Source organism: Blastomonas sp. (genome assembly GCF_030373265.1).
Lineage (GTDB): Bacteria > Pseudomonadota > Alphaproteobacteria > Sphingomonadales > Sphingomonadaceae > Blastomonas.
On record NZ_JAUCZC010000001.1, the window covers coordinates 55,835 to 113,505 of the forward strand.

Sequence of the window (57,671 nt, forward strand, 5' to 3'; positions counted from 1 at the left end):
GACCGGCAGTTGACCGGCTATATCAAGCAGGTGGCGACAGGCACGACAGTACGACCGCTGGCGATCAATCTCAGTCAGGACCCGTGGTTCGACATGCTGGTCGCGCCCCTGCAGGGGGACACGATCTCGGGCCACCGCTCGGCCACGGTGATCGTCTATGTCAGCGGTGACCGCCGCAGCCAGGCAGACCGCTGCGAGCAGCTCGTCGACCTGTTCGGCCTTCTGCCCAGCGAGGCGCGGCTCGCCTGGCTGCTCGCGCAGGCGACTAGCATCTCCGAGGCGGCGGACACGCTGGGCATCACGGTCGAGACCGCGCGCAATTATTCCAAGAAGATCTACGCCAAGACCGGCGCGCGCGGCCATGCCGAGCTTGTGCGGGTGATCATGACCAGCGTGCTGGCGCTGAGCTGAACCGCGACGGTCCGAGGTCGCCGCGAGCGCTTGGCCATTGACCTGAATGCTATAGTGTAACATTCCTGTCGGCCATAACCAGGCCGGGGCACCAAGCTCCGCAAAAGGGGGTCGTCTTGCGTCATCGATTTACTGCATCCGCGTCCGCGCTCGCGTGCGCCGTTTCAATCCTCGCCACCCCGGCGCTGGCCAGCCCGGTCGAACAGACCAAGGGCAGTTACGAGGACAAGTTCCGCCAGCTCGAGGGCGAGGACTGGCCGACCCCGACCGATTACCGCAACGCCTCGGGCGCGCCGGGCTATCGTTACTGGCAGCAGCAGGTCGACTACGACGTGCAGGCGCGGCTCGACGAGGCCAGGCGCACCGTCAGCGGCACCCAGACGGTGCGCTATCAGAACAACTCGCCCGACGCCTTGCCCTATCTGTGGCTGCTGCTCGATCAGAACACCTACAAGCGCGATTCGATCGCCGCGATGACCGAAACGGTCTCGGGCGACAAGATCAGCCTGGGCGAGGTGCGCCGCATCAAGCGCATGCAGGAGTGGGAAGGCGGCTTCACCATCTCGGCGGTGCGCGATGCTTCGGGACGCGCGCTGCCCTTCACGATCGTCGACAGCCTGCTGCGGATCGATCTGGCTCAAGCGGTCGCCCCTAATGGCGGCGAGACCAGCTTCTTCATCGAATGGTCGTTCCCGATGGTCGAGAACAAGGTCGTCGGCGGGCGTTCGGGCTATGAATGCTTCACCCAGCCGGGCGAGGACGGCAACTGCATCTTCGAAGGCGCACAGTGGTTTCCACGGCTCGCGGTCTATTCGGATTACGAAGGCTGGCACAACAAGGCTTTCATCGGTTCGGGCGAGTTCACGCTCGAGTTCGGCGATTACCGCGTCGCGCTGACCGTGCCCGCCGATCATGTCGTTTCGGCCACCGGCGTGCTGCAGAACCCCGATGCGGTGCTCTCTGCAGCGCAGCGCCAGCGGCTTGAGCAGGCGAAAAGCGCGACCAGCCCGGTCTATGTCGTCACCCCCGAAGAAGCGGTGGCGGCCGAACGCGGCAAGGCCTCGGGCGAGAAGACCTGGGTGTTTGCGGCGGAGAATGTGCGCGACTTCGGCTGGGCCTCGTCGCGCAAGTTCGCCTGGGACGCGCTGGGCGTCCGCCAGGATTATGCCGAGCAGCCTTTGGTGATGGCGATGAGCTTCTTCCCCAAGGAAGCGCGGCCGCTGTGGGATGCCTATTCGACCAAGTCGATCGCGCACACCATCGACGTCTATGGCAAGTTCGCCTTCCCCTATCCCTATCCGGTGGCGCAGTCGGTCAACGGGCCGGTCGGCGGAATGGAATATCCGATGATCACCTTCAACGGCCCGCGCCCGGTGAAGGACAAGAAGACCGGCGAACTGACCTATACCGACCGCGCCAAATACGGGCTGATCGGGGTGGTGATCCACGAGATCGGCCACAACTGGTTCCCGATGATCGTCAATTCGGACGAGCGGCAATGGACGTGGATGGACGAGGGGCTCAACACCTTCCTCCAGTTCCAGGCCGAAAAGCTGTGGGACAAGGATTATCCCGTCCGCCGCGGCGAGCCCAAGGACATCGCCGAATACATGCTGTCGACCAACCAGATGCCGCTGATGACTCAGTCGGATTCGGTGCTGCAGTTCGGCGCCAACGGCTATGGCAAGCCCGCGACCGCGCTCACCATCCTGCGCGAGACGATCCTGGGCCGCGAGCTGTTCGACCGGGCGTTCCGCGAATATGCCGAGCGCTGGCGGTTCAAGCACCCGACCCCTTATGACTTCTTCCGCACGATGGAGGAAAGCTCGGGTGTCGATCTTGACTGGTTCTGGCGCGGCTGGTTCTATTCGACCGACCATGTCGACATTGCGCTCGACAAGGTGGTGCGCGCGACGCTGGAACCCGCCGATGCGGCTGCGGCTGCGGCCGAACGCAAGAAGCGTCGCGATGCCGAGCCGGGATCGCTCACCGCTGCGCGCAACGCCGGGCAGCAGACCGTGGTCGAGCGCGATCCGGCGACACGCGATTTCTACGACGAGATCGACCCGCTCGATGTCACCGCGGCGGACAAGCGCAAGGCGGCCGAGGCCTATGCCGACCTGACCGAGGAGGAAAAGGCCGCGCGGCAGGCAACGGACAATTTCTACCGGTTCACCTTCGCCAATCGCGGCGGGCTGGTGATGCCGGTGATCCTGAAAATGGACTTTTCCGACGGATCCAGCGAGACCGCGCGCATCCCGGCAGAAATCTGGCGTTATAACCCCAACACCGTGACCTGGCAGTTCGTCAGCCCCAAGACGTTGGTCAAGGCCGAGGTCGATCCGCTATGGGAAACCGCCGATGCCGACCGATCGAACAACATCTTTGCCGGATGGATCGAGCCCAAAACGCTGGGAGTCGATACGCCCGAGACGGGCAAGAACCGAATGAAGGATTCGGATCGCAAGGTGCTGCCGGGTTCGCTGCGGACCTATGACGGAACATCGAAATGATCGCCCGGCGTTGTTTCGGGTTGGCGCTGGCTGCGCTTGGACTGGCGATGTTTCCTCCGCTGGCGCACGCGCATCGCGGGCATGATGCGATGACCGTGCTGACGCTGGCCGAGGACGGCGCGATGACCGTCTCGCACCGGTTCGAGGCGCACGATCTGGAACCCGCGCTGGCGGAGATCGCGCCGCAAGCCCAGGCCAGCCTCGACGATCCCGAGGCGATCGAGGAGCTCAAGACCTATCTGCTGGCGCATTTCAGCGTGTCGGCCGGTGGCACGCCGGTGCCGCTTGCGATCGCGTCGGTCGAGATCGGCGTGCGCGATGTGCGCATCGATTACAGCGGCACGGTGCCGGGCAATCCCGCCGCGCTCGAACTGCGATCGACGATCCTGCGCGACATCTATCCGCGGCAGGTCAACCAGGTCCTCGTCCGGCGCGGCAGCAATGTGCAGACGTTGCGGTTCGCGGGCAGCGAAGCCAAGGTGGTCGCGCTGCGCTGACGCGGTCGGTGCGGATCAGGCGGTCGTCCACGGTCCGGTGATCGCCAGCGTCATCGCCGGGCTGTAGAGATTGACGAACAGCGTCGATCCGTCGGGCGAGAAGCAGGCGCCGGCCAGCTCGGTCTGCAGGCGGCAGCGCGCCAGCGTGTAGACTTCGCCTGCAGGCGACACCCCGCGCAGATGGTTGTCGACCACCAGCGAATATTGATCCTCGCACACCACCAGATGGCCGTTCGGGGCAACGGTGAGGTTGTCACCGAAGTTGAACATTCTGGGATCGGTGGATTCGACGAAATTCTGCAGCATTGCAGGCGAGGATCGCTCTGCGGGCTGGCCTTCAGCGGAGCTGGGGCGATAGCGGAACACCTGGCCCAGTTTGGCCGCGCCGCCCGAGGTGCAGCAGAAATAGATCGACCCGTTGCCGAAATGCACGCCTTCGCCGCGCGCGAACCGGGCGGCGCTAGAAGCATGGCCGCGCAGGCGCAGGTCGTCGTCGGGGCTGTGGGTGCCATCCAGATCTATCCAGCGCACCGGGCGCGCTCCCCCGATGGGCAGCGTGACTTCGGACCAGTTGCGGGTGTCGTCGATCCCCGGTTCGACAAACGCCAGCGCCTGCAGCCGTCCGCCTGCGGAAAGCCGGCCGCGCTGCGCGGGCAGAAAGCGGTAGAACAGCGAATCGTCGCGGTCCTCGGTGAGATAGACGATGCCGGTCGCCGGATCGATCGCGGCGGCCTCGTGGTTGAACCGCCCCATCGCGGTCAGCGGCACCGGCTCGACAAGCCCCTTGTGGCTTGCGGGAACCTCGAACACCCAGCCATGGTCACGCGCCACGCCGTTGCCGGCGCGGGTGACGTCTTCCTCGCAGGTCAGCCAGCTTCCCCAGGGGGTGACGCCGCCCGAACAGTTTCGGATCGTGCCCGCAAGGCTCTGATACTGCGCCTCGACCTTTCGGCTGCGCAGGTCATAAACCAAAGTCGATGTGCCGCCGGGAAGCGCAAGGCCATCGTCCGAGCGGTCATAGGCAAGCGGCACCGGGCGCGATCCGAACGGGCCGCTTTCGTGGTGGCGCGCCTGCAGTTCATGGTTGCGCACCAGCGCGACGCGGCCGTTGCCGAGACCGAAGCACCCCATGCCGTCGGCGCGGTCGCCCACGACATGGCCGTCGTCCATCACATCGCCGCCACGCGAAATCACCCGGTACGCATAGCCCGGGCGCAGATCGAGAATGCCGTCGGGGTCCGCAACGAGCGGGGAGGGGCCGCTGCTGCCGGTAAACAGGTCGCTCGCCGCGCAGCCGGCCAGACCGCCAAAGGCCAGCGCGGTGAGGCCAAGGCCAAATTCGCGGCGATCCATGTCAGCGACCTTCATGATGGGAATGAAACATTATATCTTGGGCGCCTAGCATCGCGACGAGCCTGCGTCCACCGCGGAGCGTTCACGCTGCCTGCGCCGCGCCCCGGTCGGGCAGTTTGCGGATCAGAAAGATCAGCACCACCGCCACCAGCGTCATCAGCCCGATCAGCAGCCAGGCATCGTTGATCGCATCGACCAGCGCCTGCTGTTCGATCAAAGGTCGGACCATTTCCTCGGTAAACTCGTCGGGCGGTGTGCCGATCTGTTCGATAAACGCATCGCGCGGGATGCCGATGCCGACCGCCGTCTCGACATTGCCGTCCTGCAGCTCCTGCGCGATGGCCTCGCCGCGCGTGGCAGCGCGGCTGAAGATGGTGGTGTCGATCAGCGCCAGGCCGATCGCTCCGCCCAGATTGCGCATCAGGTTGAACAGCCCGCTGCCATCGGCGACCTTCTCGGTCGCAAGATAGCCCAGCGCGATGCGGGTGGGCGGCAGCAGGCAGAACATGCTCGCCGCCCCGCGCAGGATCTGCGGCACCAGCATCTCGGCAAAGTCGGTCTCGGCTGTCTGCCCGGTGCTGGCAAGCAGCCCCGCCGCGAACAGCCCGAAGCCGAACAGGCACAAGGTCCGCGCGCCGACACGTTGCTCCAGATACACCGCCAGCGGCGCCGACAGCAATTGCGCGATGCCGGTGACCAGCATGATCTGACCGATCCGGAACGCATCGTGCTCGCGCACCAGCCCCAGAAAGAAGGGCATCAGATAGGTCGAGCCGAACAAGCCGGCGCCGAGGATGAAGCTGAGCCCGCAGCCGACGGCAAAGTTGCGGTCGCTAAAGCAACGCAGTTCGACCAAGGGGGACGCAGCGTGCCAGGTGCGCCACGCGAACCAGCCGGTGCACACCACAAATCCTGCGAGCAGGGCTGCAACGGCAGGCGACAACCAGCCCAGCGTTGGCGCATCCTTGAGGCCGATCTGCAGCGCCGTCAGCCCCACGGCCAACAGCGCCAGCGCGATCAGGTCGATCGACCGGTCGCTCCGCGCATTGCTGGCGGCACCGCGCAGGGCGTAGGCTGCTCCCAACGCCGCGAGCACGCCGGGAACGATGTTGATCCGGAACAGCCAGTGCCAGGAATAGGTTTCGGTCAGCCAGCCACCCACGATCGGGCCGACGGTGGGCGCGAACACGGCGGCAACGCCGGCGATGGTGGTCGCCAGCCCTTGCGATCGCGGCGGAAACAGCAGGAACACGGCCGAGAACACCGCCGGGATCAGTGTTCCCCCGGCAAAACCCTGCACGATCCGCCACGCGATCAGCGCCTCGAAGCTGTCGCTCTGGCCGCACCCGACAGAGGCGACGGTGAACACGCAGATCGCCGAGACAAACAGCCAGCGCATTCCGAGCTTGGCGGTGAAATAGCCGGTCAGCGGAATCGCGACGATCTCAGCGGTCAGATATGCGGTCTGCACCCAGATCATCTGATCGGTGCTGATACCCAGTGCCTGCTGGATGGTGGGCAACGATGTGGCGACGATCTGGATATCCAGGATCGCCATGAACATGCCCACGCACATGCACAGGAACCCAAGCCATGGCAGGAAGCCGGTGGGAGACGTTTCAGTCTGGTGCATGTTGCAGCGTCAGGTCCCCGATCCGGGCACGCCGCCCGGTGGCCGCATCGTGACGATGGCGATTGGCGTGCGCGCGGAGCAACACGCCGGTTACTGGCTCGAGCCTTGTTCCCGTTCTGCCTTGATCCGGTACATCGCCGCCTTGCACTGCGGGGAGGTCTTCTCGACCTTGGCGATCATGCACGCCTCGACCTTCTTGCGGCTCATCGATTTCATCTCGGCTGGACACAGGGTGCGCGCTTCCTTTGCGCACGCTTTGCGGCCGGGATCGGGTGCAGCCTGCGCCGGCAAACCCAGCCCTGCCGTCAGCACGGCCGCGATCGCAAGGCTTAACGGGCGAAGAGCGGTCGGCGTTGTGAACCGGCTGGCAATCTTTGTCGTCATGCAGGGTCTCGCAGATGATACGGGTTCGAATTGGCCTCCAGGCGACAGAGGCGGCGGTTGGCGTCTGGCAGGAGTATCCACCTTCTGCCCATGCATCAACCGCGCAATGCCGGTTCGGGTTTCATGAACGGGGAATTTTGGCCGTTTTTTGGGAACCACCTGCCGCGTGCGCCGTAAGCGTTCCGGGCAATCTAGTTCCAGTCATGTGAGGGAAAACGAGCGATGGTCTCCGGAGCATCTTTGGCGGTGCCATATTGTGGGCTGACCGCCGCTGATCGCTGGCTGGCGGAATGGAACCTCGACCCGGTGGTGCTGGCCGCCATTGGCGTCGCGATCGTGCTTGCGGTGCGCGCAGATCCAACCGTCCGGCGGTCGCGGTGGGCGGCATGCGGCCTTCTGGTCCTGCTGTGGGTATCCCCGCTGTGCGCGGCCTCCGCGACCCTGCTTTCGGTGCGGGTGGCCCATCACATGATCGTCATGCTGCTGCTTGCGCCCGCGCTGGCGCTCGGCTTCCCGAAGCTCCGCGCCGGCGAGCCAATGACCTGGGCGATCGGCGCCGCGCTCACGCTCAGCGCATGGTTCGTTCCTGCGGTCTACAGCTTTGCCTGGGATTGGGATGCGGGCTACTGGCTGCTGCAACTCGGGATGCTGGGCGCTGCCTGGCAGTTCTGGGCAACCTGGTTCGACCCCGCCACCGATGAGCGACCGCTGGTCATGACCGCAGCCCCCGCGTTGCTGGCGATGGTGATGGGGTTTGTCGGCGCACTGCTGACATTCGCGCCCACACCGCTGTTTTCGGAACATATCTTCACCACCGTGCTGTTCGATGTATCGCCTTTGGCGGACCAGCAGTTGGCTGGGCTGGTGATGTGGACCGGCGGCATGGTGCCGATGGCGCTGCTGGCGTTTGTCCGGCTCGGCAGCATGGCAAAAGCGGCCCAAGAGCGCGCGCAATGCTGATTGTCTGGTCGACCCTGGTTTTCAAGGCGCTGCACATCTCGACCATCGCCTTATGGGCGGTGGGACTGATCATGCTACCCCTGCTGTTTCGCGCCTATCGTCCACAGCTCAGCGATTCGGCCTATATCCGCTTCCGCCAGCTGACGCATTACAGCTATGTCCGCTTCCTGACGCCGGCCGCCGTGATCGCGGTGGGAACAGGCATCGTCCTTATCCTGCTGCGCGGGATATTTGAGCCGTGGCTGTTTGCCAAACTGGCACTCGTGTCCATCCTTGCCGTGCTTCATGCCTATGTCGGCCACATGATCGTGCAGACAGCCGAAACCCGCGGCAGGGTGGAACTTCCCCCGCCATATCTGGTGCTTGCGCCGGTGATGCTGGTGCTGGCCGGGATACTCGTGCTGGTGTTGGCCAAGCCGACGCTCGCCGTCGAATGGCCGCAATGGATGACCGAGCCTCAGGCCTGGTCGGTTCCGCGCTGGGTACCGATTTGATAGTCGAACACCAGCTTGCCGCCGTGCCAACCGGTCAGGCCCGTCATCATGACGCACAGGGCGGAGAGCATGACTCCGTACGGCAGGATTGCGCCTACCGGATCGGCGAGCCGCAATCCCCAGTTGCCCCCGAGGACGGACAGCAGCGTCATGGCGAGAATGAAATGCGTCCAGCTTGCAGCGCGTACGCGGATGCCGGGCACCGCCAGCAACTCGATCGTCCCGACGATTCCCGCCAGCACGCCGAAGACGAAACCCGAGCCGATCGCCCACAGCGCAGCGCGCGCCCAGAATTCGTCCCCCGTCGCCCAATAGAACAGATCCGACCCGAAGGTGCCGAAGGCGGCGGTGATGGGGAAAGCGACCATCATCGCGTGGACCGGGTGACTGGCGAACGCAATGCGCGATTCGGTCTCGTTGAACCCGTGCCGCGACAGGATGGGATCGGCGCGCAGCGCCTCGGTTTTGTCATTCATCATGCGCGCCTTTCGTGCAGCCGGTTACGAAGGGTAATGCCTGCACCGGGGTTCGGTTCCCTTTTGCTGCTGCCGGGCTGCAGCGGCCCACTGTCGACACTCCATCCCGGCGGGCCACAGGCGCAATCGGTTTATGTGTTCACCTGGGCGATGACCCTGGTCGCTACGCTGGCGTTCGTGTTCGTGATCGCGTTGTTCGCGATGGCGCTCCGGCGCGGCGGACGGGCATGGCGCCCGAGCGATGCCGATACAGCCGGGGACGCAGCCGGCGCACGGACGCGGCGCTGGACGGTGTGGCTGGGGATCGCCTTCCCAATGAGCGTGCTCACCGCGCTGCTTGCGGCCACCCTGTGGATCGGCGAGGGGCAATTTGTCCGCGATGGCAGCCTGCCGACCTGGCGTGCTACCGCCTCGCAATGGGGCTGGCAGTTCGCGCCCATCGGCGCCGATGGTACCGTCGGCACGACCACCGATCGCCTGGTCATCCCCGCAGGCGAGCCGGTGATCATCGAGATCGTCTCGACCGATGTCATCCACAGCTTCTGGGTGCCGCGGCTTGCGGGCAAGATGGATGCGGTGCCCGGCAAGCTTAACCGCCACCTGATCCAGGCAGACCGGCCCGGAACCTATCTGGGTGTGTGCGCCGAGTATTGCGGCATCGGCCATGACCGGATGCGCTTCGAATTGATTGCCACCGCTCCGCGCGGACGCACCGGCGGGGGAACACGATGACAACCGAACGCACACAGGCGCAGGCGCAGCCGCGCGATCCCGCCGCACTGCATGCCGAGCTCGACGCGGTGTGGCGAGCCTGGCCAGGTTGGCGCGGCTTTGTGGGCGAGGTCAACCACGGCGCCATCGGCCTGCGCTTCATGGTCACGGCGATCATCTATTTCGTCATCGGCGGGGTGCTGGCGATGCTCATCCGCGTCCAGCTCGCCAGCCCACGCGCGGCCTTTGTCGGCCCGGACATCTACAACCAACTGTTCACCATGCACGGGACCATCATGATGTTCCTGTTCGCGATTCCCATGCTGGAGGGGCTGGCGCTGTATCTGCTCCCCAAGGTCATGGGCGCGCGCGACATGGCCTATCCCAGGCTCTCGGCGCTCGGCTGGTGGTGCTATGCGCTGGGCGGGCTGATCCTGCTGGTGGCGATGTTTGCAGGCGTGGCGCCCGACAGCGGCTGGTTCATGTACACGCCGCTGTCCGACAAGGTGCACACGCCCGGGATCAACGCCGATGTCTGGCTGCTCGGCGTGACCTTCGTCGAGATTTCGGCGATCTGCGCCGCGGTCGAGATCACGGTGTCGATCCTCAAGGTGCGCGCCGAGGGCATGGCATTGGTGAAGCTGCCGCTGTTTGCCTGGTACATGCTCGGCACCGCCGCGATGATGCTGATCGGTTTTCCGCCGCTGATCCTGGGCTCGATCCTGCTCGAGGTGCAACGCGCGTTCGACTGGGCGTTCTTCGATCCGGCGCGTGGTGGCGATCCGATCCTGTGGCAGCATCTGTTCTGGCTGTTCGGTCATCCCGAAGTCTACATCATCTTCCTGCCCGCAGCCGGCGCGCTCTCGGCGATGATCGCGACCTTCGCGCGCCAGCCGATCATCGGCCATGCGATGATCGTCGCGGCGATCTGGGCGATGGTGTTCCTGAGCTTCGGCCTGTGGGTGCACCACATGTTCACCATCGGCATTCCGCATCTGGCGCTGGCGTTCTTTTCCGCCGCCTCGATGCTGGTCGCGGTGCCGACATCGGTGCAGATATTCGCGTGGATCGGGACGTTGTGGAGCGGCCGGCCGCGCTGGTCGCTGCCGATGCTGTACATCGCAGGTTTCTTTCTGACCTTCGTGCTCGGTGGGCTGACCGGGGTGATGCTGGCGGCGGTGCCATTCAACTGGCAGGCGCACGATACCGCCTTCGTCACGGCGCACCTGCACTACGTGCTGATCGGCGGCTTCGTCTTCCCGATGCTCGCGGCGATCACCTACTGGATGCCGCACTTCACCGGGCGCAGGCCCGTGCGCGGGCTGGGCAAGGCGGCGTTCTGGCTGATCTTCATCGGGGTGCATGGCACGTTTCTGGTGATGCACCTCACCGGGCTGCTCGGCATGCCGCGCCGGGTAAGCATCTACCCCGACAACCCCGAATGGGAACTGCTCAACCTTATCTCTTCGATTGGCGGGTTCGTCATGACCGGAGGCTTTGCGCTGTTCGCGGTCGAGATGGGACTGCAGCTGTTCATGGGACGGCGCACGCGGCGCAACCCGTGGCGGGCGACCAGCCTCGACTGGGCGATGCGTCTGCCGCCGCCCTCCTACAACCTCGCGTCCTTGCCTCGTGCCGATATGGATACCGACGAGCGCACGCTGACGCCCTCGCGGCTCGACGCCATGGCCACCGCGCTGGCGAAGGGCGATGGCATGCTGGTCGGTGCGCCGCGCGGGGTGCGCGAGACGCTGATCGTCGATGCGGTGAGCGGCAAGGCCGAAGCCGTCGCGGTGCTGTCGAGCAACACGATGCGCCCGGTGATGACCGCCTTGACCATCGGGCTGTTCTTCATGTCGATGCTGGCGGGGCTCTATTGGGTCGCAGCGGCCACCGTGGTGCTGGTCGCCGCCGTGTGCGCCAGCTGGATCCGGCCCGTGAGTCCAGCGGACAGCCAATACCCCGCCGTGCCCAGGCAGGTCGAAGGATTGCCTGCCTCTCCCTATTACAGCCACGGGCTCGGCTGGTGGGGCTCGGCGGTGCTGCTGGTTGCCAACAGCAGCCTGTTCGCGTCGCTGCTGTTTGCCGTCGCCTTTCTGGCGGTGGTCGCGCCGGGGTGGGAAGACATGCCGCAGCGGGGTGCCCCGGGCGCCGGTCCACTGGCGGCGTTGCTGGTGACCGGAATCGGCGGCGCGCAGCTTTTATGGGCTGCTATCAGCGCGCAGCGCGGCGCCGGTGCGGCGCATCGCGCCCTGGCGGGCGCTGGCATTCTGGCGGTGGCAGGAGGCGCGATCGCTTCGGGCGCGATGATGGACGGCTCGCCCGTGGCGCATGCGCGCTATGCGGTGCAGGGAGCAATCCTGGCCTATCTCATCGCGCATGCGCTCATTCTCGTCACGATGCATCTGGCAGCCGCACGCGGGCACCGGATCGGGGTGCAGCGCGTCACCACGCAAGGCGTGCTGGCGCAATGGCACGGCTATACGGGGATCACCGCGATGATCGGCGCGCTGGCTCTGGGTGTGGCATGGCTGTGATGCACGGTTCGGCGATGATCAAGGCCTCAATGGCGCTGCTCTCGGGCCTGCTGCTCTGGGCCGCATGGTTCACGCTGGCCTACGCGCTGCACGGCGCGCAATGCGAAGGCGCGCTGGGCCTGACTCGCACCGGCGGACAGATGGCACAGCTGGCGTTGTGGGGAGCGATGCTGGCCGCCATAGTCGCGCAGGCGCGATGGGTGCAGTGCTGGGCCGCGCGGGGCGATGTATCGGGGCGCCTGCTGCGCTCGGCGCGCTATCTGCAGTTCGCCGCGATCGGTTCGACCGTATTTGTGGGATTGCCGATCCTGGTGCTCGCGCCCTGCTGAGCGGCGGGGTCAGGCCTTGCGCGCGGAGCCTGGCTTGCCCACGATCGAATGGCCATAAGCGATGGCAAGGGCCAGCGACGCCCCACCGACGATGTTGCCCAAAGTGCTGAACGCCAGGTTGCTCAGGCCATTGGCCAGATCGGGCGCGGCCAGCGGGTCGGCCAGCCATCCCAAAGGCAGGATCGACATGTTGGCGATCGAGTGTTCGAGGCCGGCTGCCACGAAGATCGTCACCGGGCCCAAGATGACGAGCAGTTTGGCGACGATGGAGGGAGCCGCCATCGCCATCCACACCGCCAGGCAGACCAGCACATTGGCGAGGATGCCCGAGCAGAACGTCGCGATCGGGGTCTTGTCGAGCTTGCCGTCGGCCAGGCTGATGGCGGCGTCGGCAACCCCGTCAACAAGGCCGCCGGCTCCCCAGAACAGCAGCGCCGCCAGCAAGCTTCCGATGAAATTGCCGGTCCACACCATCGCCCAGGCGCCGAGCATGCGGCCCACCGCCAGATCGCCGGTCACCATGGGCAGTACCATCAGCGTGTTGCCGGTAAACAGCTCCGCGCCCACCACCATCACCAGCATCAGCCCGACCGAGAAGGCCGCGCCCGCCAGGATCTGCACCGCGCCCCCGTCGCCCATCCCCGCTTGCGCGACCAGCGAGGCGATCGAGCCGAAGGCGATGAAGACCCCCGCCAGGATTGCCAGCACCAGCATCCTCGGCCAGGCATGGCCTGCCTTGCTTGCCAGCAGGTCCGGCGCGGCCTCAGCGATGGCTTCGCCGACCGGATCCTTGGGGGGCTGGTCCGCGATGATCAGCCTCCCGCCGCGATCCGCACCGGCACGGCCTTGCTCGCCGGGGTCTTCGAGGCGCGATCGTGGTGCGACAGCGCGATGAGCGGGTTCAATTCGGGGAAATAGCCGACGATGGTTCCCGATGGCAGATCGAAGGGAACGATCTCGAGACCGTCGATGCGCCGGTCGTGCCCGTCTTCGGCATCGCCGGTCAGCGTTATGCGCTGGCCAGCGACAAGCCCTGCGGCGTCGATGTCCTTGGGGCTCATCAGCACGACATCGCGTTTGCCTTCGATGCCGCGAAGCCGGTCGCTATAGCCATAGATGGTGGTGTTGAACTGGTCGTTCGAGCGGACCGTCACCAGCCGGTAGCGTCCCGGGTTATCGACCATATCGGTCGCCGCGAGCATCTCCGGCGCGGTGAAGACCGCCTTGCCGCTGTCGGTCTTCCAGACGCGCTCGCGCGCGCTGTTGCCGCGATAAAACCCGCCCGGCTCGAACATGCGCGCATTCATGTCGTGGAACTCGTCATGATAGGTCTCGGCGATGAGATCGCGGATCAGCCCATAGTCGCCGGTCCATTCGTCCCACAGCACCTTGGGATTGGGCCCCACGGTCGCCTTGGCGATGCCGGTGATGATCGCGGTCTCGGACTTGAGATGCTCGCTTGCCGGGGTGCGGTGCCCCAGCGATCCGTGGATATGGCTGAAGCTGTCTTCGACCGTCACCGTCTGCGGACCCGATGCCTGGATATCCTCTTCGCTGCGCCCCAGACAGGGCAGCAGATACGCGACGCGGCCATTGAACAGATGGTTGTGGTTGAGCTTGGTCGCGATCTGCACGGTCAGCTGCAGGTTTTCCCATGCGGGCTCGATCCGGCCCTGATCGGGGATCGCGCGCAGGAAATTCCCGCCGAGGCCGATAAAGGCCCTGGCGCTGCCGTCGAGGACCGCTTCGCACACCTCAACCGTGGTCATCCCGGTATCGCGTGGCGGCTCGAAGCCGAACTGCTCGGCGATCTTGTCGAGCGGCACCAGCTCGGGCTTTTCGGAAATGCCGACGGTGCGCTGGCCCTGAACGTTGGAGTGACCGCGCACCGGGCAGATGCCCGCGCCCTTGCGGCCGATATGGCCGCGCATCAGCAGCAGGTTGACCAGCATCGCGATGTTCTCGAACCCGTGAACGTGCTGGGTGAGCCCCATGCCATAGACGCCGATCACCTTCTTGGCGCCGACATAGACCCGGCCAGCCTCTTCGATATCGGCACGGCTCAGCCCGGATTCCTGCTCGATCCGTTCCCAGGACGTGGCATCGACCAGCCTGTGGAAATCGTCGAACCCGGTGGTATGCTCGGCGATGAACCCGCGGTCTAGGACCGTCCCGCCCGATGCTTCGTCCTGGGCAAACACATATTTGCACAATCCCATGATCGCGGCGATATCGCCGCCGGCGCGGACCTGCAGATACTGGCAGCTGATGTCGGTATCGCGGCCGGTGAGCATCTGTCCGGGGCGCTGGGGGTTGGTGAAGGCGAGCAGGCCCTTTTCGCGGATCGGGTTGAACGACACGATCCGGCAACCGCGCTCGACCGCCTTTTGCAGCGGGTGCAGGAACCGCGGGCTGTTGGTGCCGGTGTTCTGCCCGAAAAAGAAGATCGCATCGCATTCCTCGAAATCCTCGAGAACGCAGGTGCCGACCGGCGAGCCGATCAACTCCGTCAATGTCACCGAGGTGGTTTCGTGGCACATGTTCGAGCTGTCGGGCAGGTTGTTGTGCCCGTAGAGCCGCGCGAACAGCGCGTAGAGATACGAGGTTTCCAGGCTGGCACGCCCCGATGCGTAGAACACCGCCGATTTGGGATCGATCGCTTTGAGCTCCGCGCCGATCGCGGTGAAGGCCTCGTCCCAGCTGCATTCGACATAATGATCGGTGGCCGCGTCATAGCGCATCGGATGGGTGAGGCGGCCGACATGCTCGAGGTCGTGGTCGCTCCACGTGCGAAGCTCGCTGACGCTGTGCTTGGCGAAGAAGTCCGGGGTGCAGCGGTGCGACGTCAGCTCCCACAGGGTCGCCTTCGCGCCATTCTCGCAGAACTCGAAGGCGTGCGGGTGCTTTGGCTTGCCCCAGGCGCAGCTGGTGCACATGAAGCCGCCGGTCTTGTTCTGTTTGGCCAGGGTGGCAAGCGCGCCGGGCGAGGACATCTCGCGCGCCATGGTCTGTACCATCCCGCGCATCGACCCCCAGCCGCCCGCCGATCCTTCGTATTCCACGGTGGCGGGATCGTCATGGCTGTTGGTGCTGTCGGTCATGGGCGCTTTTTCCTTTTGCTAGAAAGAAACCCCCGCGTCGCGTTCGGTTCCGGAGTCTTTCAGGTTTTGGCTTGTCTCAGCGGGCGTGGCGGCGCTCCTGCTTTGCCAGGATGGCCTGCTGGGCCTCATCCAACGCGACCGAATCGGCAAGGACCGCGCCGCGCTGGCCGATGGGGCGGTCGGCACCGACGGTGGAATCGCGAAACGTCTGCCGCTCGGTTTCGGCGTTGATCTCCGCGCCGATCAGCACCGAATAGGCTGACAGGAACAGCCACATCAGGAAGATGACGATCGCGGCGAGCGAGCCATAGGTTGCGTTGTAGTCGCTGATGTTGGCCGCGTAGAATCCGAAGCCGACCGTGATGCACAGCCACAGGACGGTGGCGATCACCGAACCGAGCGACAGCCAGCGCCATTTTGCCGCGCGCCGATCAGGGGCGTAGCGAAAGAAGATCGCGAAGGTGGCGCTGACCAGCACTGCGGCGACCACCCAGGTCAAGGTCTGGATCAGCATCAACGACGAAGCACCGATATAGGGCGCTAGGAAATTGCGCACGTAGCTGAACAGGGAAATCGAAACCAGGCCGACGATCGCGGTCGCCGCCATGCCAAGCGTGATCAGGATCGCGACCAGGGTGGTCCGGAAGAAGCCGCGGGTTTCATGCTCCTCATAGATGATGTTGAGCGCGCGCATCATCGCGGTCGCGGCGCGCATCGCACCATACGTAGAAAACAGCAGCGCCAGCACCAAGCCAAGTCCCTGCTGGGTGGAGCTGGTGGTGACGATCTGCAGCAGCTGTTCGCGCAGGATCGTCAGCACTTCGGCTGGGGCGACATCGGTGAGCAGATCCAGGCTGCTGGCGACGGTCGCCGGATCGGCGATCAAGCCGTAGAGCAGCACGACCACGGCGATCAGCGGCACGAACGCCAGGAACGCGAAAAAGGCGACCCCGGCAGCAAGCAGGGCCAAGTTATGCACCCCGTTCATGACGTAGACGCGCTTGAAGATCGCCCACCATGCGCTTCGGGGCATCTGCAGCGGTGAGTGTGCCGCGGCGCCGGGCACCTTTTCTGCCAGCCGAGCGACGTCTTCCGTCATGGAAAGATCGCCGGAATTCGTCGGGCTTGGAGGAGTGGTAGGAACCATGATTACGGGGTGCTCGCAGATAAATCGTTAGCAGATGGGGTGGCAGGGTCGGAAGCAATCGGCAGAGCAGCGTTGGCTTCAGCCGCGGCACGCTCGGCCTCGCGCGCGGCATCGAGCTGTACCTTGGCATCCGCCTCGATCTGGCGCGCCTTGGCGGACAGTTCGCCGGATCGCTGCTCGAACTTCTCGTCAAACCCGGGTTCGGCCTGACAGCCGGCAATCAGCCCCAACGCCAGAGTGGCGATCCCGACAAACCGTCCCCGCATCAATAGTCCTTCCGATACTGGACGTTGACGTTCGAGCCGCCGAAGCTGCCCACCTGGCTGAGCACGGACAGCGCCTTGCTAAGGCTGATCTCGATCTGCGTTGCGGTGAAGCCGCGGGTGTCGGTGATGATCTCGACATAGACATCGTTCGAGATGTACTGGCCCACCGCCAGCGAAGTTCCGCGCCCGGTGTCCTCGTCCGCACCCAGGATGCGCAGACGATCGATGCCCGAGGCCGATTGCAACACACCCAGCGGATTGAGACCGCCGCTGCCGCCGCGCAGGCTGTTGAGCGATGCCGCCAGTTGCACGGCCTGGATCGGGGTGAGTTCGCCGATCGAATTGCCGAACAGGATGCGCGCCATCACCTCGTCCTGCGGCAACGCGGGGGTGGATGAGAACGCGATGTCCGGGTTCTCGCCGGTCCCCGTGACCGCGATGTTGACGGTGACGTCGTCCGCTTCGCCGCTGGCGCGCAGGTTGATCACCGGGTTGGTGGCATTGCCGCCGTTGAACTGCAGCCGGCCTTCCTCCAGATCGAACGAGCGGCCGGCAAAGCCCAGTGTTCCGCGCACCAGATCGATGCCGCCGGTGATCCGCGGATTGCCCGTGGTGCCGGTGATCTGGATGTCGGCCGCCCATTCCGAATCCAGTCCCATTCCAGAGACATAGATCTGGTTGTCGGCCACCACCTTGATGTCGAGCCTCCAGTCGCTGGGGACGCCCGAAATCGGATCGGGGTCGCCGGTGATCCGTTCGCGGCCCAATGCAGGCTTGCGCCTGACGCCGGTGAGCTTGGCGACCTGGGCCGATCCCTGCCGCACGATACGATAGCGGGTTTCGGGAAGGTTGATCGTGCCCGATATCAGCGCCGGCTGGGTCGCGCTGTTGACGATGCTGAGCTGGCCGGTTGCGGTCGCCGCAAGGTCGCTGCCCTCGGCCAGGCGAGCATTGTCGAGGTTGAGCGCAAGCTGAACCGGGAAGCCCTGTTCCGAACTCAGCGAGACGAAGCCTTCGCCGCTGACCGTGCCGTTGCCCGCGGTGGCGGTCAGCTGCTCGACCTCCAGCCGGTCGCCGGTAAAGCTGCCGCGAATGCGCATATTGGTCAGCCGGGTGCCATATTGCTCGTTCTCATACGTGAGGTTGTTGGCGCGCACGATTCCCGTCAGTTGCGGCTGCTGCACGCGTCCGGTGAAGTCCGCCGCAACGCCGATCGCGCCGGAGAGGCTCTGGTCGGGCAGGGCTGCCAGCGAGAACAGCGTGTCGGCAGGGCCATTGTAGCGCAGGCCGCCGCTGAGCGGGGCTGCGAGCAGGCGGGTCGTCCAGCTGCCCGCGCCTGATCCCAGCGGGTTCAGCGCCACCTGCAGCCGACCGATGACCGCGCCGCGCCGCCGGATGATCGCACGCGCGTCGCCGCCATCAGGCTGCAATCGCCCGACGAAGCTTACGTTTACCGGCTGCGACACCGATGCCAGGCTGGTCCGCGTGAAGTTGTCGATCTTCAGCCGAGCGTCAGCCACAGGGAAGCTGTTGGCGTCGGCCTGCCGGAAATCCAGACTTCCCGAAGCCGTTCCCCCCAGGCCCAGCCCCGGCATGACGGGATTGATCAGCGCAAGGCTGACATCGGCCAGCCTGGCTTCGATCGCCATGCCATCGCCGTAGTTCCCGGCAAGCTGGATCGTGCCGCGCGACAAATCGATTGTCGTCGGCATAAGCCGGTATTGCGCATTTCCGGGGATGATCCGGGCAGGGCTGCGGGTCTTGAAGTCGATACCGTTGGCGCGGCCATCGAGCGCCACGCGCCACAATTCAGGCTGCAGTGCGGCGTTGGCGGCAAAGCGGAAGGGGAAGCTGTTGCGTCCCTCGGCCATCACCCGCGCGCTGCCCTGGCCATTGCGGTAATCCACCTTGGCGCGGGCTGCAGCGATCTGAAGCTGGCCCATCGATGTCTGAGCGAGCTGAACATCCGCGACCATCTGCGGCTGTTCGGTGAGGATGATGTCCGCCGCCACGATCGCGCGGCCGATCACCACGCCGGCAGGGCCGGGCAGGCGGGCATCGCGGGCGTTCATCGCCACCACCGCGCGCTGATAGGCGCCGGATGCCGACAGCGCGACATTGCCCGATACGCCGGCGCCATCCGCGACAAGCTGGCCTGCGAATGGACCGGCTGCGGTCTGGCTGACCCGGCCGGTGATGCCGATATCGGCGAAGCGGGTGCCCGGGTTGACGGTGACCGCCAAAGGACCGCTGCCGGCAAAGACATTCACATCGGCGGCGAACGCACCGTAATCCGTGTCGCCATTGCCGGTCACGGCATAGCTCTCGCCGTCGCCGCGAATGGTGGCGACGACATTGGCCATGCCGACGCCGAGCCCTGGCCGCGCGGCGGCGATCGTCGCCACGGGCCGCGTGACGGTTCCGGTGACGTCGACGCCGAGCGGGCCGTACTGGTTCGATGCGCCACGCGCGCTGAAGCGGATCTGGCCATCGGCGCTGTAGGAGCCTCGGCCCTGGGTCAGGCGGAACGATGGCGCGGCCACGGTCAGGCTGGTCACCCGACCGATGCCGTCGCTGCCATAGCTCACATCGGCGTTGATCAGGGAATTGCCGCCAAGGAATTCGCGCAGGCCATCATTGAGAATCTGGCTCGATCGCGCACGCACACGGCCCGCAAGGCGGAAGCCGCCATTGGCGAGCGTCTCAAGGTCGATATTGGTGTCGAGGTTGAAGATCCCCACGCTTTCGACGCGATACCCGTTGACCCGTCCATTGAGCGCGCCGGTATACAGCCCCGTATTGAGGTCGGCGAGCAGCACTGCGGTGGCATCGATCCGGTCGGAGCGGATGCGCATATTGTCCGACATCAGCCGGGCGTCGGAATAGGCCAGATCGCCATCGAGCCGGACGTTGCCGAGCAGGTCGCCCGCAGCGGCGTTGAGCCCTGCGATACTCCGGGCGCGGGCGCTCACCGGAATGATCCACGCATCCTCATCCAGCCTGGCAGCACCGCTGGCGCGCAGGCCGATGATGTTGATGTCGTTGAATCCCAGCCGCGCGGCGTTGAGTTCATACGCGATCTGCGGCGCAGAGAAGGCACCGTTCAGCGTCAGCGCGGCGGCAATGCCTGCGCCGGAGAGATTCTCGGCGATCGTCCCGGGCTGCAACAGCCGGAACGAGAGCGCGAGGTCGCGCATCCGGCTTTCGCCCAAATCGACCAGGCCATCGGCATCGAAGGCGAAGTTGGCGTTGCCGATGCTGGCGTCGATGTCGAAGCGGCGATCATTCGCGGTTGTCGTGATGTCGAGCGACGTCGCGGGCGCCAGCATTGCGCTCGCCTGGCCGGGAATCAGCCGCGCCGGACGCATGTCACCTCGGGCGGTGAAGGTCCCCTTGCGCGCGGTGAGCGCGACATCCGCCAGCGACTGCCCGCCGAGCCTTCCGGTCAGCGTGCCATTCCAGGCGTCCCAGTCGCCCCTGCCGCGCAGCGCGACCTGCATCGGCTCGGCCACTCCGGTCATGCCCGCGATCAGTCCCTGGGCAGGGGCATCGAGGTTGAAGGCAACGTCGAGCGTGTTGGTTTCGGGGATTGCGCGCAGGTCCAGAACCAGCGTCTCGCCACCAGCAAAGCCTTCGCCCGCTCGGGTTCCGGCACGGGCGTTCACGACCGCGGTGCGATCGGCGATGTGCACCTTGCCCAGCAGCGAGGCCTGGTGGCGCTGACCCGTAACAGCAGGATCGATATTGATCTGGCGCAACTGAAGATCGGCGATGTCGATATCGAGATCGGGCAGCAGCGGCTCGTCGGTTTCGGGTGTCTCATTGAACGCGGGCAGGCGGCGCAGGCGCATCTGCGGGACCACCAGCGACCGAATATCGACATGGCTGCCGATGAACGCGAACGGCCGCCAGTCGACTTCGACCAGCGGCGAGGATGCGAAGACACCCTGCGGATCGCGCAATGTCAGGTCGCGCACCTGCATCTGACCGTACAGCGACCCTTCGATCGATCCGATGCCGATGTTCAGGCCGTTCTCGAACTCCATCCCCGCGATCTGCTTGGCGACGAACCGCCTGCCGCCGTCGCTGTCGAGCCAGAGATAGGCGATCCCGAGCAGCACCACGATCAGCCCGAGCACGCTGGTAACGCCGAGGGCGATCCTGCGCGGCCAGGAGGCCCGCATTGCGCGAGTCTCAGGAGCTGGATCGGGAGTCGTATCTGGCAAATCCGATGGGGATTCAGGCGTCATGTCGTTGTTGTCCGCCATCAGAAGGCCTGACCGATCGAGATGTAGACCGCGACCCGCGATTCGCCCGGACGCCGGTCGATCGGGGTTGCGACATCAAGCCGCATCGGGCCGAAATTGGTGTAGAAGCGCCCGCCCAGGCCCACGCCATAGCGCAGATCGCTGAAGCCAGGGGTCGAGCTGGTCGAGACCTGGCCGGCGTCGATAAATCCGACGACCCCGTAATTGCCGAAGCGATAGCGGACTTCCGCTGCGCCTTCGACCAGGCTGCGTCCGCCGATCGGGCGGTTGTCGGGATCCTTGGGCCCCAGCTCCTGATAGCCGAAGCCGCGGACCGATCCGCCGCCTCCGGAGTAATAGCGCCGTGAAGGTGCGATGTCCTCGCGATCGGCCCCCATGATCGAGCCGACGCGCGCGCGCCCGGCGAGCACGATGCTGTCGCCAATCGGATAATAGGCGGTAGCCTCGAGAAGGCCGCGGCCATAAAACTGCGTGCCGCTGCCGAGCGAGGCCTCGGGCGATATCTGGGCGGACAGCCGGAAGCCACTGGTCGGGTCGAGCAGGTCGTTGGAGCGGTCCCAGGTCACCTGGCCGGGCAGCGCGGCGACATAATAAGTCCGCCGATCGCGACGGCCGAGCGCAAAGTTGAAGTCCTGCTCGTTGGTTCCGAGCAGCTCGAAACCGTAGCTGTAGGTCAGCCGCTTTTGCCAGATGGGGGTGCTGTAATAGGACACACGCCCCGCCAGCCGCCCGGTGAACGCTTCAAAGGCAGCAAAGTCGCTGCGCAGCGCCGACAGGCTGAGTTCGACCGCGCGATCGCGGCGTCCGGCATTCGAGCGGCGGAATGTCCCCGACGCGCCCTGTTCCTGTGTTCCTGCGACGATGCTGGCGATCAGCGCGCCTTCGGGCGGAAACAGGTTGCGATGGGTCCAGCTTCCCTGCGCGCGGATGCCCTGGCCGGTGCCATAGCCGGCATTGGCCGCCAGCGTCCGGGCAGGTCCTGCTTCCTGATCGACAGCGAGGTCGGCATATTGGGTGCCATCGGGGGCGGCTACACCGGTCTGCTCGGGTTTGATCGCAACCACCGAATACAGACCTGTCGCGACCAGCGCCTTGCGCAAATCGTCGACCAGTCGGCTGTCATACAGATCGCCTTTGTCGAAGCGGGCCAGCTTGGCGATGTGATCGGTATCGAACACCGTGGTGCCCGAGGTGACGATGTCGCCGAAACTGCTGCGCGGACCGGTGGCGATCGGCAGGGTGTAGTCACCGCTTGTGGTTTCGGGATCGAGCAGGATGTCGCGCTGTCCGATCTGCGTGAACGGATATCCGTACTGCGGCAGCGCCACGGCAACATTGGCCTCCGCCGCCAGAATGCGTTCGGCGTCGATCGGCTCTCCGGTCGCCGGGACGAAGTTGCGCGTGATCAGGTCTTCGGGCTCGACCGGCGGTGCGTTGAAGGTGATCGATCCCAGCGTGTAGCAGGGGCCGGGCGATGCCGTGAGCACGACGACCATTGGGCCGGTGCCTTCTTCGGGCATCTCGATCGCGCCGTTAACCGTGGCATCGAAATGGCACTGGCCGATCAGCAGGTCGGCGAGCAGTTGCTGGTCTTCCAGCATCCGCGCCGACACCATGGCTCCATTGTTGGCCTTGCCGTCGCCATCGTCGAGCGCGGAGAGATCCCTGAAGCGTGAGCGGATCGTTCCGGGGCTGTCTGGCTCGGGCTCGGCGTCGGTCGCGTCCTCGAGCGTCTCGAGCCCTTCGATCCGGTAGCTGTACCGGACCGAACGGGCGGGCGCGTCCTCTGCTTCGGTAAACTGGCTTTCATCAAACGGATTGACGTCGAAACTGCCCAGCGGCTCCAGCGGCGCGGCGAGTTCGGCATCATCCGCGATCGGTGGGGCCATCGCCTCGCCGTCTGTCAGTGGCTGGGCACTCTGCTCCAGCGCCGATTGCTCGGCATCCCACTCCTCGACGGTGCCCATTGGAGCATCCGGATCGATCGCGGGGATGGTCGCGTCGAATTCCTCGTCGGTGATGATCGGGGGTTCAGCGCTGGCGGGCGGCTCTTGCGCCGCAGCGCCGGGTTGGGAAGGGGCATCCTGCTGCATCGCAAGCGCCTGCGGCGCGTCATAGACCGTTGGCACAAGCACGCAGCACACCGAACAAAGGCGCAATAACATCGAAAATCCTGATCTCGGGGCGCCAAGCTTGAACGTCCTCCGGTGCCCTTACGCGGCGACCCGGCAAAAGGTTCACGCCGAGAGCAAAGAAATCTGGAAATTCAACGCCAACCTTCGATCACGCACTGTCGCATTGGGAAGGAGGGGCGGCCCGAAATGCCGTTCAGCTGTGAATGTCGTTGGGCGATCTGCGGTTGGTCCGGTCGATTCCCATCAGCAGGCCGACCGAAAGCATGGCGGCCATCATCGCCGAACCGCCATAGGACACCAGAGGCAGCGGAATCCCGACGACCGGCGCGAGGCCGATTACCATCATCAGGTTGATAGCAATGTAAAGGAACAGGCTGTTGATCAGCCCGCCTGCGAACAGTTTCTCGAACCGGCCCTGCGATTCGCGAGCGACTTTCATCCCCCAGCGGATCAGCAATCCGAACAGCACAATGATCGCGATGCCGCCGATCAGGCCCCATTCTTCGGCAATCGCGGAGAAGATGAAATCGGTTTCGGTCTCGGGCAGATAGTGCAGATGGCTCTGACTTCCCCCAAGCCAGCCCTTGCCATCGACCCCGCCTGATCCGATCGCGATCAGGGATTGCGACACGTGATAGCCTGCACCCAGCGGATCTTCCTGCGGGTTGAGAAAGATTGTCAGGCGCCGTTGCTGGTGGGGTAGTAGCAGAAAGTTGTAGATCAGAGGCAGCGTCGTTGCGAGCGCGACACCGGCACCGATGAACCAGATCAATGGAAATCCCGCCAGAAAGCAGATGATCACCGCGCTCAGTAGCAGCAGTGACCCGGTCCCCAGATCAGGTTGCGCGGCAATCAGCAAGAAGGGGATCGCGGTCAACACGATCGGCGGCCACAGTGCCCTGAAAGACCCCATTTCGGTTGGCGGTACGGTTTCGAAGAACCGTGCCAGCACCGCGAGCAGGGCGATCTTGACCAGCTCGGACGGCTGAAGTTGCATGAAGCCAAGATCGAGCCAGCTGCGCGCGCCGCCCTTGATCGCTCCGAGCAGCAGCACCGCCACCAGCACGGCCAGGCTCGCCACCAGCGCGGGATAGACCAGCGGTTTGTAGAAGCTCACCGGGATGTAGGATATCGCGATGGCCACGCCCAGGAACAGCATGAACCGGATAAGATGCGTCGCGGCCCAAGGTGAGATCGAACCGCCCGCGACCGAAAAAAGCGTCAGACCACCCACCAGCGCCAAGGCTGCGGTGAGCCCGATAGCCTGCCAGGATTGATCGGCGAGCGGCCGTGGTAACAGCATGTTCAAGTGCGCATTCCTGTACGACCGGGCCTGCACGAACCGGCCTTTGCGATGCGGCCCGTGCAATCCGGTCGGTGCGGCCCCGTTCGATTCGCGTCTGGCGTGTGCAGGCACGTAGGTCAACACCATGCCATAGCCTGGATCAAAATTGATGCGGCATCTTGGGATCGGGTGCAGTACGTGTCGGGCGCGTCAAACCGATGCGCGCGCGATCGAGCCTAACACCAGTCCGGCCACCGCAAGCGCTGCCAGCATGCGGAAGATGCCCCAGTTAAGACCGAACACCATCAGCGCAGCGAGAATCGAAAGCACTCCGGCGCGCCAGTCGAAGCTTGCCCAAGCCGGTAGGCTGAGATGCAGCGGGCCGATGTCGGTTGGTGTCACGCGGGTGAACAGAACGTGCAGCGCGAACCAGACCGACAGGTTGGCGATGACGCCGACCACGGCGGCCGTCAGGGCGGCAAGGCCACCCTTCAGCCGCGTGGCATGCTGCAGCCGCTCGATCCACGGCGCAAAGGTGAAGATCCACAGGAAGCAGGGCGCGAAAGTCACCCAGGTGGTCAGCCCTGCGCCAAGCACGCCCGCGACCATCGGCGAAAATGGCTCGGGCGCGCGAAATGCGGCAAGAAACCCGACGTGCTGGGTGACGAGGATCAACGGCCCTGGCGTCGTCTCGGCGAGGCCCAAGCCATCGGCCATCTCGCCCGGCTGCAACCAGCCATAGGTCTGCACCGCCTCCTGCGCCATATAGGCGAGCACCGCATAGGCGCCGCCGAAGGTGACGACCGCGAGCTTCGAGAAAAACACGCCGATGTCCCAAAGAACGTGATCCTGACCCAAAATGACCAGCACCAGCGCCATCGGCATCACCCAGATGGCTGCCCATAGCAGCACGGTGCGCGCCATGGCGGCGAACGATGGCCTCGGTGAAATAGCCACGCCGGGTGCAGGCTTGAGCGCAAGCCAGTCGGGACGGGAGGCAGCGACAGCCATCCCCAGCACGCCCGCGCCAAGGACCACCAGCGGAAAGGGCAGGTTGAACAGAAACAGCGCAAGAAACGAAGTCACCGCAAGCGCTTGCTTGAAGCGCGTGTCGAGTGCACGGTCGCCGATGCGGATCAGCGCCTGCGCCACGATCGCCAGCACCGCGGCCTTGATTCCCAGAAATATCGCCGCAAACCAGTCGAGGTCAGCGGCCAGAGCATAAAGCGACGACAGCGTCAGCATCACCAGCGCTCCGGGGATCACGAACAGCAGTCCGGCAGCAAGCCCGCCTTTCAGCCCGTGCAGTCGCCATCCGATCCAGGTCGCCAGTTGCTGCGCCTCGGGGCCGGGCAACAGGTGGCAGAAATTGAGTGCGTGAAGAAACTGCGCCTCATCGACCCATTGGTGTTTTTCGACGACCTCGCCATGCATCAAAGCGATCTGCCCGGCAGGGCCGCCGAAGCTCAGCCAGCCGATCCGCGCGAACACCCGCAAAAAGGCGCCGAACTCATGGCCATCGCTGGTTTGGCTGGTGGCCACGCACACAATCCCCAGATGCTCCCCACAAGATGCGAGGCCGCCCGAGGCGCAGCTTGGACCGTCGCAGCCGCCAGCGCATAAAAAAACCCGCCAACCTGATGGTTTGGCGGGTTTTTTAATGGTGGGCGTAGCAAGGATTGAACTTGCGACCCCTGCGATGTCAACACAGTGCTCTACCACTGAGCTATACGCCCCACCGGTGGTACCTGCCCGCACCAAGGCGCTGGCAAGGGCGGTCCATTACAAAGAGCCTGCGAACGACGCAAGCGGTAAATGTTGCAAAAACGACTCCGCGGGTCGTGATCGGCGATCAGAGGCTTTGCGCGAAGGTGCCGCGCGCAAACACCCGGTCGACCTCGAGCACCAGATCCTTGAGGTGGAAAGGCTTTGACAGCACCCGGGCGCTCGGCGCGGCCTGCTCCGCCTTCAGCGTGACCGCAGCGAATCCGGTAATGAACATCACCTTTGTCGCGGGCGAAATCCGGCCGCAATGCTGCGCGAGCTCGATTCCATCCATTTCCGGCATCACGATATCGGTCAACAGCAGATCAAAATGATCGTCTTGCAGCAGCGGCAGCGCAGCCGTCCCGCGATCGACCGCAACCACGGTGTAGTCGGCCTTTTCCAGGGCCCGTTGCAGATAGGCGCGCATCGCCGTATCGTCTTCTGCCAGCAATATGCGCAACATCGCCTTGTTCCTTCGCCCCATGTGCACTCCTGCTTATGCCCGATGCGGTTAACATTTTCCAGCATCCTGTAGACCAATTGCAGGCGTGCCCCGAAGTTGGACACGCCATACGGTGCGGGTAAATGCGCCGCCCAGCAGGGTCGGGCAGGGCGCCGGCTTTGACAGGGGGGGCGGTTTCCCGCATGGCTGTTGGCCATGGATAGTGGATCGACCGATGATGCCCGCCCTTCGCGCCTGTTCAGCGTGTCCGGCTTAGCCGAGGCACGGTTGCCGGTGCTGGTCGCGGTTCCGCATGCCGGGCGCGATTATCCCGACGAGATCCTGCTCAACGCCCGTGTGCCGCAAGCGGTGCTCGAGCGGCTGGAGGATCGCCACGTCGACATGCTCGCGGTGGGCGCTGCGGCATCGGGATGTGCCACTTTGGTGGCGCACGTGGCGCGCGCGTGGATCGATCTCAATCGCGCGCCGAGCGAAATCGATCCGCAGATGATCGTCGATGCGCCGCGCACCGCCTTTGCCCAGCCCAGCGCCAAGGTGCGCGGTGGGCTGGGGCTGGTCCCGCGCCGGTTGGCCGACCATGGTGAGCTGTGGCGCAAGCCCTGGACCCGCAATTCCATCGCCACGCGCGTATCGTCGCTGCACGATCCCTATCATCAGGCGCTGTCGGAGGCGCTTGCCAGCCTGAGGGCACGGTTTGGCTGCGCGCTGCTGATCGATCTTCACTCAATGCCGCCGCTCCGGCCCGAAGGTCCAGGACCGGTAGCGCGAATCGTGGTCGGGGACCGCTACGGCCGCTCGGCAGGCGCCAGCCTGTGCGATCTTGCCGTGCGTGCGCTCGGCCAGGGCGGCTTCGAAGTTGCGCTCAACCATCCCTATGCTGGCGGGTATGTGCTGGAACGCCACGGGCGTCCGGCGCGCAATATCCATGCCCTGCAGATCGAGGTGGACCGCAGCCTGTATCTTGATGCCAGCCTGTCCGGCCAGGGCGAGGGGCTCAACGACGTTCAGGAGGCCGTGGCAATGCTGGCCCGGACGCTCGCTAACGACCTTCTGCGGGATGTCGGGGGCCAGGATATCGCGATCGCCGCCGAATAGCGCGCGCGCGTTCCCCACACGCATTCCCATTGCTGACACCCAAGAAAAAACCGCCTCGTGACGGATCACGAGGCGGCCAAGGTTCAGGGAGGAGGTGCACAAGTGCACCTGTCGGGACGCGAAAGGGGGGGAAGCATCCCGACACCGTCAATCTAGGGAAGATTGGCTCGCAGTTCAATGGTGGTGTTGCGAAAAATCTTGCCTGCTGAATTGTCTTGCTAATGCGACCTAATCGCAATAACTCTTTTGCAGGCGTCGCGATTGCGGGACGCCAGGCAACAAGAGGAGTGAGGACCATGGGCATTTGGTGGCAGGATTTGATCGAACGCCCCGCCGATCTTGGCTCAGCGACGATTTTCGAGGCCAGGCTGCTGGTCGCGTTGCGAATCGCGGTGTTTGCACACAAGACCGGGGCCGATCCCGCGGCCCATGTCGCGGCCCGGCTGGGCAGCGTCGCTTTGTCCAATCAACTGTCGCTGGTGCTTGAGGCGATGGGCCAGGTGTGGCCCGAACCGTTCAGCGTATCACGCCCGTGCTGCGCCCGGATGTCGCCCGATGAATCGATGTTCGTCGGCATGGTGCGCAGCGCGATGCGCGGCAACCGCGCGGCATTCGATCGGCAGACCCGCGAAATGATCGCCGAGGATGCGCGTACGCTGATCTACAACCTGATGTGGCAGATTGGCGGTATGGCCTCCACGCATGCCGAGACCGATCATCGCAGCGGTCCTATCGAAGGCTAGGGCCTGGGGAGCGGCAGGGGATCGGCGTTGCTGCTGGCCTCGACGACAAACGCGCGGATGAAATCGGCAATCGCCTGGAATCCATCGCCGAATGCTGCACCGGTGCGCCAGATCGCGGCGATCGATCGCCGCGCCTTCCAGCCTGCAATGTCCAGCCGCGCGACGATTTCCGCAGCATGGATTTCGGTTGCCAGATAGCGCTCGGGCAGCAACGCCAGGCCGATTCCCGAGCCGACCATCTGGCGGATGCTGTCGAGACTGGTCCCTTCATAGTCGTGGAGGATATGCGCGCCGAGTTCGTCGCAAATTTCGCGGGTCTGCCGATGATAATGGTGGCGCCGATCCAGCGTCAGGAACCCGGCGCCTTTGAGCGCGGATGGTGCGATATTCTTCTGTCCCGCCAGCGGATGATCGGGCGGCGCTACGACAAACAGCCGTTCGCTGAACAAAGGTTCGATGACGATGCCGCTGGCGTCGACCGGCATCGGTGCCAGCATCATATCCAACGCGCCGCGCATCACCTCACGGACCTGGTCATCAGGAATCCCCTCGCGGATATGCAGCCGCAGATCGGGCTGCTGGCGGTGCAGGCCTGCGACGATCGCGGGCATCAGATACGGCCCCAAAGTGGGCGTGATCCCGAAGCGCAGAGTCCCGGCGATACCCTTGCCGGCGCGCTGGGCAAGCTCGGTCAGGTCCCTGACTTGCACCAGAATGCCGCGGGCGCGGGCGGCGATGTCGCGGCCCAGCGGGGTGAGTTGGACATCCTGCCCACTGCGATCGATCAGCGACGCGTCCAGCCGCGCCTCCAGCGTTCGCAATTGCTGGCTCAACGTCGGCTGCGAGACGTGCACGGCAAAGGCAGCGCGGCCAAAATGGCGATGATCGTCCAGAGCAACGAGATACTGCAGCTGCCGGAGGCTGGGCATGATGTCGTCCTTTCAGTGATAGACGTTGACTATCGAACTAGGGTCGATCTTTCGAATGGTAACAATGATACTCTATGCCATATTTGGATCATAGCAAGCAGGCGGAGCGGTTCTCCCCGACCCCCTCCCGCCCAACACCTGCTTGATCGATTCCGCAGCTAGATCGGACACCCCAAGGCTGCGGATAGGGTGGCGCATCGGTCCGCCGAGGTCGCAGCTTGAGCCCCCGGTGCGCCACCCGACTAATCCTTCCAGAACGAAGCCCGCGGCAGCCACCGGAGCGCGGATTTGGCCGAGGCTAGCCGCTCGCTGTCCGCGCGCGTCTAAGGTTGCGCCACGCCTGCAAAATCGTCGGTGAGTTGCAAGGCATCGAGATCCGCGGCGACTGCCACCAGATCTGCGCGCGCCTGAGCCAGCCGGAACTCGGCATCCAGCCTGCGTATTGCGGCATTGGCGGCAGCGTCTTCGCGCAGATTGACCAGGAAGAAATCGCTGGCGCCAGCCTGGAACAGCCTGCGCTCACCCGAGGCGAGCTTTTCGGCCTGTACCTCTTCGTCGCGCGCCAGCACCGCAAGCCGCTCGGCGGCGGTGAGGTTGGTGGAGAGCTGCTCGATCTCGGCGATAATCTGTTCCTCGCTCTGGCGGCGGCGCCATTCGAGCGCGGAGATCGTCGCTTCGGCGGCTGCAACCTGGCCCTTTGCGGCGCGGTTCTGCAGCGGCATCGAGAAGGTGAAACCGACGACGGTTTCGAACGGATCGCGCGAGCGTCCGCCGAGACCGATATCTCCGAAATCCTGCCCGGCTTCCGCAAACAGCCTGAGCGAGGGAAGCAGGCGGTTGCGCTCGAGCTCCAGCCGGGTTTCGCCCTGCTCGAGCCGTTGCTCGATCAACAGGATATCCGGCCTGCGCGCCAGCACCGCGGCGGGGTCGGTCGCGCGCGCCTGCGGGATCATCGGCAAATTGGATGGCAGGTCGGCAGGCGTGGCGACGCGCGGCCTGCCGTTATCGTCGCGCCAGAACAGCGAAAGCCTTTGCGCGGCATTGGCAAGGTCGCGCTCGGCCGCGACCAGCAGCGACTGGCGGCGCAGCAGGTTCTGTTCGTTCTCGGTCAGCAGGATCGCGGCGCGCGCGCCGAGCTGCACCTGGCGGCGGATGCCGACCTGCCGGTCCTCGGCAAGCTGCACCTGCGCCCGGTAGACCTTGACCTGCTGGCCCGCCGCCACCCATTGCCCATAGGTCTGGATCGCGCGTTGCTGCACCCCGATGGCGATGATCAGCGCATCGAGCCCGGCCATGTCGCGCTCGATCAGCGCGTTGCGTTGCCCGAACCGGCGCTCGTCGATATAGCGGTCGCGCAGCAGCGCGAAGATGCCGCGAACCTTGAGTTCGCCCAGCCGGTTGGTGAAGCTGTAGTCCTCGTAGATCGGAAAATCGCCGCGCGACACGCGGTAGCTGGCCTCGAGCTGGCCGCCATTGTTGGTCAGCGGCTGGATCGCCTTGCCCTGAACATAGGTGCCGTCATAAAAGCCGGTGACGCGCGAAAAGCCTTCGCCGGTGAACAATAAGTCGAACGCGCCTTCGCTCGCCAGCACCCGACCATCGGCTGCGCGGGCCATGGCCAGCGCTTCGAGGATCGTCGGAGCAAAGCGCCTCGATGACGCAAGCACCTCATCGAGTTGAAGCCCCTGCGCCTGCGGCATGGGTTGAACGGCGGGCGTTTGCACGGGCACCGCCGAAGGGCGCGCAACCTGGGCCAGGCCGGGCGAGGCGAGGGTCGCCAGCGCCAGCACAGCGGCGCTGGCCAAAGGCAGGGCACGGCGCATCAGCGCGTCTCCTTCCTGGTCGTGCCGCCGCTCTGGTTCTCCTCGATCAGCGCCGGGTTCTGCAGCGGGAAGTCGTTCAGCTGACGCCACAGTTCGAAGCCGACAGAAACCTCTTCCATCGCCACCCAGCCACGCGCATTCGCACCGAGCCGGACATAGGGCTCGCCGGGCCATGGCGTCTTGCCACGGGCTTCCTGCACCAGCACGCGGAACAGCCCGTTGGTCGAGGCGGCAAGGTCGACCTGCTGCACCTCGCCATCGAACAGGCCGCGCGCGACCGAGGGCCAGCCCGAGAACTGGATCGCTGGCCACCCTTCGAATTCCAGCCGGACCGGCTGGCCCCGCCTGATCAGCGGCACGTCGCGCCCGTCGACATAGATTTCGACGACGCGGCGCGCCTGGGTCGGCGCAAAGCTGGCCAGCACGTCGCCCTGCGAAACCATGGTGGCCTTGTCGCCGCCGGTGATCCGCTGGATCACGCCGTTGCGCGGCGCGCGGACGGTCTGCAGCGATTGGCGGGCAAGGTTGATGTCAATCTGGGTGATGGCGGCCTGCGCTTCGGCCACCCTGGCCTCCATTTCGGCCACCTTGATGCGCGCAAGCTCGGCCTCGCGCTGCGATGCCAACCCTTCGCTGAACAGCGTGCCGGTGCGCCCGACATCTAGCCGCGCGGTGCCCAGTGCACTGGCCGCCGCAGCCGCCTTGGCTTCGGCCAGGGCTCGCTCGGCGCGCAGACGCTGCAGCAGCATCGGATCATTATCGGCAATCAGAGCGATCGGGTCGCCTTCGTTCACCGCCTGGCCGTCCTGCACATACCACCGCTCGATCCTGCCGGAGACCAGCGCGGTGACGTTCTGCAGCCGGTCCTGCGGGTTGAGCGCGATCACCTGGCCCGCGCCATAAGCGGTCTGCACCCAGGGCACGTAAACCATGAAAATGGCAGAGGCGATCAGCCCGATCACCACCATCAGCGCAAACGCGCGTAGCGGGCGCGGGGTGCGCATGCTGGCAAGAGTATGGAACCGCGAAAGAGCGTGATCACGCATGGCCATTGCGCTCCTCCATGCCGTGGCGGCGTGTCAGGGCGAGAAACTCGTCCGGATCTTCGAGGATCTGCTGCCCGTTCTTGCCGAGCCACAAATAGCGGCAGTCGGAGTTGGCTTCGGGACGGTAGCTGAACTGGATCATCGTGGATCCTGCAGCGTGCAGCGCATCCCGGACATTTTGCAGGATTACGGGCTCGACCATGTCGAACAGCCCGGTCAGTATCAGTATGCGCGGGCATTTGAGCATCGCCCCGGCCAGCTTCAGACGCAGCGACTCTGCATAAGACAGCGGCCATCCGCTGGTCGAAAGCTGGGTATCGAGGCCCTCGGGAAGTTCTGTCACCCGGTCGTCGAGGCCCACGAGCGCCAACGCCCTAAGAATATCGGAAGAGGTGACGGTGGCGCCGGCCAGCCTCAGATAATCGCGGATGCTCGCTTGGACGATGGTGGGTCGGTCGAGCACGATGATCTCGCTTCGCAGGCGGAACATGTCCACCATGGCGATATCCTGTCCGCCAAGCGTCACGATGCCAGTGGAGGGGGTGATATACCGCTTCATCGCATGGGTGAAAAGCCGCTGAACCTCATGCGTTTGGGCCTGGGCAATGATCTGGCTGCCCGCGGCAATGGCGATGTTGAGGGTGATGCCCGATGCGGTCGAGGGATGAGTCACCCCGCGCAGCACCAGGTCGCTGCCGCTGATCGCGTCCTCTCCCTCGCGGGCCTCTTCTTCCTGCTCGATCTGGTAGATCAGGCCGATCTCCTCGGCGGCGGCGACAAGATCATAGGTAATGTCGAGATACGCTCCCATCTGGCCCAGACCAAAGAATGCGGCCGAAAGGATCAGCTCCGCCGCGACCAGCTGGCCGATCGAAAGCTCGCCCTGGATCACCAGCCAGCCGCCCAGCGCCAGCAGTCCGGCACTCGCAAAGGCATAGAGCAGCAGGAACGCCACCGTCTGCGAAAGGGTATAGCGGAAATGCTTGGCCTTGGCCGCGATATAGTCCGAGGTCACCGCTTCCGACCGGTCCAGCGCATAATCGACATGCCGCCCGGATTTATAGAAGCCGTTCGACGCCCCGACATTCTCCAGCCAGCCGGCGGCAGCGTATTTGGCGTGGCTCATCGCGATGCCCGAGCGGATCGCGCCGCGCGTCCACACCAACAGGATCATGAACGCCAAGCCTATGACGATCAGGTTGAACGCCAGAAAGAACGGGTGATAGAAAGCGGTAACCACGAAACCGACCACCGATTGCAGGATGATGGTGAAGCCGCCGATCAACAGGCTGGGCACCGCCTTCTGGACGGTCACCACGTCGAAATAGCGGTTGAAGAGATCCTGCCGCTTGGTGTCCTCGAAAAACGGATTGCGCGCATGAATCGAGCGGAGCGTGATCTCCGCGACCTGCCGCGCATAGAACCGGCGGGTAAACAGCTCCATCGCATAGATGCGCAGCGCCGACAGCAGCACCGCGATCAGCAGCAGGCCGAGTAGCGTCCCCGCGAGCGTCACCAGAGGTGTCACCAGAGCGGTGTTGGCGACCGAATTGATCAGCATCTGCACCGAGATCGGGGTCGCCAGCGACAGCACCGAGACCGCCACGCCATAGATCAGCGCCAGCCAGATGAAGCTGCGCTCGCCTTTCAACAATCCCAACATCCAGCGCACGGCTTCGCGCGCGCCCATTACGTGTCCCGATGCTGCCGCCATATGTCCGCCTGTAAGCCTGCCCAAAAATCCAAGGTCGCCGATCACGAATTAGAGTGTGGCGCCGATAAGCCAATTCGAAAGGCACAGTCAGAAGCGATAGGCTTTGTCTATCGATCATCCCGCGCCCGAACCAGGCTTCCTGGTGCAGCTATGCCCCAAAGCGGTAGAACTCAGAACTGCAAAAAAGGGTTCAGCGCGTCAGCATCGGTGCGAGATAATGCCCCGTATAACTACGCTCGACCTTGGCGACCTGTTCGGGCGTACCTTCGGCGACGATCTCGCCGCCCTTGACCCCGCCTTCGGGGCCGAGGTCGATGATCCAGTCGGCGGTCTTGATGACGTCGAGATTGTGCTCGATCACCACCACCGAGTTCCCCTGATCAACCAGCCGGTGCAGCACCTCGAGCAGCTTGCGTACGTCCTCGAAGTGAAGACCTGTGGTCGGCTCGTCGAGTATGTACAGCGTCTGCCCGGTCGAGCGGCGGCTAAGCTCCTTGGCGAGCTTGACGCGCTGCGCCTCGCCGCCGCTGAGCGTCGTCGCCTGCTGGCCGACCTTGACATAGCCAAGGCCGACTTCCCACAGCATCGCCATCTTGTCGCGGATCGGCGGCACCGCCTTGAAGAACTCGACCGCGTCCTCGACCGTCATGTCGAGCACATCGGCGATAGAGTGGCCCTTGAACTTCACCTCGAGCGTCTCGCGGTTGTAGCGCTTGCCGCCGCAATCCTCGCAGGTGACGTAGACATCGGGGAGGAAGTGCATCTCGATCTTGATCAGACCGTCGCCCTGGCACTTCTCGCAGCGGCCGCCCTTGACGTTGAAGCTGAACCGCCCCGGCTTGTAGCCGCGCGCAAGGCTTTCGGGCAATGCTGCGAACCAGTCGCGGATGTTGGTGAACGCGCCCGTGTAGGTCGCGGGGTTGGAGCGCGGGGTGCGGCCAATCGGCGACTGGTCGATGTCGATCACCTTGTCGCAATGCTCGAGCCCGGCGATCTTGTCGTGCGCGCCCGCGATGATCCGCGCACCGTTCAAGGCACGTGCGGCGCCGGCGTAAAGTGTGTCGATGGTGAAGCTCGACTTGCCCGATCCCGATACCCCGGTGATGCAGGTGAAGGTGCCCAGCGGGATCGACGCGGTCACCCCGGTCAGGTTGTTGGCGCGCGCATTGTGCACGGTGAGCTTCTTGCCGTTGCCCTTGCGGCGCTTGGCCGGAACCTCGATCTTGCGCGTGCCGTTGAGATATTGCGCGGTAAGTGAGCGTTCGGATTTCAGGATCTGGTCGAGCGTGCCCTCGGCGACGATCTCGCCGCCATGCACGCCCGCGCCGGGGCCGAGGTCGACGATATAGTCGGCGGTGCGGATCGCGTCTTCGTCATGCTCGACGACGATCACGGTGTTGCCGAGATCGCGCAGGCGTTTCAAGGTGACCAGCAGCCGGTCGTTGTCCTTCTGGTGCAGCCCGATGCTGGGCTCATCGAGCACGTAGAGAACCCCCGACAGTCCGCTGCCGATCTGGCTGGCGAGCCGGATCCGCTGGCTCTCGCCGCCCGAGAGCGTGCCCGAGGTGCGGTCGAGGTTGAGATAGTCGAGCCCGACATTGTTGAGAAAGCCCAGCCGCTCGATGATCTCCTTGAGGATCGCCTTGGCGATCTGCTGCTGCTGCGCGCCGAGCTTGTCGTTCAATGTCTCGAAGAATGCCAGTGCATCGGCGACCGAGCGGCGGGTGGAGATCGAGATATCCTCGCCGGCGATCTTGACCGAGCGCGCCTCGGGCTTGAGCCGCGCGCCATCGCAGACTTCGCACGGCTGCGCGGTCTGGTACTTGCTCAGCTCCTCGCGCATCCACGCGCTTTCGGTCTGCAGCAGGCGGCGGTTGAGGTTGCCGATGACGCCCTCGAACGCCTTTTTGACCTCGTACGACTTGCGCCCGTCCTGGAACCGCAAGGTAACCGGCTTGCCACCGGTGCCATGGAGGATGATCAGCTTTACCTCGCCGGGAAGGTCCTGCCACGGCGTTTCGAGTGCGAAGCCGAATTCTCGGCCAAGAGAGCTCAGCACCTGCATGTAATAAGGCGAGGGCGGGTTGGACTTGGCCCAGGGGACGATCGCGCCCTTTGTGAGGCTGAGCTCTTCGTTCGGGACGACCAATTGTGGGTCGAAATACATCTTCTCGCCCAGACCATCGCACGCGGGGCAGGCGCCCTGCGGCGCGTTGAACGAGAACAGACGCGGCTCGATCGCCTCGATGGTGAAGCCCGAGACCGGGCAGGCGAAGCGTTCGGAAAAGATGATGCGGTTGTCGGGGATGCCGACGTTCTTCATGCCTTTCTTGCTCCCCTCTCCTTCAGGGGAGGGGCCGGGGGTGGGGGATGGATTAGCAGCCTTGCCGTCAGGCCCCACCCCAAACCCCTCCCCTGAAGGGGAGGGGCTTCCCAGCGCCGCTACCGTGCCATCGGCCAGATCGACGAACGCCAGCCCGTCGGCGAGCTTGAGCGCGGTCTCGAAGCTGTCGGCGAGCCGGGTTTCGATGCCTTCGCGCACCGCGATGCGGTCGACCACCACCTCGATGTCGTGCTTGTATTTCTTGTCGAGCGCGGGCGCCTCGTCGATCTCGTGGAATTCACCGTCGATGCGCACGCGGGTAAAGCCCGCCTTCTGCCATTCGGCGAGCTCCTTGCGGTACTCGCCCTTGCGGCCGCGCACCACGGGGGCGAGCAGATAGAAGCGGGTGCCCTCAGGCAGCGCCATCACACGGTCGACCATCATGCTGACGGTCTGCGCGGTGATAGGCAGGCCGGTGGCGGGCGAATAAGGGACGCCGACGCGCGCCCACAGCAGGCGCATATAGTCGTAAATTTCGGTGACGGTGGCGACCGTCGAGCGTGGATTGCGGCTTGTCGTCTTCTGCTCGATGCTGATTGCCGGGCTGAGGCCGTCGATATGCTCGACATCGGGCTTCTGCATCATCTCGAGGAACTGGCGCGCATAGGCCGAAAGCGATTCGACATAGCGCCGCTGCCCCTCGGCATAGATCGTGTCGAACGCGAGGCTGGATTTGCCGCTTCCCGACAGACCGGTGATCACGATCAATTGATCGCGCGGCAGATCGATGTCCACGCCCTTGAGATTGTGCTCGCGCGCGCCGCGCACAGAAATATGAGTCAGCATGGAGTGCCTTATGTTCTATTGATGTTCTGGTTGCAAGCGGGGGAGTTTCGCAAAGCCGCAGCGATTATGCCGTGTCGCAGCAGATGGTGGTCACACCCGGAACGCACAAGCCCCGCGTGCACCTTCGAATGGAACGGCTTTGCGCGGTTTGCGTTGGCGTGTTAACCGAAATCAACTTTGGTTTGAGGGAATGACCATATGACGATCGACTTTTTGCGTTCAGCCTCGGCAGCCGCGCTGCTGGCGGGCTGCCTCATCGCCGCTCCGCTGAGCGCGCAGCAGGCACCTGTCGAAGAGACCGAGGCGGCCGATAGCGGATCCATGGACCCGTCTCCCGTGACCGCCAATCCCAGCTCGGCAGAAGAGCAGGCTGCCCGCGAGTCCGCCAATCAGAGCCAGCTCGAAATGCAGCGCGCGCAGTTGCGCAGCAATGCCGAGAACCAGGCCGAATATGACGCTCGCCGCTCGAGCTATGAAAGCCAGATGCAGCTTTACGAGAACACGGTCGAATCCCGGGCGCGGGCCGAGGCTGAATATGCGCAGATCAAGCAGCTCTACGATGCGATCCATGCGCAGTGGGAAGCCGATGTGGCCGCGTGCAATGCCGGAAACCGCAAACGTTGCGCGCAGACCCCTCCGCCGCCCGCCCCGCAGTGAGGTCAGGGACTGGCGTTCCTGACGTCAGCCTCTGGGAAGAACCAGTGTAAAGCGCGCCCCTTGACCGGGCGCGCTTTCCACTGTCAGGTCGCCCTCCATAGCGAGCGCCAGCCTGCGTGAGATATACAGGCCAAGGCCGCTGCCGCCGTCGCCGCTGCGACCCAACCGCTCCCATTTGTTGAACAGCCGCTGCTGGTCTTCGGAGCTCAAACCCGGCCCTTGGTCGGCAATGGTGACGCTGACCCAATCGGGGCCATCATCCAGCCTCAGCCAGATCATCGATCCATCGGGTGCGTAATTGATCGCATTGCCCAGCAGGTTGAGCAGTACCTGCAGTACCCGGCGGAACTCGCCGACCGCGGGCAGCGCCTCATCCTCGGCCGGCTTGTCGATGCGGATCTTGCGATCGGCTGCCTTCAGCGCCAGCAATCCTGCCGCGCGCCGCGCCAGGTCGGCCAGATCGACGGGCTCCCTTGCCGCGCTGAAGCCGCTGGCTTCGATCGCTTCCAGATCGGACAGATCGTCGACCAGCGCCAGCAGATGGCGCCCCGCCGACGCGATGTCGCTGGCATAGCCTGCATAATCGGCGCGCAGCGGACCCTCCAGCCTGCCACCGATGGTTTCGGCATTGGCGATGATCCGCCCGATCGGCTGGCGCAATGCGGGACCGATCTGTGTGCCGAACAGATGGCCGATCCGCTCGCCATCGAACAATGGCGGCGGGGCGGCAGTTTCAGCATCATCCAGCGCGGGGGCCTGCGACAGCGTCACGACCATGCCGGGTGAGGCAGGGTCGGGACGCAGGCTTGCAATCCAGACGCGATCATCATCCCGCAAGGCCACGCGCTGGCCGTCGATCTTGTCCAGATCGTCTGCAGCTTCGCCTTCGGTGTCGGTCAGGATCGCGGACAGCGGTTTGAGCAGGGCCGAGCCGGCAGCGTCTGTCTTGCCGTAACCGGCAGGTGGCACGAACCGCATGACGCGGCCGAGCGGATCGAGGTGGATGCGCGCGCCATGCGGGTCCGCAGGGCCGGAATGGGCCAGCGCCGGCCTGTTCGATGGCTCGGGCAAAGGCCGCTCGTCCCATCGGCTCAACAGCAACGAGACGCCTTCGGAATCCGGAGTGCATTCGCACCACATGTCGATCAGCGCGGTCGCACCCGCGGCGGTCACCGGACGCGACAGCCGCATCCCCAGCCTGAGGCTGTGGTGCGCGAGGTCGAGCAGCGGTGGTACCGCAAGCTCGCCATCCTTCGCGCCGCCAAGCTCGAGGTGCAGACGCATCAGACGCGCGCCCGCATCGAGCAACACGCCGTTGCGGTCGATTCGCCCGGCCTCGGACTCGGCTTTGCCGGTTTCCAAAACCGTCGCGGCGGATGCAGGAAGCTGGACGTTCACCAGACCGACCCGAGCGGGGTCAGGGGAAGCTGGTTGCGCCAGGAGGCGATCATCCGTGCGGCATCGTCCTGCACGATGGCAGCCAGCGTCGCTGCAGAAGGCAGACCCTCGAGCCGCAGGGAGGCGAGCATTGCGATCCCTTCGATCAGCCTTGCTGCAACATCGGGCGCCACATCGTAGCCGCGCAGCAGCACCGACAGCCGCGCAAGATCAGCATCGCGCGCCATGTCGATTATGTAATCGGCGGGCAGGCCGCTGGCGCGCGCGAGCATCGCGAATATCAGCGAGGGGCCGTTTTCACTGAGCGCCCAGGTGTCCCCGGCGCGCGGCAGCGCGAACAGATGGCAAAACCGCATCAACCGGTGCGGACGCCCGCGCCGCTCATCGAATTGGCCGAGCAGCGCTTCGGCCTTCTGGCGCAGCGCAAGCGGAGATGCCTGCAGATGATCCTGCATCCAGCCGAGCATGCGCCGAACCAGCGCGCTCAGTGCCTCGGGCGGCAGCTCGGACAGATCGATCGCAAAGCTTTGCGCATTGCCGATGAAGCGGCTCTGCGCGACGATCAGTGCCATAGCGGCTTCGGCCAGTTCATCCTGCGCATCGCCGACATGCGCCTCAACCCGTGGCGGCAGCTCGGCCATCGCGAGGCCGACCATCGGCGCATTGCGGCACAAGCGTGCCTCGATCGCGCGAGCATGGAGCAGGCGGGTGACGGTGCTGTCGGCCAGCACGATGTCGCGGACAATCGGTGCGATCTCCACGCTTTCGCCGGGAGGGCACAACGCTTCGACAAGCTGGCGAGCAACCGAATCGGCAAAGCCACCCGCGACGCTCAGATCGTCTTCGCGCAGGCTGGCCGCAATGTCGGGCACGAGACGCTGACGCACCAGCATTGGCACGCCGTCAGCAGCCCGCGCCTGCTCATCGGCATGGCGCAGCAATGCTCCAACGTCCCGTTGGGCCGGGCGTGCGGGGGCCATGTCGGTGTTCATCGGCTTGCCCTAGCAATTGCTGGTTAAAATGCTGTTAGTTCAACGGTGCCAAACCGCGTTGTGCGTACAGCTAGATATGGGGCCTGGGCGGGTCCGTCGCAAGCACGCCGGGGCGGGTTTGCCACAGCATCAGCGCCACCAGCATCAGGTTCCACACCATCAGCACGGGCAGCATCGCTGCGAAAGGAATCGCGATAAAGGCGGCGAGGGCGACCAGGCTGGGCGATATTGCGACCGCCAGCCAGACCCGCGGCAGCGAGCGCGGCGGCAGGGCTGACAGCCGACTCAGCACCAGCGCCAGCCCAGGCAGGATCAGCGCGGCAAAAAGCCCGGCCAGCCGGTGCGATGCCGCGACGGTCAGGATGGTGATCGCGATGAACGCGAGCGCGAACGCTGCATCGCGTGCGGTCTGCTCCGCCACAGGCATTCTGCTGGCGGCGAACCGGCCGAACAGCCGGTTGGCGGCATGCCCGGCAAACCGTCCCGCAATCAGCAGGCCGAGCGCCGTCATGCTCCAGCCGGCAATCGCCAGGCCGATCGCGCCGACCGGCAGCGCCAGCGCGGCCGCGCGCAGCGTCGGCTGGATCCAGCGCGCCGCCCACGCCTGGCGGGCCAGAGTCTGCACCGGGACCATCCGCACCAGCCGCGATCCCAGTGCTCCGGAAGACCCGGCGAGTTCCTGCAGCGCGAGGGCTTCGACCTCGGCGGCATCGCGCACGATGGCCATGCCGCCAGCCTCGGCCAAAGCAAACGGCAGAACCTGGCGGCGATATCCGCGCTGAACCGCCAGCCGCAGCAGCGCGGACTGCACGCTCCAGTCGTCGGGCAAATCGCGTGCGTCGACCAGATCGCGCGCCCGCACGCACGCGAGCCCTGCCCAGATATGGTTGATGTCGATCCGCTCGAACCGTTCGATCAGCGCGCGCGCGCCGTCTCCCGGGGCAAAACTGCTGACGAATGTCCCGGTTTCCCGGGCGATCTGCTCCATATTCTCGGGTGCGACGTAAAGGCCGTCGGCGATGATCAGCAGTTCGTCGTCGCTGGCCAGCCGCACGCTGATATCGGCAACCGAGCGCACCAGATGGAATGTCATTCCGCACGCTATGGCATAGGCCTCGATCTGCCGGACCTTCTCGCCAACCGAACTGACCAGGCACAGGATTTCGCCTGCGCCTGCCTGACGCGCAAGGTCGACCTGCAGCATGCCAAGCTGACCGTTGGCGAGCGGCAGCGCACCGCGCAGCGCAGCGCCTCCGGGTACGGTCTCGATCAGGGATAACAGGGAGGCGCGCACGCGAAGGGTCTGGCTCCAGTCAGCAGGGAGCGGCCCTCTTATCCTTCGGCTGACGTCCTGCCAACCGGCACGGTGCCGATCGCGCGGCGGTGTTACGTTTTATTGCAAGCCCGGACGAGGGTCGCCGAAGTCGCCCATCGCGGTATCGAGCTGGCGCAGCACCACCGGATCGCCCGGCGCGCCTTCCAGCGCAAGATCGGCAAGATCGACGATGCCGTGGACGCCGAAGCTTGCGGCGAGGCTCTTGAGGCGAAGCGCGGCGAAATGCCAGTTGGCATCGCAGCGCGCCCGCCGCAGCAGGTCGATCTGCCGCGCCGCGCTTTCGACAAAGGCTCCGCGCAGTTCCGCGACCAGTGCAGGATCGCTGCCCACGGCGGCGGCTAGTGCCGCGTTCAATGATCCCGATTCATAAGCCATGACCCGATCGAATAGACGAGCCGCCTTAACTTTCGGTTTCTGGCGCGGCAAAATATGGTAGGGTTAACGCTATGGGCGAGGGGAAGAAAATCATCGATCTGCGGCACGGCCGCGGTGACGAAACACCACAGGTGCATGACGCCGAGCCGGACATGGCGGCTCCGGCTGTCCATCCGCGCACACCGGATGCTGCGACCGATGATTCGCAAGCGCCGTGGCTCGAAGATGATGATCTGCCCGACAGCCCCGACCGCGCGAGCCGGTGGACAATCGGCGCGGCCGTGCTGGTCGCAGTATGGACCGGCTTTTTCGTGTGGGCATCGCTCCCCGCATGGCGGGCCGGCGTTTCCCCGGCCGCGGCTGCCCAGAGCCTGTCACAGTGGGCGATCCCGGTGATCGCAATCCTGGCAATCTATCTCGTGACGCAGCGCAACAGCACCGCCGAGGCGCGGCGCTTCACCAGGGTCGCAGGATCGTTGCGCGCCGAAAGTGCCGCGCTCGAATCACGCCTCAGCCATATCAATTCGGAACTCTCGCTGGCCCGCGAATTCCTTGCCAATCAAAGCCTTGAGCTGGAATCGCTGGGCCGGGTGTCCAGCGACCGGTTGCGCGGCTTTGCCGACGAACTGCGCACGATGATCGAGGCCAGTGACACCGGCATGCGCGCCATCGGCGAAGTCAGCGAGGCGGCCTCCGGCAACATGGACAAATTGCGCAACCATCTTCCGGTGATCGCCAACTCCGCCAAGGACGTCACCAACCAGATCGGCAATGCCGGCCGGACCGCGCAAAGCCAGGTCGAAAGCATGATCGCCGCGTTTGAGAAGCTGAACACCTTCGGCCAGGCGGCCAGCATCCAGATCGCGACGCTGGTGCAGGATTCCGACACCGCCACCGGACGGCTCGCCGAATCGGTTGCGACCAGCGGCGATGCCCTGTCCCGGAGCGTCGCTCAGGCGGCCGAAGAGATGGACCGGGCGATCGAGACCGTCGCCAGCAGGCTGGCCAATACGCGCAGCAACCTCGATTCCGCCGCAGAGGCGCAGTCGGGAGCGTTGCACGAAACGCTGTCGCAGCTGCGCGAGTCGGTCGATACCATGGCGACCGAAATGGCCGACCGGGCGGCGATCACGCGCAGCGATATCCGCGCTGCCGCCGATGACCTGGGGCTGACGCTGGGCGCGCTCGCGGCGTCGACCGGGGAGAGCGAAGCCGTCGTTCGCGCGATGGTCGCCAGCGCCGACAAACAGATCAGCGAGGCCGAACATCGGTTGCAGGCAATGGACAGGACCAGCACCGACGCGCTGGCCCGTCTCGCTTTTGCTCTGTCGGCGCTCGATGGCAACGTGGCCGCGCTCAACGAGCGTCTCGCGGCGGGCAGTGGCCATGCCGAGGCGTTCGATGCCAAAAGCGAACGGCTGCGCGGCCTGCTGGGCAGCATCGAGCAGCAGGTGTCGCAGAGCATTCCAAAGGCGTTTGGTGATCTCGATCAGACCGTCGAGGCCAGCCACAGACAGGTCGGGGCACTCAACGATGCGGTCTCGCACGTCGACGGCCAGATGGTGCGGCTGGGCTCGATCCTCGGCAATTTCGAGGAACGGATCGCTGGGCAGACGCGCGAAGTGGGCCATCTGGCTGACAGCAGCGAGGCTGGCTGGCGCGAACGGGCTGAGGACATCGGCGCGCTGATTGCCGCGATGCGCAGCGCGCGCGAGGAAATCGATCAGATCAACGCCACCTCGGCCGTCCGGCTGGTCGAGACGATGCGCGACGTCCAGCGCGAGGCGCATGCCGCCGCGGACGAGGCGCGCCGCGCGATGGACCGGGCGATCACCGGCGCCACCCAGAAACTGGGGCAGGACAGCGGGGCGGCGCTGGAAAAGGTACTCCGCGGCAAGGCCGAGGAACTGGTCGGCAAGCTTGAGTCAGCGATCAGCCGCGCGGTGGGCGCCACCAGCGATGCCAGCCTGCATCTGAAGGACCAGCTTTCCCGCGTCGACGATCTGGCAAGCCATCTTGAACGCCGGGTCGCGGATGCGCGCGAACTGGCCGAAGAGCGCACCGACAATGATTTCGCGCGGCGGCTGGCGCTGCTCACCGAATCGCTCAATTCGGCGGCGATCGACGTCGACAAGATCCTGTCGACCGAAGTCAGCGACACCGCATGGTCGGCCTATCTGCGCGGCGATCGCGGCGTGTTCACGCGGCGCGCGGTGCGGCTGATCGACAATGGCGAGGCGAGGGACATCGCCCAGGCCTATGAGAACGATCCCGAGTTCTTCGAACTGGTGAACCGCTACATCCACGATTTCGAGGCGATGCTGCGCACGGTGCTGTCCACCCGCGATGGCGGGGTGATGGGCGTGACCTTGCTGTCGTCCGAAACCGGCAAGCTGTACGTCGCGCTGGCGCAGGCGATCGAGCGCCTGCGCGACTGATAGCGGATGGCCGCGGTCAATCGCGTTTTGTCGCGCTGACCTCGGCCACGGGCGGAGCATTTTCCCAACCACCCCCCAGCGCGCGGAACACCGCAACCTCGGCCTCTGCGCGGGCTGCGGCGGCTGAGCCGCTGGCGGCGCGGGCCGAGAGCAGATTGCGTTCCACCTCAAGCAGTTGGAGCGCGTTGTCGCGGCCCGATCTGAAGCGGATGCGGGTGATCCGCGCGACCTCGTCGGCAGCGGCGGCCGCCGTCTGGAGCGCAGCCTCCTGCTCGATCGCACCCTTGAGCCTTGCCAGCGCCTGTTCGGTTTCCTGCAAGGCCGTCAACACCGCACCGTCGAACGCCGCTAGGCGTCCATCGGCCTGGGCCGAAGCGGCGTTGACCCGGGCGCGCGCGGTGCCGTCGATCGGGATCGACCACGAGATCAAGGGACCGAGCGAGAAGCCGATATTGTTCGACTCGGTCAGCGCTCCGGGAGACGTACCGCCGATCGACAGCGAGCCTGCCAGGCGGATCGAGGGATAGAGCGCAGCGGTGGCAACCCCGACCCGCGCGGTATCGGCAGCCAGCCGCGCTTCGGCCGCACGCACATCGGGGCGCCGCGCAAGCAACGCGGCGCCATCGCCCACGGGGATGGGGACCCGAACCCTGGGGGGCACGGCGCAGCTGTTTGCGGCGGTATCGTTCTGGCTTGGCGGATCGCCGGTCAGCGTCGCCAGCGCGAACAGGGCCGCGCGCTGCTCGGCATCGAACTGCGGAACCTGTGCCTGGGCCTGCGCAACCAGGAACTCCGCATTGGCGACATCGCGCCGCTGGCCGCGCCCAGATGTGAACAGCCGCTGGGTGAGATCGAGCGTGCGCTGCTGCGCGGCGAGCGAATCGCGCGCGATATCCGCCTGCAACCGGCTGGAACAGGCAAGCGCATAGGTCCGCGCGACCTCGGCTGCCACGCTGACGCGCGCGGCATCGAGCTCTGCCTGAGCCACGAGCGCATCGCCGCGCGAGGCTTCGACCGAGCGGCGGATGCCTCCGAAGAGGTCGATCTCATAAGAGGCGTCGGTGGCAAGCTCGTAGAAGTCGAACCGCAGCGGCTCAGGAGGAGCAAAGCCCACCCCGGCATTGGCCCCGGTGCCGACCTGGTTGGTGCTGCCGGACCCGCTGGCCGACAGGGAAGGCAGTTGCGCGCCCCTGGCCTCGCGGACGAGCGCGCGGGCGCGGCGCAGATTGGCGCTGGCTTCGCGCACCGTGGTGTTGCGCTCGAGCGCGCGTGCCACCAGCGCATCGAGCGCCGGGTCCTCGAACAGCCGCCACCAGCCCTCGGGCAGTGGGTCTTGCGCAAAGCGCGGGTCGGTGCCCTCGATGAAGCCCCCCTCGGCGAGCGCGCCCGGGGTGGCAGGACGCTCGAAATCCGGGCCGACGGTGCAGGCGGCAAGGCTGGCCGAAAGAGCGGCACAGGCGAGCAGGCGGGTCTTCAGTATCATGGCTGGTTGCCCTCCAATACGGGCTCTGCGGCGGGCGGCGCGGGGGGCAGATCGTCGCGCCTGCGATTGGCCGACCAGGCCTTGATCCGATCCTCCAGCGTGCGCACCATCACATAGAAGGCAGGCGTGAACAGCAGCCCGAAGATGGTCACCCCGATCATGCCGAAGAACACCGCGATGCCCAGCGCCTGGCGCATTTCGGACCCTGGGCCGCTGGAGATCACCAGCGGCAGCACGCCCAGAATGAACGCCAGCGAGGTCATCAGGATCGGACGCAGGCGCTGCGCTGCGGCGTGGCGTGCCGCCTCCAGCACCGACTGGCCATGGTCCTCGTTGTGCTTGGCGAACTCCACGATCAGGATCGCGTTCTTGGCCGCCAGCCCGATCAGCACCACCAGCCCGATCTGGGTCAGGATGTTGTTGTCGCGGCCCATGACGTTGACCCCGAGGATCGCGGCCAGCAGGCACATCGGCACGATCAGGATCACCGCCAGCGGCAGCACCAGGCTTTCATATTGGGCCGCCAGCAGCAGGAAGACGAAGACGACGCCGAGCAGGAACACGAGCGTGCCGGTGTTGCCCGCCGCCTGTTGCTGGAAAGCGAGCTCGGTCCATTCAAAATCGAAGCCTTGGGGCAGGGTAGCCCGCGCCAGTGCCTCCATCGTGTCGAGCGACTGCCCGCTCGAATACCCCGGCATGGTGTCGCCCTGCAGTTCGGCGGAGCGATACAGATTGTAGCGCACCACGCGATACGCGCCCGAATCGTTGCGCAGGTTCATCACCGCATCGAGCGGCACCATCTGCCCGCTGGACGAGCGCGTGCGCAGCCGCCCGATATCGGAGACATCGTCGCGATAGGGCGCGTCGGCCTGCGCGGTCACCCGGAAGGTGCGGCCCAGGAAGTTGAAGTCGTTGATATAGCTCGATCCCAGATAGGTGCCGAGTGTCGAGAAGATGTTCTCCACCGGAACGCCCAGTTGCTCGGCCCGCGCGCGGTCGATATCGGCAAACAGCCTCGGCGTGCGGGTGTTGAAGGTGGTGAACGCGCCTGCAATGCCTTCGGTCTGGTTGGCAGCGCCCATCATCGCGAACGCCGCGCCCTCGAGCGCCTGCAAACCCGCATTGCCGCGGTCCTCGATCACCATCTTGAAGCCGCCGCCGGTGCCCAGCCCCGCCACAGGTGGCGGGGCGATCACCAGGATGCTGCCTGCGGTGATGCTCGACATCGCGCCGCGCAGTTCGTTGGCGACCTCGTCGGCGCTGATCCGGGTGCCCGCTTCCTTGAGCGTGATGAAGACGGCGGCGGCGTTGGGGGCGTTGGTAAAGGTCGCGCCGTCGAACCCGGCAAAAGCGATGGTGCTGACCACCGATTCGTTCTTCAGCGCGATCGCCTGCGCGGTTTCCAGCGCGGCGGTGGTCCGCTGCAGCGAGGCGCCCGGCGGCATCTGCAAGACGCCGATAAGATAGCCCTGGTCCTGCGCGGGGATGAAGCCTGCCGGTGTATCGGCAAAGCGCCATCCGGCAACCGCAATCAGCGCCAGATAGGCCACGCCCATGAACATCAGGCTGCGGATGGTGCGCGCGGTGAGGCGGCCATAACGCTCCGACAGCTTGGCAAAGCTGCGGTTGAAGCCGCCGGCGAATCTCTTGCCCCAGCCGCGCGGAACATCGGCGTCGCCATGCGCTCGAGGGCGCAACAACAGGGCCGCGAGCGCTGGCGAGAGCGTGAGCGAAACAAACGCCGAGACCGCGGTGGCGCCCGCAATGGTCACCGCAAACTGCTGATAGAACGCGCCGGAGATCCCCGGAATGAAGGCGGTGGGAATGAACACGCCGCACAGCACCAGCGCGATCGCGACCAATGCGCCGGACACTTCGTCCATCGTCTTGTGCGCGGCGGCGAGCGGGCTCAGCCCTTCTTCTTCCATCAGCCGCTCGACGTTCTCGACCACGACGATCGCATCGTCGACCACAATGCCGATGGCGAGCACCATGCCGAACAGCGACAGGCTGTTGAGCGAGAAGCCCAAGGCCGCCAGCAACGCGATCGCGCCGGCCAGCGCAATCGGGATCGCGATGATCGGGATGATCGCTGCGCGCCAGCTTTGCAGGAACAGCAGCACCACGATTGCGACCAGGATAATCGCCTCGATCAGCGTGTTCTGCACCGCTGCAATCGAGGCTTCGACATAGGTGGTCGGGTTGTAGGGGATCGAATAGGTCATGCCCGGCGGAAAATCGCGCGCCGCACGCTTGAGTTCGTCTTCGACCTCCTTGGCAACCGTCAGCGCATTCGATCCGGGCAGTTGCGAGATCGCCAGCGCCACGGTCGGGCGGCCGCTGGAGAAGGCGTTGATGCTGTAATCCTGCGCGCCCAGTTCGATCCGCGCGACATCGCTGAGCCGCGTCAGCGCGAGGCCATTGCGCTTGATGACGATCTGGCCGAATTCCTCGGGCGTGCTCAGCCGTCCCTGGGTCTGAACGCCCAGCTGGAAGGCGGTGCCGCCGGTGTTGAATGGCGGCTGGCCGATCGATCCGGCGGAGACCTGCGCGTTTTGGGCGCGGATCTTGCCGACGATCTCATCGACAGTGAGGTTGCGCGCTGCTGCCAGCTCGGGGTCGATCCACACGCGCATGTTGTAGTCGCGCCCGCCGAACAGCCGCGCCGAGCCGATCCCGTCGATCCGCGAAATCCGGTCGATGATCTGCAGCGTCGCATAATTCGAAATATAGGGCTGGGTCAGCGACCCGTCTGGCGAGAAGAAATTGGCTACCAGCAGCAGATCGGGCGAATTCTTGCGCACCGTGACACCGATCTGGCGGACCTCCTGCGGCAGACGCGGCTCAGCCGTGCTCACCCGGTTCTGCACCAGAACCTGGGCCTGATCGACATCGGTGCCCTGCGCAAAGGTGACGGTGATCGCAAGGTTGCCGTCGCCGGTGGAGGACGAGGACATATAGAGCATGTCCTCGACGCCGTTGATCGTCTCCTCAAGCGGGGCGGCGACGACATCGGCAATCGTCTCCGCCGTGGCGCCCGGATAGCTGGCGCTGACCACCACGGTGGGCGGCGCGATCTCGGGGTATTGCGACACCGGCAGCGAAGGATACGCCACCACGCCGAAAATGACGATGAGGATCGACAGGACAGCCGCGAAGATCGGGCGGTCGATGCAGAAATGGGCCATGCGCATCGGATCAGCGCGCCGTTGCCTGGGAGGGGGCAGGGGCGGTCGTAGGTCGCGCAATCGGTGCATCGCCGGTGGCGCGCGCCTTGATCTGCCCCTTGCGCGGGGTAACCACCATGCCCGGTTGCATCCGGGTCAGTCCGTCGATCACGATCCGCTCGGTCGGCGCGATGCCTTCGCGGATGACGCGCAGGCCTTCGACCATCGGCCCGGTCGAGACAGGGCGCGGCGCGACCTTGTTGTCCTTGCCCAGCACATAGACCAGCTTGCGCGTCTGGTCGGTCAGGATCGCCTCATCGGGCACCAGCAGTGCCTTGTAGGTGCCCGAGCCCAGCAGCCGCGCACGGCCAAACATGCCCGGCAGCAGAAAGCCGGTGGGATTGTCGACCATGGCATAGGCCTGGATCGTGCCGGTATCGGGGCTGATGCCGTTGTTCAGAAACTCCATCTTCCCGCGCCAGCGGAATTCCGGTTCGTCGGCAAGCTGGATTTCGACCGGGTTGGCGGCGTAGCGCGAGCTGCGCCGCTGCCCGGTGGCATCCTGGCGGATGTATTTGAGGTAAAAGCTTTCTGCCCCGTCGAAGCTGAAGCGGATCGGGTTGATCCGCACGACGCGGGTCAGTTCGGTCTGGCCGGCGGTGACGAAATCGCCGACATCGACCAGCCGGTTGGAAATGCGGCCCGAAATCGGCGCCCGCACCTGGGTAAACGACAGGTCGAGCTGAGCCGCCTGGCGGCGCGCCTCGGCGCCGGCCAGCGTAGCGCGGGCCGAGCGCAGGGTTGCGGCGAGATTGTCGGATTCCTCGCGGCTGATCGCGTCGAAGCCGAGCAGTTCGGTGCCGCGGCTGGCCTGCGATTGCGCATTGGCCAGCGCCGCGCGGGCGCTGCCAACGCTTGCATCAGCTTCGGCCAGGGTGGCGCGGAACGGACGGGGGTCGATCACGAAGAGCAGATCGCCCTTGCGCACATCGCGCCCATCACGGAACGCAACCTGGGTTATCGGCCCGGATACGCGGGCCACCAGCTGCACGTCCTCATCTGCCGTGAATCGGCCGATATACTCATCCCAATCGACGACGACTCGCTGCAGCGGCGTGGCGACCGTGGCAGCCGGCGGCGGGGGAGCCGGGGGCGGTTCGGTACCGCAGGCGCTGGCGAACAGTGCCAATGTAGCCACAATGAGAGCGCGCCGCAGAGGGGCACGCATTTGCTTGGTCACGCCGTAATATTGCATTGCAGCAAAATGGAGCAAAAGCCGCCGGGCGTCCAGTCAAAAGAGTTGCAATTTACAACTAAAATAGGTTAACTTTTTGCAACTACGCTACGGCATGGTGCAACTGCCGGAGGCTATTCGCTCATGGCAGCAGCCGCCGCGGTCAGCGCCAGCCCGGGAAACAGGACATGTTCCAACCGCACCGCGCTGGCTTTGGTGAGCTCCCCCAACGATGCGGCTAGGCCTTCAGCGAGCGCAAGGCTCGCCGATTGCCGGGTCATTTCCCAACGAGGCTTGATCGCGGCTGCCAGCAGGTGGCCACGCACCATCATGATATCGATGATCTGCGGTCCCGCCGTTGCCCCCAGCGCCCGCTTGTAGCCCGTGTCGCCCGAGCCCCAGTCGATCGTCCGCACGCCGCGCTCTATGGCCTGGGTGATCAGATGGATGGTGATGATCTTGCCGGGGCTGAAGCGTGCCATATCCTCGGCATAGCTCGAGGCGATGCCATACATCACGTCACCCGCTTCGAGGTCGAAGGAAAAGGCGATCGGGCGATCCGAGGCGTAGAGGATCATCGCGCGCAGCTGGCTGGCGATCACCGGGTCTGTAACTGCCGTCTGCCAGTGCCGCAGATTATCGCGGTTGATGAACTTTGCGCCCGAATGGTCGGTCTGGGTCCCCACCCAGCTTTGCGTCTCTATCTCGGCGAGGTCGCGCCAGACCTGATCGCTCCAGTCGCTGCCGGTAACAACCCGCAAGCGCAGCTCGCCATGAACCTCGTGCAGTTTGCGTTCGTAGGCCTTGAGCTTGCGGGTTTGCGACTTGCCCGGCCATGTGTCCTGCGTGGACTGCGCGCCGATATCCTGCAGGTAGGTGGTGCCCAGTTCGCGGGTCAGAACCGACCAGCCCAAAGCGGGTGCGACGGACACGACCCGCTGTAAGCCGGGGTCATCAGCATAGACCGGACCGATCCTGAGCGCCGGGCCGATCGCACGCTGGACGATCGGGCAGCCCAGCAATGCGGCCACTTCGGCCTCGGTGGCATCGCTGGCCATCGGAAAGCTGCGGAATGGCCAATAGCTCGCCGTCACGCTGCGCGCGCGCAATATCGAAGGGCCGATCGGCCGGGTGGGAATGGCGATGACAGGGGTGCCGTCTCGGCGGCGCGCCAGCAGGGTGCACAGTCCCTGCCGTGTCTCCGCCGCATACCAGGCGCGGCGCAGGAAACCGCGTGCCGGATCACCTGCCTCGGCAAGGCGATCCAGGTCGGTGGGCAGTCCGATCTCCAGTGCGCATGTGATCACGTCCGCCCGGGCCGGTTTGCTTGTCATCGGCTCTGCACGTAACGTGGGCATGGTCACTCCTTCAGGGGGTGGGGAAACCCGACCCTAGCGCGCAAATTATACCTGCAGGTAAACGCTCCGGACATTAATGTCGGCGCGAACGGAAGCAGCGGCTGCTTGCACAGCATTATCGCGGTTCCTATCTTCTAGGCCAGATTGCTAAGCGAGGGGGATTGCCTGTAATGTTGTACCACGATGCCGACGATGATCATGATGTTGCCGGCAATGGCAAAATCCCTGTGCCGCACGATGTGCAGCAGGCGATCGTAACGCTGCTGCGCTGGACAGGAGACGATCCCGATCGCGAAGGTCTGCGCGATACGCCGCTGCGCGTTGCCCGGGCGTGGAAGGAATATTGCTCGGGGTATGACGACGACCCCAGCGTCCATCTCAGCCGCACCTTCGAGGAGGTCGGCGGCTATGACGAACTGGTGCTGCTCAAGGACATTCCGTTCCAGTCGCACTGCGAACACCATATGGCGCCGATCATCGGCAAGGCGTCGATCGCTTATATGCCGCGTGACCGCGTGGTGGGCATCTCCAAGCTCGCACGCGTGCTGCACGGATTTTCGCGCCGTCTGCAGGTGCAGGAGCGCCTGACCGCAGAGGTGGCTGCATGCATCTGGGAGCACCTTCAGCCGCACGGCGTCGCTGTCGTGATTGAGGCCAGCCACAGCTGCATGACTGCCCGCGGCGTGCGTACCCCCGGCGTCAGCATGATCACCAGCCGCCTGCTCGGCTGCTTCCTCGACGACCATCGCTCGCGCGAGGAAGTCATGAGCCTGATGGGGTATTGAGTATCATAAATCCTCCCCGGAACGGGGAGGTGGCAGCCCTTCAGGGCTGACGGAGGGGAAGCCGGATTGTGCATCGAACAATGCGATGCACTCAGACGCTTCCCCTCCACCGCTTCGCGGTCCCCCTCCCCGTGCCGGGGAGGACTTTATCCTATCAAAGCTGCTCGAGCATGTAGTCCGCGCTGCTGACCTTGAAGTCGCCGGGTTCTTCGACGAACAGTTTGTCGACCACGCCATCCTTGACCACCATCGCGAAACGCTGGCCGCGCTTGCCGAGGCCAAAGCCGCTGCCGTCCATGGTGAGGCCAACCGCTTCGGCGAAATCGCCATTGCCATCGGCGAGCATGGTCACCGCATCGGCGTTGGCCGATTTGCCCCACGCGCCCATCACGAACGCATCATTGACCGCGGTGCAGGCGATTTCGTCGACGCCCTTGGCCTTCAAGGCGTCGGCCTTTTCGACGAAACCGGGCAGGTGGCGCGCCGAGCAGGTCGGCGTAAATGCGCCGGGGACCGAAAACAGCGCGACGGTCTTGCCTGCGAAATAATCCTTGGCTTCGACCTGCTGCGGGCCGTCTGCGGTGGCGCGGACAAATTTGGTGTTGGGGATGGTGTCGCCGACTTTGATCATGGCATGTCTCCTGCTGAAATTGCGGTGCGTCCTGCATGTTGTCGCGATGGTGCGCCAATGCAAGAGGGGAGAGGGATTGTCGGCGGCATGGGGGGCATCCGATCATCACCGATGCCATATAAAGGAATCTTTATATTTGCCTGCAGCGCCGACTCTGGCTATGGGGACGACAGTTTCCGGTGGCCCTGTTGGTGCACCGGCCGTCTGACTCAGGAGAATTTACGTGGCCAGTGCCCCGACCCTCGACCGCCCCGATTATGTCGTAGCCGACATTGCGCTTGCCGATTTCGGCCGCAAGGAAATCACCATCGCGGAAACCGAAATGCCCGGCTTGATGTCGATCCGCGAAGAATATCGCGGCGAACAGCCCCTCAAGGGTGCCAAGATCACCGGATCGCTGCACATGACGATCCAGACCGCCGTGCTGATCGAAACGCTGGTCGCTCTTGGCGCCGAAGTGCGCTGGGCCACCTGCAACATCTATTCGACCCAGGACCACGCCGCTGCCGCGATCGCCGCGCAGGGCATTCCGGTGTTCGCCATCAAGGGTGAGAGCCTGGAAGAGTATTGGGATTATGTCGATCGCATCTTCGACTGGGGCGCTGAAACCGGCGAAACCTGCAACCTGATCCTCGACGATGGCGGCGATGCCACCATGTTCGCGCTCTGGGGCGCACGCGTCGAAGCCGGCGAAGAGCTGTTCACGCCTTCGAACGAGGAAGAAGAATTCTTCGTCAAGGTTCTCAAGCGTCGTCTCGCCGCAACCCCGGGCTACCTCACCAAGACGGTGCAGGCGATCAAGGGCGTTTCGGAAGAAACCACCACCGGCGTTCACCGCCTGTATGACCTCGCCAAGAAGGGCAAGCTGCCTTTCCCCGCGATCAACGTTAACGACAGCGTCACCAAGTCGAAGTTCGACAACAAGTACGGCTGCAAGGAATCGCTGGTTGACGGCATCCGTCGCGGTACCGACGTGATGATGGCCGGCAAGGTCGCTGTCGTGTGCGGTTATGGCGACGTCGGCAAGGGCTCGGCAGCCTCGCTGCAGGGCGCCGGCGCCCGCGTGATCGTCACCGAAATCGATCCCATCTGCGCGCTGCAGGCGGCGATGGACGGCTTTGCCGTGCAGACCCTCGAAGACGTGGTCGGCACCGCCGACATCTTCGTGACGACGACCGGCAACAAGGACGTCATCACCATCGACCACATGCGGGCGATGAAGGACATGGCGATCGTCGGCAACATCGGTCACTTCGACAATGAAATCCAGATCGGCGCGCTGGAAAACATGAAGTGGACCGAGATCAAGCCGCAGGTCGACATGATCGAATTCCCCGGCGGCAAGCGCATCATCATGCTGTCGAAGGGCCGTCTGCTCAACCTCGGCAACGCCACTGGCCACCCCAGCTTCGTGATGTCGGCCAGCTTCACCAACCAGGTGCTGGCGCAGATCGAACTGTTCAAGGGTGCCAACAAGTACGAAAACCAGGTCTATGTTCTGCCCAAGCACCTCGACGAGAAGGTCGCGCGCCTTCACCTCGAAAAGCTCGGCGTCAAGCTGACCGAACTGACCAAGGAACAGGCCGAATATATCGACGTGTCGGTGACCGGTCCGTTCAAGAAGGACGAATACCGCTACTGATGCGGTTCTCCTGCTAGACGCAGGGGTGCAAGATCACGAAAGCCCGCTCCGCATCGTGCGGGGCGGGCTTTTTTGTGCTTGGGGGGGTAGTCCATGCGCAACGCCCTCTCCCCTACCGCTTGCGGGAGGGGCAGGTCCGGCTTGCCGGACCGGGGTGGGCTGGGAGCACAATTGGCTGTTCAGGCCCACCCCGTCCTCGCCTGCGGCTCGGCCACCCCTCCCGCAAGCGGGAGGGGAGAGGCTTGCACATCCGCGTTCGGAGGCCGCTTCATCCAGAACGAAGCAATCAACTCACCGCGCCCCATGCCTTTTTCCGATTGCGCTCGAGCGCTGCGGGGTTAGCGTGAGGGAATACGAGAAAAGATACCGGGGAACATCACCATGAAAGCTCTGCACCTGTCCGCCGCCATCGCGGCGCTGGCTCTTTCCATGCCTGCCGTCGCGCAGGACAAGCCCGCTGCCTGGGACGTCAACGCCCCACCGATGAAGACCCGCAATATCCCGATCCGGGTCGACGAAGGCACCTGGATGAACCTCGATGTGAGCCCCGATGGCAGCCGCATCGTGTTCGATCTGCTCGGCGATATCTACATCATGCCGGTCGCCGGCGGCGCCGCGACGCGGATCGCCGAGGGGCTGGCTTATGAGCAGCATCCGCGCTTTTCGCCCGACGGCAGCCGCATCGCGTTTACCTCGGATCGCGGCGGCGGCGATAACATCTGGATCATGAACGCCAATGGCAGCGACAAGCGCCAGCTGACCAAGGAAACCTTCCGCCTGCTCAACAATCCCAGCTGGAGCCCGGACGGACAGTACATCGTTGCGCGCAAGCACTTCACCACCGGGCGTTCGCTCGGCACCGGCGAGCTGTGGCTGTACCATGTCAGCGGCGGCAACGGCGTGCAATTGGTCAAACGGCCGAGCGAGGTGCACCAGAAGGAGCTGGGCGAGCCGATGTTCGCGCCTGACGGCAAGGGCATCTTCTACAGCAAGGATTCAACCCCGGGCCCGATCTTCGAATATGCGCAGGATTCGAACGCCCAGCTGTTCGTGATCGACCGCTATGACATGGACACCGGCAAGGTCGAGCGCGTGACCGGCGGTCCCGGCGGGGCAGCGCGTCCGCAGCCGTCACCCGATGGCCGCTATCTCGCCTTCGTCCGGCGCGAGCGAGCAAAGACCAAATTGTATGTCCGCGACATGCAAACCGGCGAGGAGCGCAAGATCTATGATGCGATGGACCGCGATGTGCAGGAGACCTGGGCAGTGCACGGCGTCTATCCAAACATGGGCTGGACCCCCGACAGCGCCCGCGTGATCTTCTGGGCGGGCGGCAAGATCCGCTCGATCGATGTCGCCAGCGGTGCCGAGACCGTCATTCCCTTCAGCGTCAACGACAGCCGCACCGTCGTCGACCCGATCCGCCCGCAAAAGCCGGTTGCGCCCGATACCGTGGCGGTAACGATGCCGCGCTTCGCCAGCGTCTCGCCCGATGGCGGCCGGATGGTGTTCGAGGCGCTCGGCAAACTGCACCATCAGCCCGCCACCGGTGGCGCGGTACAGCCGCTGGTCAGCAATGGCGGCACCGATTTCGAACTGTTCCCGGCATTCTCGCGCGACGGCAGCCAGATCGTCTATGTCAGCTGGGACGATGCCCGGTTGGGCGAACTGCGTGTCGTCGGAGCCGCTGGCGGCGAGGCGCGGACGATCAGCAAGTCCCCGGGGCATTTCCGCCGCCCGCAATTCTCGCCCGATGGCCGCTCGGTGGTCTATGAGGCGGGCAGCGGTGGCGGCCTGACCTCGGACAATTGGGGTGCGTCGCCCGGCGTCTATCTGCTCGATATCGCCAGTGGCGAGACCCGCCGCATCACTTCCGATGGTACCGAGCCGCATTTCGGCGCGACATCGGACCGCGTCTATTTCAGCCGCGGCGCCGACGGCAAGCTGGCGCTGGTCAGCACCGATCTGAGCGGCGAGGCCGAGCGAACCCATGCCAGCGGCGAGATGGTCAGCGGATATGCGCTCGCTCCCGATGGCAAGACGCTGGCCTTCCGTCAGAACTATGCAGCATATGTAATGCCGTTCATGGCGGGTGCGGTCGATCTTGGGGCTGGCCGAGGTGGCGGCGCGCTGCCCGCGGTGCAGGTGAGCGAGGGTGGCGCGACCTTCCTGCAGTGGAGCCATAATGGCCGCCAGCTCAACTGGTCGCTGGGGCCGGTGGTCTACTCGGCCGATGCGGCGCGTGCGATCACCTCTGGGCCGGTCGGCAAGGCCGATGCCAAATTCGCAGCGCCCAAGACCGGCGTCGTGATCAATGTCTCCGCACCTGCCGACAAGCCCTCGGGCACGGTCGCGTTTACCAACGCGCGGATCGTGACGATGGCGGATGATGCAGGCGGCATCGTCGAGCGCGGGACGGTGGTCGTCCGCGACAACCGGATCGTGGCCGTCGGCGCAAATGTCGCGGTGCCCGCGGGTGCGCAGACGGTGGATGTCGCAGGCAAGACGATCATCCCCGGGCTGATCGACGCGCATGCGCATGGCCCGCAGGGGCAGGATGACATCATTCCGCAACAGAACTGGAACGCGGTCGCGCATCTGGCGCTGGGCGTGACGACGATCCACGATCCCAGCAACTCGGCCAGCGAAATCTTCCCCGCCGCGAGCTATCAGCGCGTGGGCAAGTATCTGGCGCCGCGCATCTTCTCGACCGGCGAGGTGGTCTATGGCGCCAAGGCGGCAGGCATCTTCGCCGAGATCGACAGCCTCGCCGATGCACGCGCGCACACCAGCCGGCTCAAGCTGCAGGGCGCGCACAGCGTCAAGAACTACAACCAGCCGCGGCGCGACCAGCGCCAGCAGGTCGTCGCAGCCTCGCAGGCGGATAACCTGGCCAGCGTTGCCGAGGGCGGATCGCTTTTCGGGA

Annotated in this window: 42 protein-coding genes and 1 tRNA gene (2 of these 43 running past the window's edge); 15 read left to right on the forward strand and 28 right to left on the reverse strand. The window is 65.0% G+C overall.

Annotated features, from left to right (window positions below):
- The 3 genes from QUV11_RS00280 to QUV11_RS00290 form a co-directional block, all read left to right on the forward strand.
- On the forward strand, nucleotides 1–411 hold the final stretch of the coding sequence (locus tag QUV11_RS00280; RefSeq protein ID WP_289618445.1) for a helix-turn-helix transcriptional regulator. The gene continues 648 nt to the left of window position 1, outside the view; 411 of the gene's 1,059 nt are visible here — the last part of the coding sequence; the start codon falls outside the window, past its left edge; the stop codon is at nucleotides 409–411.
- Nucleotides 412–527: 116 nt separating this feature from the next.
- The gene (locus QUV11_RS00285) at nucleotides 528–2,924 is read left to right on the forward strand and encodes a M1 family metallopeptidase (RefSeq protein ID WP_300879910.1); all 2,397 of its coding nucleotides are present in this window, start codon (nucleotides 528–530) and stop codon (nucleotides 2,922–2,924) included.
- Nucleotides 2,921–3,421 carry a DUF6702 family protein gene (locus QUV11_RS00290; RefSeq protein ID WP_300879911.1) on the forward strand — a complete coding sequence of 167 codons (501 nt, stop codon included), beginning with the start codon at nucleotides 2,921–2,923 and terminating at the stop codon, nucleotides 3,419–3,421. Before QUV11_RS00285 ends, QUV11_RS00290 begins: the two co-directional genes overlap by 4 nt.
- A gap of 15 nt (nucleotides 3,422–3,436) precedes the next feature.
- On the opposite strand, the gene QUV11_RS00295 is transcribed toward QUV11_RS00290, so the two are convergent.
- The 3 genes from QUV11_RS00295 to QUV11_RS00305 form a co-directional block, all read right to left on the reverse strand.
- Complete coding sequence (locus QUV11_RS00295; RefSeq protein WP_300879912.1) at nucleotides 3,437–4,789, reverse strand: alkaline phosphatase PhoX; 1,353 nt, start codon at nucleotides 4,787–4,789, stop codon at nucleotides 3,437–3,439.
- Nucleotides 4,790–4,856: 67 nt separating this feature from the next.
- Complete coding sequence (locus QUV11_RS00300) at nucleotides 4,857–6,407, reverse strand: DHA2 family efflux MFS transporter permease subunit (RefSeq protein WP_300879913.1); 1,551 nt, start codon at nucleotides 6,405–6,407, stop codon at nucleotides 4,857–4,859.
- Between the two features lie 90 nt (nucleotides 6,408–6,497).
- Nucleotides 6,498–6,791 carry a hypothetical protein gene (locus QUV11_RS00305; RefSeq protein ID WP_300879914.1) on the reverse strand — a complete coding sequence of 98 codons (294 nt, stop codon included), beginning with the start codon at nucleotides 6,789–6,791 and terminating at the stop codon, nucleotides 6,498–6,500.
- A 222-nt stretch (nucleotides 6,792–7,013) separates the two neighbouring features.
- Between QUV11_RS00305 and QUV11_RS00310 the strand changes: the two genes are divergently transcribed.
- Nucleotides 7,014–7,751, forward strand: coding sequence for a cytochrome c oxidase assembly protein (locus QUV11_RS00310; RefSeq protein ID WP_300879915.1), 738 nt, complete (start codon nucleotides 7,014–7,016; stop codon nucleotides 7,749–7,751).
- On the forward strand, nucleotides 7,745–8,245 hold the full coding sequence (locus QUV11_RS00315; RefSeq protein WP_300879916.1) for a hypothetical protein: 501 nt from the start codon (nucleotides 7,745–7,747) through the stop codon (nucleotides 8,243–8,245). The genes QUV11_RS00310 and QUV11_RS00315 overlap by 7 nt, the downstream gene beginning before the upstream one ends.
- Here QUV11_RS00315 and QUV11_RS00320 read toward each other — a convergent pair.
- The gene (locus tag QUV11_RS00320) at nucleotides 8,209–8,721 is read right to left on the reverse strand and encodes a DUF2231 domain-containing protein (protein ID WP_300879917.1); all 513 of its coding nucleotides are present in this window, start codon (nucleotides 8,719–8,721) and stop codon (nucleotides 8,209–8,211) included. The genes QUV11_RS00315 and QUV11_RS00320 overlap by 37 nt on opposite strands.
- Nucleotides 8,722–8,871: 150 nt before the next feature.
- Here QUV11_RS00320 and QUV11_RS00325 point away from each other — a divergent pair, with 150 nt between their 5' ends.
- From QUV11_RS00325 to QUV11_RS00335, 3 genes are read left to right on the forward strand one after another with little or no spacing between them, the layout of a single operon-like run.
- Nucleotides 8,872–9,453, forward strand: a complete 582-nt coding sequence (locus QUV11_RS00325; protein ID WP_300879918.1) for a cytochrome C oxidase subunit II — start codon at nucleotides 8,872–8,874, stop codon at nucleotides 9,451–9,453.
- Nucleotides 9,450–11,969, forward strand: coding sequence for a cytochrome c oxidase subunit I (ctaD, locus tag QUV11_RS00330; RefSeq protein ID WP_300879919.1), 2,520 nt, complete (start codon nucleotides 9,450–9,452; stop codon nucleotides 11,967–11,969). The genes QUV11_RS00325 and ctaD overlap by 4 nt, the downstream gene beginning before the upstream one ends.
- On the forward strand, nucleotides 11,960–12,298 hold the full coding sequence (locus QUV11_RS00335) for a hypothetical protein (protein ID WP_300879920.1): 339 nt from the start codon (nucleotides 11,960–11,962) through the stop codon (nucleotides 12,296–12,298). The genes ctaD and QUV11_RS00335 overlap by 10 nt, the downstream gene beginning before the upstream one ends.
- A gap of 9 nt (nucleotides 12,299–12,307) precedes the next feature.
- Here QUV11_RS00335 and QUV11_RS00340 read toward each other — a convergent pair whose 3' ends face one another.
- From QUV11_RS00340 to cpdR, 10 genes are all read right to left on the reverse strand, one after another.
- On the reverse strand, nucleotides 12,308–13,114 hold the full coding sequence (locus tag QUV11_RS00340; RefSeq protein ID WP_367279826.1) for a formate/nitrite transporter family protein: 807 nt from the start codon (nucleotides 13,112–13,114) through the stop codon (nucleotides 12,308–12,310).
- Entirely contained in the window at nucleotides 13,111–15,399 is a 2,289-nt protein-coding gene (locus tag QUV11_RS00345; RefSeq protein WP_300879921.1) for an FdhF/YdeP family oxidoreductase, read from the reverse strand. Before QUV11_RS00345 ends, QUV11_RS00340 begins: the two co-directional genes overlap by 4 nt.
- 76 nt (nucleotides 15,400–15,475) lie before the next feature.
- On the reverse strand, nucleotides 15,476–16,498 hold the full coding sequence (locus QUV11_RS00350) for a YihY/virulence factor BrkB family protein (RefSeq protein ID WP_300879922.1): 1,023 nt from the start codon (nucleotides 16,496–16,498) through the stop codon (nucleotides 15,476–15,478).
- A 50-nt stretch (nucleotides 16,499–16,548) separates the two neighbouring features.
- Nucleotides 16,549–16,812 carry a hypothetical protein gene (locus QUV11_RS00355; RefSeq protein WP_300879923.1) on the reverse strand — a complete coding sequence of 88 codons (264 nt, stop codon included), beginning with the start codon at nucleotides 16,810–16,812 and terminating at the stop codon, nucleotides 16,549–16,551.
- The gene (locus tag QUV11_RS00360; RefSeq protein WP_300879924.1) at nucleotides 16,812–20,996 is read right to left on the reverse strand and encodes a translocation/assembly module TamB domain-containing protein; all 4,185 of its coding nucleotides are present in this window, start codon (nucleotides 20,994–20,996) and stop codon (nucleotides 16,812–16,814) included. Before QUV11_RS00360 ends, QUV11_RS00355 begins: the two co-directional genes overlap by 1 nt.
- Before the next feature lie 83 nt (nucleotides 20,997–21,079).
- The gene (locus QUV11_RS00365; RefSeq protein WP_300879925.1) at nucleotides 21,080–23,245 is read right to left on the reverse strand and encodes an autotransporter assembly complex family protein; all 2,166 of its coding nucleotides are present in this window, start codon (nucleotides 23,243–23,245) and stop codon (nucleotides 21,080–21,082) included.
- A 163-nt stretch (nucleotides 23,246–23,408) separates the two neighbouring features.
- Entirely contained in the window at nucleotides 23,409–24,518 is a 1,110-nt protein-coding gene (gene rodA / locus QUV11_RS00370; RefSeq protein WP_300880047.1) for a rod shape-determining protein RodA, read from the reverse strand.
- A gap of 192 nt (nucleotides 24,519–24,710) precedes the next feature.
- On the reverse strand, nucleotides 24,711–26,042 hold the full coding sequence (gene chrA, locus QUV11_RS00375) for a chromate efflux transporter (protein ID WP_300879926.1): 1,332 nt from the start codon (nucleotides 26,040–26,042) through the stop codon (nucleotides 24,711–24,713).
- A gap of 119 nt (nucleotides 26,043–26,161) precedes the next feature.
- Nucleotides 26,162–26,236, reverse strand: a tRNA-Val gene (locus tag QUV11_RS00380).
- Between the two features lie 116 nt (nucleotides 26,237–26,352).
- Complete coding sequence (gene cpdR / locus QUV11_RS00385) at nucleotides 26,353–26,730, reverse strand: cell cycle two-component system response regulator CpdR (protein WP_300879927.1); 378 nt, start codon at nucleotides 26,728–26,730, stop codon at nucleotides 26,353–26,355.
- A 195-nt stretch (nucleotides 26,731–26,925) separates the two neighbouring features.
- Here cpdR and QUV11_RS00390 point away from each other — a divergent pair, with 195 nt between their 5' ends.
- Nucleotides 26,926–27,825, forward strand: coding sequence for an N-formylglutamate amidohydrolase (locus QUV11_RS00390; RefSeq protein ID WP_300879928.1), 900 nt, complete (start codon nucleotides 26,926–26,928; stop codon nucleotides 27,823–27,825).
- A gap of 296 nt (nucleotides 27,826–28,121) precedes the next feature.
- Complete coding sequence (locus tag QUV11_RS00395) at nucleotides 28,122–28,568, forward strand: hypothetical protein (protein ID WP_300879929.1); 447 nt, start codon at nucleotides 28,122–28,124, stop codon at nucleotides 28,566–28,568.
- On the opposite strand, the gene QUV11_RS00400 is transcribed toward QUV11_RS00395, so the two are convergent.
- From QUV11_RS00400 to uvrA, 5 genes are all read right to left on the reverse strand, one after another.
- Nucleotides 28,565–29,497, reverse strand: coding sequence for a hydrogen peroxide-inducible genes activator (locus tag QUV11_RS00400; RefSeq protein WP_300879930.1), 933 nt, complete (start codon nucleotides 29,495–29,497; stop codon nucleotides 28,565–28,567). The genes QUV11_RS00395 and QUV11_RS00400 overlap by 4 nt on opposite strands.
- A 323-nt stretch (nucleotides 29,498–29,820) precedes the next feature.
- Nucleotides 29,821–31,320 carry a TolC family protein gene (locus QUV11_RS00405; RefSeq protein WP_300879931.1) on the reverse strand — a complete coding sequence of 500 codons (1,500 nt, stop codon included), beginning with the start codon at nucleotides 31,318–31,320 and terminating at the stop codon, nucleotides 29,821–29,823.
- A complete protein-coding gene (locus QUV11_RS00410) occupies nucleotides 31,320–32,366 on the reverse strand; it encodes an HlyD family secretion protein (protein WP_367279823.1) in 1,047 nt (348 codons plus the stop codon). Before QUV11_RS00410 ends, QUV11_RS00405 begins: the two co-directional genes overlap by 1 nt.
- Nucleotides 32,359–34,080 carry an ABC transporter ATP-binding protein gene (locus QUV11_RS00415; RefSeq protein ID WP_300879933.1) on the reverse strand — a complete coding sequence of 574 codons (1,722 nt, stop codon included), beginning with the start codon at nucleotides 34,078–34,080 and terminating at the stop codon, nucleotides 32,359–32,361. The genes QUV11_RS00410 and QUV11_RS00415 overlap by 8 nt, the downstream gene beginning before the upstream one ends.
- A gap of 190 nt (nucleotides 34,081–34,270) precedes the next feature.
- Nucleotides 34,271–37,249: an excinuclease ABC subunit UvrA gene (gene uvrA, locus QUV11_RS00420; protein ID WP_300879934.1), complete on the reverse strand. Its 2,979-nt coding sequence runs from the start codon at nucleotides 37,247–37,249 to the stop codon at nucleotides 34,271–34,273.
- Nucleotides 37,250–37,447: 198 nt separating this feature from the next.
- Here uvrA and QUV11_RS00425 point away from each other — a divergent pair, with 198 nt between their 5' ends.
- Nucleotides 37,448–37,906, forward strand: coding sequence for a hypothetical protein (locus QUV11_RS00425; RefSeq protein WP_300879935.1), 459 nt, complete (start codon nucleotides 37,448–37,450; stop codon nucleotides 37,904–37,906).
- Nucleotides 37,907–37,930: 24 nt separating this feature from the next.
- Here QUV11_RS00425 and QUV11_RS00430 read toward each other — a convergent pair whose 3' ends face one another.
- From QUV11_RS00430 to QUV11_RS00445, 4 genes are all read right to left on the reverse strand, one after another.
- The gene (locus tag QUV11_RS00430; protein WP_300879936.1) at nucleotides 37,931–39,304 is read right to left on the reverse strand and encodes a sensor histidine kinase KdpD; all 1,374 of its coding nucleotides are present in this window, start codon (nucleotides 39,302–39,304) and stop codon (nucleotides 37,931–37,933) included.
- Entirely contained in the window at nucleotides 39,301–40,296 is a 996-nt protein-coding gene (locus QUV11_RS00435; protein ID WP_300879937.1) for a hypothetical protein, read from the reverse strand. The genes QUV11_RS00430 and QUV11_RS00435 overlap by 4 nt, the downstream gene beginning before the upstream one ends.
- 70 nt (nucleotides 40,297–40,366) lie before the next feature.
- Nucleotides 40,367–41,590 (reverse strand): hypothetical protein, encoded by a 1,224-nt coding sequence (locus QUV11_RS00440; protein ID WP_300879938.1) that lies wholly within the window; start codon nucleotides 41,588–41,590, stop codon nucleotides 40,367–40,369.
- A gap of 99 nt (nucleotides 41,591–41,689) precedes the next feature.
- Nucleotides 41,690–42,007 carry an Hpt domain-containing protein gene (locus QUV11_RS00445; RefSeq protein WP_300879939.1) on the reverse strand — a complete coding sequence of 106 codons (318 nt, stop codon included), beginning with the start codon at nucleotides 42,005–42,007 and terminating at the stop codon, nucleotides 41,690–41,692.
- A gap of 71 nt (nucleotides 42,008–42,078) precedes the next feature.
- Here QUV11_RS00445 and QUV11_RS00450 point away from each other — a divergent pair, with 71 nt between their 5' ends.
- Nucleotides 42,079–44,445, forward strand: coding sequence for a hypothetical protein (locus QUV11_RS00450; protein WP_300879940.1), 2,367 nt, complete (start codon nucleotides 42,079–42,081; stop codon nucleotides 44,443–44,445).
- Nucleotides 44,446–44,461: 16 nt separating this feature from the next.
- Here the strand turns inward: QUV11_RS00450 and QUV11_RS00455 are convergent, their stop codons facing one another.
- The 4 genes from QUV11_RS00455 to QUV11_RS00470 form a co-directional block, all read right to left on the reverse strand.
- Nucleotides 44,462–45,928 (reverse strand): efflux transporter outer membrane subunit, encoded by a 1,467-nt coding sequence (locus tag QUV11_RS00455; RefSeq protein ID WP_300879941.1) that lies wholly within the window; start codon nucleotides 45,926–45,928, stop codon nucleotides 44,462–44,464.
- Complete coding sequence (locus QUV11_RS00460) at nucleotides 45,925–49,122, reverse strand: efflux RND transporter permease subunit (RefSeq protein ID WP_300879942.1); 3,198 nt, start codon at nucleotides 49,120–49,122, stop codon at nucleotides 45,925–45,927. Before QUV11_RS00460 ends, QUV11_RS00455 begins: the two co-directional genes overlap by 4 nt.
- Nucleotides 49,123–49,126: 4 nt before the next feature.
- Nucleotides 49,127–50,293: an efflux RND transporter periplasmic adaptor subunit gene (locus tag QUV11_RS00465; RefSeq protein WP_300879943.1), complete on the reverse strand. Its 1,167-nt coding sequence runs from the start codon at nucleotides 50,291–50,293 to the stop codon at nucleotides 49,127–49,129.
- A 170-nt stretch (nucleotides 50,294–50,463) separates the two neighbouring features.
- Entirely contained in the window at nucleotides 50,464–51,663 is a 1,200-nt protein-coding gene (locus tag QUV11_RS00470; RefSeq protein WP_300879944.1) for a GNAT family N-acetyltransferase, read from the reverse strand.
- Nucleotides 51,664–51,857: 194 nt separating this feature from the next.
- On the opposite strand from QUV11_RS00470, the gene folE reads away from it, so the two are divergent.
- Nucleotides 51,858–52,472, forward strand: a complete 615-nt coding sequence (gene folE, locus QUV11_RS00475) for a GTP cyclohydrolase I FolE (RefSeq protein WP_300879945.1) — start codon at nucleotides 51,858–51,860, stop codon at nucleotides 52,470–52,472.
- Nucleotides 52,473–52,626: 154 nt separating this feature from the next.
- Here the strand turns inward: folE and QUV11_RS00480 are convergent, their stop codons facing one another.
- Nucleotides 52,627–53,103 (reverse strand): peroxiredoxin, encoded by a 477-nt coding sequence (locus tag QUV11_RS00480; RefSeq protein ID WP_300879946.1) that lies wholly within the window; start codon nucleotides 53,101–53,103, stop codon nucleotides 52,627–52,629.
- Nucleotides 53,104–53,326: 223 nt separating this feature from the next.
- Here QUV11_RS00480 and ahcY point away from each other — a divergent pair, with 223 nt between their 5' ends.
- Nucleotides 53,327–54,745 carry an adenosylhomocysteinase gene (ahcY, locus tag QUV11_RS00485; protein WP_300879947.1) on the forward strand — a complete coding sequence of 473 codons (1,419 nt, stop codon included), beginning with the start codon at nucleotides 53,327–53,329 and terminating at the stop codon, nucleotides 54,743–54,745.
- A 381-nt stretch (nucleotides 54,746–55,126) separates the two neighbouring features.
- Nucleotides 55,127–57,671: the 5' portion of an amidohydrolase family protein gene (locus QUV11_RS00490; RefSeq protein ID WP_300879948.1), read on the forward strand. It continues 653 nt past the right edge of the window; 2,545 of the gene's 3,198 nt are visible here — the first part of the coding sequence; it begins with the start codon at nucleotides 55,127–55,129; its stop codon lies off the right edge, out of view.

Coding starts and splice junctions, on each gene's coding strand:
- uvrA (WP_300879934.1), bottom strand. CDS start 37,249: ATGCTGACTCATATTTCTGTGCGCGGCGCGCGCGAGCACAATCTCAAG.
- QUV11_RS00480 (WP_300879946.1), bottom strand. CDS start 53,103: ATGATCAAAGTCGGCGACACCATCCCCAACACCAAATTTGTCCGCGCC.
- cpdR (WP_300879927.1), bottom strand. CDS start 26,730: ATGTTGCGCATATTGCTGGCAGAAGACGATACGGCGATGCGCGCCTAT.
- QUV11_RS00305 (WP_300879914.1), bottom strand. CDS start 6,791: ATGACGACAAAGATTGCCAGCCGGTTCACAACGCCGACCGCTCTTCGC.
- QUV11_RS00445 (WP_300879939.1), bottom strand. CDS start 42,007: ATGGCTTATGAATCGGGATCATTGAACGCGGCACTAGCCGCCGCCGTG.
- rodA (WP_300880047.1), bottom strand. CDS start 24,518: ATGCTGTTACCACGGCCGCTCGCCGATCAATCCTGGCAGGCTATCGGG.
- QUV11_RS00405 (WP_300879931.1), bottom strand. CDS start 31,320: ATGCGCCGTGCCCTGCCTTTGGCCAGCGCCGCTGTGCTGGCGCTGGCG.
- QUV11_RS00310 (WP_300879915.1), top strand. CDS start 7,014: ATGGTCTCCGGAGCATCTTTGGCGGTGCCATATTGTGGGCTGACCGCC.
- QUV11_RS00300 (WP_300879913.1), bottom strand. CDS start 6,407: ATGCACCAGACTGAAACGTCTCCCACCGGCTTCCTGCCATGGCTTGGG.
- ctaD (WP_300879919.1), top strand. CDS start 9,450: ATGACAACCGAACGCACACAGGCGCAGGCGCAGCCGCGCGATCCCGCC.
- QUV11_RS00435 (WP_300879937.1), bottom strand. CDS start 40,296: ATGAACACCGACATGGCCCCCGCACGCCCGGCCCAACGGGACGTTGGA.
- QUV11_RS00400 (WP_300879930.1), bottom strand. CDS start 29,497: ATGCCCAGCCTCCGGCAGCTGCAGTATCTCGTTGCTCTGGACGATCAT.
- QUV11_RS00415 (WP_300879933.1), bottom strand. CDS start 34,080: ATGGCGGCAGCATCGGGACACGTAATGGGCGCGCGCGAAGCCGTGCGC.
- QUV11_RS00455 (WP_300879941.1), bottom strand. CDS start 45,928: ATGATACTGAAGACCCGCCTGCTCGCCTGTGCCGCTCTTTCGGCCAGC.
- QUV11_RS00410 (WP_367279823.1), bottom strand. CDS start 32,366: ATGCGTGATCACGCTCTTTCGCGGTTCCATACTCTTGCCAGCATGCGC.
- QUV11_RS00365 (WP_300879925.1), bottom strand. CDS start 23,245: ATGTTATTGCGCCTTTGTTCGGTGTGCTGCGTGCTTGTGCCAACGGTC.
- QUV11_RS00395 (WP_300879929.1), top strand. CDS start 28,122: ATGGGCATTTGGTGGCAGGATTTGATCGAACGCCCCGCCGATCTTGGC.
- QUV11_RS00345 (WP_300879921.1), bottom strand. CDS start 15,399: ATGACCGACAGCACCAACAGCCATGACGATCCCGCCACCGTGGAATAC.
- QUV11_RS00450 (WP_300879940.1), top strand. CDS start 42,079: ATGGGCGAGGGGAAGAAAATCATCGATCTGCGGCACGGCCGCGGTGAC.
- QUV11_RS00290 (WP_300879911.1), top strand. CDS start 2,921: ATGATCGCCCGGCGTTGTTTCGGGTTGGCGCTGGCTGCGCTTGGACTG.
- QUV11_RS00390 (WP_300879928.1), top strand. CDS start 26,926: ATGGATAGTGGATCGACCGATGATGCCCGCCCTTCGCGCCTGTTCAGC.
- QUV11_RS00315 (WP_300879916.1), top strand. CDS start 7,745: ATGCTGATTGTCTGGTCGACCCTGGTTTTCAAGGCGCTGCACATCTCG.
- QUV11_RS00425 (WP_300879935.1), top strand. CDS start 37,448: ATGACGATCGACTTTTTGCGTTCAGCCTCGGCAGCCGCGCTGCTGGCG.
- QUV11_RS00320 (WP_300879917.1), bottom strand. CDS start 8,721: ATGAATGACAAAACCGAGGCGCTGCGCGCCGATCCCATCCTGTCGCGG.
- QUV11_RS00355 (WP_300879923.1), bottom strand. CDS start 16,812: ATGCGGGGACGGTTTGTCGGGATCGCCACTCTGGCGTTGGGGCTGATT.
- QUV11_RS00470 (WP_300879944.1), bottom strand. CDS start 51,663: ATGACAAGCAAACCGGCCCGGGCGGACGTGATCACATGCGCACTGGAG.
- QUV11_RS00350 (WP_300879922.1), bottom strand. CDS start 16,498: ATGACGGAAGACGTCGCTCGGCTGGCAGAAAAGGTGCCCGGCGCCGCG.
- QUV11_RS00360 (WP_300879924.1), bottom strand. CDS start 20,996: ATGCGGGCCTCCTGGCCGCGCAGGATCGCCCTCGGCGTTACCAGCGTG.
- folE (WP_300879945.1), top strand. CDS start 51,858: ATGTTGTACCACGATGCCGACGATGATCATGATGTTGCCGGCAATGGC.
- QUV11_RS00295 (WP_300879912.1), bottom strand. CDS start 4,789: ATGAAGGTCGCTGACATGGATCGCCGCGAATTTGGCCTTGGCCTCACC.
- QUV11_RS00460 (WP_300879942.1), bottom strand. CDS start 49,122: ATGCGCATGGCCCATTTCTGCATCGACCGCCCGATCTTCGCGGCTGTC.
- QUV11_RS00325 (WP_300879918.1), top strand. CDS start 8,872: ATGACCCTGGTCGCTACGCTGGCGTTCGTGTTCGTGATCGCGTTGTTC.
- QUV11_RS00335 (WP_300879920.1), top strand. CDS start 11,960: ATGGCTGTGATGCACGGTTCGGCGATGATCAAGGCCTCAATGGCGCTG.